The following is a 55,853-nucleotide window of genomic DNA, read 5'->3' as shown; positions in this document are numbered from 1 at the left end:
CCAGCCATCTACCCTATCCCTCTTGTCTTGTTGCTCAAAGACCCTCGGAATCGTCCCTAATGGCGGCATGTCTCCGGCCGATTGCCCAATGTAGCGGCTTTGTAGCCATCAAACGCTCTGGCCACCCCGCGACATGGCCCATATAGTCGCGCAGGTTTGTCCTTCCCACGCGAAAGCGCTTCATGCATCTTCTCATCGGCCTAGCCGGCATTCTCCTGATCCTCGCCATCGCTTTCGCTCTTTCGTCGGATCGTCGCGCCATCCGTCCGCGCGTCGTCGGCGCAGCGTTCCTGCTGCAGGCGGGGATCGCCATTCTGGTCCTCTATGTCCCGGCGGGGCGCGCCATCATTGGCGGCATGTCCAGGGGCGTGGCCAATTTGCTCAGCTATGCGCAGGCGGGGACGGACTTCATCTTCGGCCCGCTGGCCAAGCCTGAAATCGGCGGGGCCAGCTTCGCCATCGCCGCGCTGCCGGTCATCATCTTCTTCGCCAGCCTGGTGTCGATCCTCTATTATCTGGGGATCATGCAGTTCATCGTCCGCTGGGTCGGCGGCGCGATCGAATGGGTGACGGGCGTGTCGAAGGTGGAAAGCCTGTGCGCGGCCGCCAACATCTTCGTCGGGCAGAGCGAAAGCCCGCTCGTCATCCGTCCCTATCTGGCCGGCCTCACCCCGCCGCAACTGTTCGCGGTGATGACCAGCGGCATGGCGGGCGTGGCGGGCACCATATTGGCCGCCTATGCCTCGATGGGGATCAAGATCGACTATCTGCTCGCGGCCAGCTTCATGGCGGCTCCCGGCGGCCTGTTGATGGCCAAGATCATGATGCCCGACCCGCGCGCGCCGGTGCAGGGCGAATTGCCGCTGGGCGACCATCCCGACCTGCTGCTGCCCGAAACCCGGATCAGCGGCGCCGGCCCCGCCGCCTTGCTGCCAGAAGGCACGCCGGGCGAACCCATGCCGCAGGCCAGCCATGATGAGGAAAAGCCCGCCAACCTGATTATGGCCGCGGCGCAGGGTGCGCAGACAGGTGTCAAACTCGCCGTCGCGGTCGGCGCCATGGTGCTGGCCTTTGTCGCGCTGGTGGCGCTGGCCAACGGCATATTGGGCGGCATCGGGGCGTGGTTCGGCTATCCGACCCTCAGCTTCCAGATGCTGCTGGGCTATGTGTTCCAGCCGGTCATGTATCTGCTCAACATCCCCTGGGCCGAAGCGCAGGTGGCGGGCGGCCTGTTCGGGACCAAAGTCGTGCTCAACGAATTTGTCGCCTATATCAATCTGGGCCAGGTGCAGGGCGCGCTGTCGCCCGCGACCATCGCCATCATCACCTTCGCGCTGTGCGGTTTCGCCAATTTCAGTTCGATCGCGATCCAGATGGCGGTGACCGGCAACCTCGCCCCCAACCAGCGGCCGATGATCGCGAAGCTGGGGTTGAAGGCGCTGGTCGCCGGCAGCCTCGCCAATCTGATGAGCGCGGCGCTGGCGGGCCTGATGCTTAGCCTGTAATGTCGATCAGGTCGGCTCCGTAACGGAAACGCTACCATCGTCCCTGCAAATCGGTTATGGTTAACCCATGGGGGCAAAAGATTTTTTCATGGTCGCTCTGGCGGCCCTAGGCTGGTCGGGCGTCGGGTCCGCGCAGGGGCCTGCAACGCAGGCCAGGATGCTGGCGCCCAAGCCCGGCGTGTTGGAAACCTACAAGGACTGGACCATCGGCTGCGACAATCGCAACCGATGCGAAACCGTGTCCCTGCTAGCCGAGGGTGCGGATTGGCCGGACAGTCCGGTGATGGTCGGGGTGGTCCGCGACGCCGGGCCTGATGCCGCCACCGAAGTCTGGGTCAGCCGCGACACCAATAGCGGCGGCGAGATCAGCTTTCATGTCGATGGGCGCCGGATCGCCAGCGCCATGAGTCGCGACGGCGACGCTACCATAAGAGGGCCGCAGGCCGCCGCGCTGGCCATCGCCATGGCGCGCGGCAACGTGCTGGAACTGCGCATGGGCAATCGCGCGATCGGCAAGCCGTCGCTGGCCGGGTCCGGCGCGGCCCTGCGCTATATGGATGCGCGGCAGGGGAGGGCCGGGACCAGCACCGCACTGGTCGTCACCGGCCCGCTCGGCCCGCTCGCCGTGCGCGCTGCGCCTGCCGCACCGATCATCAAGCGCGCACCCTTGCCCGGTGCGACCGCACCCGCCGCGCTGTGGCGGGAGGAACTGACCGCGCTCGGCAAATTCACCCGCTGCACCGACGAGATGAAGGGCGCGGAGCCGCCGCAACTCTATCGCCTGTCGCGCACCGAAACGCTGATCCTCGTCCCCTGCGGCAGCGGCGCCTATAATTTCACCTCGGTCCCGGTCATCGCCACCGGCATCGCCGGCCGGCGCGCTTTCCGCCTCGCCAGCTTCGACTATAAACCAGGCTGGAGCGAGGAGGAGGCCCGGCCAATGCTGGTCAATGTCGGCTGGACCGCCGACAAGCTGCGGCTCGACAGCTTCGCCAAGGGGCGCGGCATCGGCGATTGCGGCGGCAGCGAAGCCTATGTCTGGGACGGCGCCCGCTTCCGCCTGATCGAAGCCACCAGCATGGGCGAATGCCGCGGCGCCTGGCACTGGATCAGGACATGGTCGGCGCAGGTGACGGAATAGTTTCACGGCAAAGCGCAGCTTGCGGCGGCCATCCCACGCAACCGCCGCGCCGCGCTTTGCAATGGAATTGGAACGATAGGCGGCCATATTGGCGCCATGATCCAAGCGTTACTCCAATCCACCGCCGCGACTGCCGCATCCACCCTGCCGAACCCGGTCCGCGCGGTGATCTTCGATATGGACGGCACCCTGCTCGATACCGAGGCGGCGCATCGGCGCGCCTTTGCCGAAACGGGCGAAGCGATCGGCTGGCCGATGGCGGATGACCTGTTGCTGTCGATGGTCGGCATCCACCGCGACGAAAATCAGCGGATGTTGGCGGCGCATCTGGGGCCGGACTTTCCGCTCGCTCGCTTCTACGCCGACAGCGACGCGCTGTTCGAGGCCGCTGTTGACGCCGGCATCCTGCTGCGCCCCGGCGCGCGCCTGCTGCTCGATCATCCGGCGCAGGCGGGCGTCCCGATGGCGCTCGCCACGTCGACCGCCGCACCCTATGCGCAGCAACGGCTGGAGAAGAGCGGCCTGCTCCATTATTTTGACGTGGTGGTGACGCGCAGCGATGTCGACCAGCCTAAGCCGCACGCGGAACCCTATCTGCTGGCGGCGCGTCTGCTGCGGATCGATCCGGCGGACTGCGTTGCGGTCGAGGACAGCCATGTTGGCGTCCGCTCCGCCATGGCGGCGGGCATCGCGACGGTGATGGTGCCCGACCTGCTGCCCCCGACCGAGGAACTGGTCCTCGCCTGCGCGCAGATATTGCCCAGCCTCACCGACCTGCGCGACCTGTTGCTGGCGACGCAATAGGATGATGGGGCGACAAGCCCCTCTAGCCCGTCAATTCTTGCGTTGGGGCACCGTGAATGTGCCCGACACGCGCCCGCTGGGGCTGGTCGCGGCGCCGGGCACGCCGCCCGACGATCGACCGTCGACAGTCGATCGGCCGCTGTTGAGGTCCATGACCAGACGCCCGCCGCTCAGGCGGTTCGACCCCTGCGTCAGCGTGACATTGCCCAACATGGTGATGAGTTTGCTGTTGAGGTCGTAAATGGCCACGTTGCCGCGCGCAGTCTGATCCGCCTTGGTCACCACGACGTTGCCCGATGCGTCGATCCGGTCGATGTCCACGCCATTGGATCCGCCGCTCGGCTGCTTGCTATAGGCGACCGTCATGCGCGCGGCGTTCAGCGTCATGCCGGCCTGCGTCACCACGACATTACCCGATACCACGACGCGATCGGCGCGGTCCTGCACCTCGATCCGATCGGCGTTGAAATTGACGGGCGCATTGCTGTCATGATTTCTGAACACCTGCGCGAAGGAAGGGGCGCTCGCGCCGGCGAACATCATCGCGGCGGCGCCCACCAAGCCGGTCGAGAGCAGGATCAGGGTGCGTGTCATCAGTTTCGCCCTTTGAGGCCATTTTGTTCGATACGCAAGCTTGCCCGGCCATTCAATGTCACCGTGCGCGCGCCCATGTCCGCTTCCAGATGGTCGCCACTGAAGGTGCCGATCGGGATGCGCCCGTCCACGCGGCCCGCGCTGCGCATCCGCCGGGTCTTGAGGTCGATGCCGACGTCGCGGGTGGTCAGGCGATATCCGCCTGCAGCCTCGAACTGCACCGGCCCTTCGATGCCGACCCGCTCGGTATCCATGTCATATCGCCCCTTCTGCGCGGTCAGGACGGCGGGGCCGTCCGACAGCAGGATGCGCGCCGACATGCTGTTGAGGTCCACGATCGGTTCGCGCGAGCTTTTTTGCACCGCAGAGCCAGCGCGCAGCGAGAAGGGCTGGCCCTTGCTGTCCTCGCCGCGATAGAGCGCCTCGGTCAGCCGCATCCGGTCCTTAGCCACCTCGACCTTGTTCTTGTCGAGCACGAAGCTGACCTTGTCGCCGCCGGTGAAGGGCGCGGTCGCCAGCAGCGCGGCCAGCACGCCGACCGCGACCGGCAGCCAGTTTTTGAGCAGCGCGACCAGCCGGTCGTGACTACCGCCCGGCTGCGCCCATAGGCGGCGGACATCGCGTTGCTGATCGGCCTGGACGGACATGGTTGGACCTTTCAGCCTGCGTCACATATGTGAGAAGATGTCGATTTCCGGCCATCCGGCCAGGTCGAGTTCGGCGCGATGGGGCAGGAAGTCGAAACAGGCCTGGGCCAGTTCCATCCGTCCTTCGCGGATCAGGCGCTTGTCCAGTTCGGCTTTCAGCGCATGGAGGTAGCGCACGTCCGAGGCGGCATAATCCTTCTGCGCGTCGGACAGGACGGGGCCGCCCCAGTCGCTCGACTGCTGCTGCTTGCTGATGTCCTGGCCCAGCAGTTCGCGGACCAGTTCCTTCAGGCCATGGCGGTCGGTATAGGTGCGGATCAGGCGCGAAGCGATCTTGGTGCAATAGACGGGCGCGGCGACCACGCCCATATAATATTTGATCGCTGCCAGATCGAACCGGCCGAAATGATAGAGTTTCAGCCGCTCAGGATCGGCCAGCACGGCGCGCAGGTTGGGCGCGGCGTAATTGCTGCCGGGCTTGAAGCGGACGAGATGCTCGTCGCCCTTGCCATCGCTGATCTGGACCACGCACAGGCGGTCGCGCGGGGTGATCAGCCCCATGGTTTCGGTGTCGATGGCGATCGGGCCGGGGGCGAGCACGCCAGCGGGCAGATCTTCTTCATGGAAATGGACGGTCATGCTCTTCCCTTATGGCGAAACAGAGCCGACCGCAATCAAGGCTTTGCCGGGCCGGATCTTCGCGACAAAAGGCCGTATTCGCTCGGCGAATGGTGGTCGTTGGAGGTCATTTTGGCCAATTGGAACGGAACAGGACCGCAACAGTGAAAATCATTCGCGCTGGTCTGAAAAGTTGATATAGTGATTCCCAAACCCGCGTCTGCGGTGGATTCTGCATGTCATTCGCCCGACATGTGTTTGTCCGATTGGTCTTGGGGCGAAGCGAAAGTGACTAACAGGGCATGAGTTTTGATAGAGGTCGCCGCGGCGGGCGCGGCAAGGACAAGCGCGACGGTTTCGGCGACGACAATTTCTACGATCAGGGCGGCCGCGGCGGCGGTGGCTTCGGCGGCGGTTTCGGCGGTGGTGATCGCTTCGGCGGCGGTGGCGGCGGCTTCGGTGGCGATCGTGGAGGTTTCGGCGGCGGTGATCGCGGCGGCGGCTTTGGCGGTGGTCGCAGTGGCGGCGGCTTCGGCGGCGGCGGTGGTTTCGGCGGCGGCGGCGGCGGTGGTCGCGGCATGCCCGCCCAGGTCGTCGGCGAAGGCAAGGGCGTTGTAAAATTCTTCAACGGACAAAAGGGCTTCGGCTTCATCGTTCGTGACGATGGCGGCGAAGACGTGTTCGTGCACATCAGCGCCGTCGAGCAGGCCGGCCTGACCGGTCTGGCCGAAGGACAGCCGCTCGGCTTCACCCTGGTCGATCGTGGCGGCAAGGTGTCGGCGACCGATCTGGTGATCGACGGCGAACCGCTCCCCGTCACCGATCGCGGTCCGCCGCGTGAAGCGCGTGAACCCCGCGCCGGTGGTTTCGGTGGCGCGCCGGACCGTGGCGGCCCGCAGCGTCAGTTGACCGGCGAGCGCTCCAGCGGCACCGTGAAGTTCTTCAACGCGATGAAGGGCTTCGGCTTCATTCAGCGTGATGACGGCCAGCCCGACGCCTTCGTGCACATCAGCGCCGTCGAACGCGCCGGCATGGCTGCCCTGAATGAGGGCGACCGGCTCGACTTCGAACTGGAAGTCGATCGTCGCGGCAAATACGCCGCGGTGAATCTCCAGTCTAAGGCCGACTAAGGCGCTGACGGATCATCCCTGTTACAGGGGAGAGGATAGGGAAGGGGTCGCCTGCAAGGGCGGCCCCTTTTTTTAGGGCGCTAGGTGCACGTTGCGTGGTCGATGCAATCCGAGCAGATAGCGCATCGCGCAGAAAAATAAGGCCCGCGCCTTCGCCTAAAAGGATATGAAAAAATAGAGCGCGCGACTTCCATTATATTTAACGAAACATTCTCTCGCAGATGTTGCGCTTGTTCCGTGAATTTAAGAGGTCTCTCTTCTTTTGCACGCCCATTGCAGAAAAGGCCGGCCCTCAACGGACCGGCCTTCTTTTAATCGAACAACTCTTCCAAAAAGCTTTTCTTTCGCTTTTTCGGGTAGCCCCGATCATCATCCCGATAATCGCGATCGGGACGATAGCTGGCCTGCCCAAAGGGCGCGGACGGCGGCGACGGGGCGCTTGCCTGCCCCGACCGCTCGATGATCTTGTCCAACTCGCCCCGGTCCAGCCAGACGCCCCGGCATTGCGAGCAATAATCGATCTCCACCCCCTGCCGATCCGTCATCGCCAATCCGACATGACAGACCGGGCAGAGCATGGCCGATACGGCAGCCTGATCCCGCATCCGCTTATTCCCGCTCGCCGGTCAGGCTGAGCAGCATCTGGAACAGGTTGACGAAGTTCAGGTACAGCGACAGCGCGCCCATGACCTGCATCTTCTGCGCCACTTCATGCCCGGCATAGACGAAATAGTCCGACTTGATGCGCTGCACGTCCCAGGCGGTCAGGCCGGTGAAGACCACCACGCCGATGATCGAGATGACCATCTGCATCGCCGAAGACCCCAGGAAGATGTTGATCAGGCTGGCGACGATGATGCCGATCAGGCCCATCATGAGGAAGCTGCCCATCTTCGTCAGGTCGCGCTGGGTTGTATAGCCCCACAGGGACATGGCGAGGAACATGACCGCGGCCGAGAAGAAGGCCTGGGCGATGCTGCCGCCGGTGAAGACCAGGAACACGCTGCCCAGCGACACGCCCATCACCGCCGCGAACGCCCAGAAAGTCATGCGCGCGGTCGCGGTCGTCATCCTGTCGATGCGAAAGCTGAAGAAGAACACGAAGGCCAGCGGCGCGAAAATCGCCACCCATTTGAGCGGCGTGCCGTAAATGGCGGCGGCCAGCGTCGGCATATTGCCGACCAGCGCCGCGACCAGGCCGGTGATGACCAGGCCAAGACCCATATTGCGGAAGACGCCCAGCATGTGTGCGCGCAGGCCGGCGTCGGTCTGCGCCGTCTGGCTGGCGCCATAGCCCGACATGCGAACGGGATTATTCATGGGAAACACTCACTCCATCATCCAATGTGGTTCGAGTGGCCCGGTGCAGTCTCCTGCGGCAACGAGAGGGGGCAAATTACCGCAAAACCAGCACCGGGCACACCCGATGCGGTCCGACATCGCGACAGGGATAAGGGGGAAATCCATGTCGCCAGAGGGGCCCGGCCCGCATCGACAATATCGGATGCTCAATGCCCGGCCGCAAGGGATGAGCCCGCCTGCAACATTTTATTACAATCTGACGATGTCGCGCACGTCATGGACAGCAGGTCATGGACGGGGGCGGCCCTGCGCGAAAGAGACAGCAAGTTGGACATTTGTATTGCTTCACCCATTGTCGTTACTTAGCTAAGTAACATAATGACCTCATGGGGATGGCAAGGAAGGATTGACCCTCACGACGCTTCGCGACATGGCGTATCCCCATGTCCGACGACCAGCATATCCCCGCGCCGCTACGCCTGTTCAACAGTCTGATCCGCACGATCGAGCCATTCGCGCCGATCGAGGATCATCATGCACGCGTCTATAGCTGCGGCCCGACGGTCTATAATTACGCCCATATCGGCAATCTGCGCGCCTATGTCTTCACCGACACGCTGCGCCGGACGCTGTTGTGGAAAGGGCTGGCCGTCACCCACATCATCAACATCACCGATGTCGGCCATTTGACCAGTGACGCCGATGCAGGCGACGACAAGATGGAGGCGGCCGCGCGCGCATCGGCCAAGAGCATCTGGGATATCGCCGCCCATTATACGCAGGCCTTCAAGCAGAACATCGCCGACCTTAACATCCTGTCGCCCAGCGAATGGACGGTCGCGACCGACTATGTGCCGCAGATGATCGCCTTTGCCGAAAAGATCGCGCCGACACATTGCTATGAACTGGACAGCGGCCTTTATTTCGACAGCAGCAGCGTGCCCGATTATGGCGCGCTGGCCGGCGGCCGCGACGATGCGGCGCACGCCCGGATCGATCCCGTCGCGGGCAAGCGCAACCCATCCGACTTCGCGATCTGGCGCAAGTCTCCGCCCGGCGAGCAGCGCCAGATGGAATGGGACAGCCCCTGGGGCAAGGGCGCGCCGGGTTGGCATCTGGAATGTTCCGTCATGTCGCAGACCCGGCTGGGTCAGCCGTTCGACATCCACACCGGCGGCATCGACCATCGCGAAATCCACCATCCCAATGAAATCGCCCAGAACCAGGCTTTCCATGTCTGCTGCGGCGATCCCGGTGTGGCGGCGGCCGGCTTCACCGGCGCGCGCTGGTGGATGCACAACAACTTCCTGGTCGACCGCCAAGGCAAAATGTCAAAGTCGAAGGGCGGCTTCACTACCCTCTTCAGCCTCATCGACGCGGGCGTGCATCCCATCGCCTACCGCCTGTTGTGCCTGGGTGCCCATTACCGGTCCGAACTGGAATTCAGCGCCGACAATCTGGCCGCCGCGCTGACCCGGCTCAAGCGACTGATCATGGGGGTCGAGGGCCTGAAGGCCCGCGCCGAGGGCGTGACCTGGCAATCCCCGCGTCTCGACTATCTGCGCGCCAACCTCCATCCCAAGCTGACGCCGCTGCTCGAACAGTTCGACGCGGCGATAACCGACGACCTGATGACGCCGCGCGCCCTTCCGCTGCTGGAAGAGGCGATCGGCATCAAGAAGGTGCCGGTGGACGAAAAGCTCTGCCTGATCGCCGCCTTCGATCAGGCGCTGGGCCTGAACCTGCTGACGCTCAGCCGTGCGGACCTGCGCCTCCAGCCCAAGGATGCGCAGATCGCGCCGGAGGCGATCGAGGCCGAACTGGAGCGCCGCACCGTCGCCCGCGCCGAAAAGGACTTCGCCCTGTCGGACGAGATTCGCGACGCCCTGATCGCCCGCGGGGTCGAGGTGATGGACGGCGATCCGCTGCGTTGGGACTGGCGGCTGACGCTGGGCTGACGGTCAAGCACCGGCATCGGCCTTGACGGCTGCTTTCCGCCGACCCAAGAGACAGGCGGATCGAGTCAAAAGCGGGGTGGTGTCGTGCAGCTTTCCACGCGGTGTGCGGCCATGATTCTGGCGCTGGCCCTGCCGACCCATGCGGCGTCCGCGGCCGCCCCGACGGGGGCTTTTTCGCCCACCGACCTGCGCCATGCCCGGCTCTATTTGCTTGAACGGCAGGCGACTGCTCTGTTCGACAGCGACGATTATGCGCTGTCCATGTCGCAAAAGACCCGCGACGCCTGGACCCGACTGCATAGCGCCGCAATGAAGACAAAGGTCGCGGGCAAGCCCCACCCGCTCGCCGGGGTCGCCTTGATCAACCTATCCTCCATGGACCAGATCGACGGCAAGAATCCCGACGCGCTGGCCCATGCCAATGCAGGCCTGGCGCTGCTCGCGCCCTTCGCCGACGCCTATTCCGTGGCCTGGATGCAGGGCCTGTCGATCAAGGGCTATGTCCAGGCGGCGCTGGGCGACGTGACCGGCGCAGCGGAGATATTGGCGCAGGCCAGCCGCTATATGGACGGCTATATTGCTCGCACGCCGTCCGACAAACTCGACCCGTCGACGCATATGCTGCGATCGAACATCGCCTTCTCCCACGCCCAGGCGCTGACCCGGCTTGGCCGCAATGACGAGGCGGTGGACGCGCAAAAAGCCAGCATGGAGGCGCGGATCGCGGCGGCCGGCCCCAACAGCCCCGACACGATCGGTTCTTATTACAGCTATGCGCAGATGCTTCAGCGCGCCGACCGCGATGTGGAGGCGGAAAAATATGCGCGCATGGCGGTCGACATCGCCACCGATCATGTCGACCGCAAACATCCCAGCTACGCTCGCGCACTCGAAGCGCTGGGTCTGCTGCTGTCGCGCACCGGACGGCGCAACGAGAGCCTCGATTATCTGCAGCGCGCCATCGCCATCAAGCGCGACACGGTCGGCGCCGGCAGCCTCTATTTCCAGTTCGGCCTGCAAAATCTCGGCACCGTGCTGTTGCCGCTGGAACGCTATGCCGACGCTGAAACCCTGTTCATGGAGGCGGAACGCGGCTTTCGTGGGATCGAAGGGGAAAATAGCCCGCAATCGGCTCGCGCCCTCGCCTTCGCCGCATCCGCAACGCTGGCAGAGGGGCGGCGCGACCAGAGTGTCGAGCGGTTCAACGCTGCATTGGCGCGGGTGCGCGCCGGATCGGACAAGGACCGGGATATCGGCCAGCGGGTCTATCCCTATCTCATCCCGGCTTTGATCGCCGCCGGACATGGCGAAGAGGCCCGCGCCGCTGCTGCCGCCTTTGCGGCTGAAACGCGCCAGCTCGACAATGCGCCTGCAATTCCCTTGGCGCAGGCGGCGATGCTGTCCGCCTGGACCGGATCTGACCAGGCGGCGCTCGGCGAGACGGCGCGACGCCTTGCCGGCCTGCTGCGCGACGATGCCAGTGTCCATGACGACGCCGAACTGACAGAGGAGCAGCGGGCCGCGCTCGACACGATCCTGGCGGTGGCGACGCAGGCGCAGGACGCCGCGCTGGCGCTGGACGCGATGGCGATCCTGGCCGGATCGCGCATCGCCCAGGCCAACCGGCTGGTCGCCCAGCGGCTGGTCGCCGATCCGGCGCTGGCTGCGCGGGTGCGCCGCCTGCAAGACCGTACCAAGACGCTTCAGGCCGCCGACAGCCGCCTGCTCAAGGCCTTGGCGACCGACCACGGCGTCGCGGCGGCCCGCACCGAACGCGCCGCCGTGGCGGCAACGGTCGATGCCGAGCGCGCCGCCATCGCCCGCGACTATCCACGCTGGGTGGAGGCGAAGGGTGGCAAGCGGCCCGATCTGGAGACTGTGCGCGCCGGGCTGGGTGAGGACGAAGCGCTGCTGGCGGTGATGCCCGCTTTCGACGGAGTCTATCTGCTCGCGGTCAGCGCCGGGGGCACGCGGATCGAGCGGGCGCAGATGGATCGCGCCGCGCTGGTGGCGTTGGTGGGGCGGCTGCGCGGTTCGCTTAGTCCAGCCGGTTTCGACCAAGGCAGCGCACACACGCTATATCGCCAGATCTTCACCCCCGGCATCCTCGCCACGCTGGGCAAGGCGCGGATGCTGCGCATCGTGCCGACCGGCGCCTTCGCCTCGCTACCCTTCGGGATGCTGCCGCAGCGGCCGATGGCCGCGGTGACGCGCCATGCGCCCTGGCTGATCCGCCGCTTCGCAATCGAGGTGCAGCCCGGATTTACCGCGACCAGAGATCGGCGACAGCAGATGGCGGCGCGGAACCAGCGTTTTCTGGGCATTGGCGCGCCGCTGACCTTTGGCGCCGTCCAGACGACCGATGCGCCGCGCGGCGCCGGGGCGATGCTGGCCGCCAACGCCTATTTCCGCACTGGCGGCGCGGATGCGCGGGCGCTGTCGCAATTGCCGCCGCTGCCCGGATCGCAGGCTGAATTGCAAGCCGTAGCGCATCGCTTCGGCATGGATCGCACCACCTTGCTGATCGGACGGGACGCCAGCGAAGCTGCGCTGCGGGACCGTGACCTGTCCGGCTATGCCGTGATCCTGTTCGCGACCCATGGGCTGGTCAGCGGCGAGATGGAAGGCGTGACCGAGCCCGCGCTGCTACTGTCCCCCCCGGCCGCCGATGCGGTCGGCGACGACGGGCTGCTGACGGCGTCGGAAGTGGCGGCGATGCGGATCGGCGCGGACTGGGTCATCCTGTCGGCGTGCAACACCGCGGCGGGGAACGACGCGCAGGCCCCGGCCTATTCGGGGCTGGCGCAGGCGTTTCGCTATGCCGGGGCGGGATCGCTGCTGGTGTCGCACTGGCCGGTGCGGGACGACGCCAGCGCCTTCGTCACATTGGAGACGGTGAAGGGCGCGGCGCGTGGCCTGCCCCGCGCCGTGGCGCTGCAGCGGGCGATGCTCAAGCTGATCGGATCGAAGCGGCCCGCCGCCGCCCAGCCCTATATCTGGGCGCCGTTCATTCTGATGGGGCGTTAACCCGCTTCCAGCGCCGCGCCGGCCTCCATCCAGATTTCCTCGGCGCTCTCCAGCTTCTTTTCAACCTCGGCCCGCTTCATCATCAGCTGGCTGGTGGTCATCTTCGCTTCCGCGCCGGTCGCCGCCTTGGGGTCGGACAGGACCGTATCGATACGCTTGCGCTCGGCGATCAGGGTGGTCATTTCGCGCTCCGCCTTGTTGACCGCGTTTTTCAGCACCTTCTGCTTTTCGCGCCATTCGGCGGCGGCCTTCTTGTCCGCCTTGCGATCGACCTTCGGGGCGTCGCCGCTGCTGCTGTTGCCGTCCGCCTTGCGCAGGATGATGTCGGTATAGTCATCGAGCGATCCGTCGAACGGCTGGGCGGTGCCGTTGTCGACCAGCACCAGACGATCGGCGACCAGTTCGATCATGTGGCGGTCGTGCGACACGATCACCACCGCGCCGCTGTAGTCGTTCAAAGCCTGCACCAGCGCCTCGCGGCTGTCGACGTCCAGATGGTTGGTCGGTTCGTCGAGGATCAGCATGTGCGGTGCATCGCGGGTAATGAGCGCAAGGGCCAGACGGGCGCGCTCGCCGCCGGACATGGAGCCGACCTTCTGCACCGCGCGCTCGCCGGAAAAGCCGAAGCGGCCGAGTTGGGCGCGGACCGCGCCGGGCGTCGCGCCCTTCATGACGCGGGTCATATGTTCCAGCGGCGTGTCGGTGACGTCCAGTTCCTCCACCTGATATTGGGTGAAATAGCCGACATTCATCTTGGGCGAGCTTTGCATCGTCCCTTCCATCGGGGCGAGTTGCGCGGCGATCAGGCGGGCCAGCGTCGTCTTGCCGTTACCGTTGCGGCCGAGCAGCGCCAGGCGGTCGTCAGGATCGATGCGCAGGTTGATACGCTTGAGGATCGGCGTTTCGGTGTAGCCGACCGAGGCCATGTCCATGGTGATGAGCGGCGGCCGCAGTTCGGCGGGGCTGGGAAAGCCGAAATGCAGCGTCGGATCTTCGCTGGCCGCGGCGATGGGCTGCATCCGGGCCAGCGCCTTGGCGCGGGACTGGGCCTGTTTCGCGGTCGAGGCGCGGGCCGAGTTGCGGGCGACATAGTCCTGCAACTTTTCGCGCTCCGCCTGCTGCTTGGCGCGGGCGGATTCGAGCTGGGCGAGCCGTTCGGCGCGCTGCCGTTCGAAGGCGTCGTAACCACCGGGATAGAGGGTGACCTTCCCCCCTTCCAGATGCAGGATATAGTCGACCACATTGTTGAGCAGGTCGCGTTCGTGGCTGATGACGACCACGGTGCCGCGATAGGCTTTCAGGAAATTCTCCAGCCAGAGCGTCGCTTCGAGGTCGAGATGGTTCGACGGTTCGTCAAGCAGCAACAGGTCGGGGTTGGAGAAGAGCAGCGAGGCGAGCGCCACGCGCATCTTCCAGCCGCCCGAATAGCTGTCGAGCGGGCGGCCCTGCATTTCCTCGTCAAAGCCGAGGCCCACCAGGATGCGGGCGGCGCGGGCGGGGGCGGTATAGGCGTCGATCGCCGTCAGCCGCTCGTAAATATGGCCCAGGCGATCGGGGTCTTGCGTATGCTCCGCCTCCGCCATCAGTTCGGCGCGTTCCTTGTCGGCTTCGAGCACGGTGTCGAAGGGGGTCGCGGTGCCGGACGGGGCTTCCTGCGCGATATAGCCGAGGCGCGTGTCGCGGGGCATGTCGCACGACCCTTCGTCGGGATCGAGCTGGCCGATCATCACCTTCATCAGCGTGGACTTGCCCGCGCCGTTGCGGCCGATGAGGCCGACGCGGCTGCGCGGCGGCAGGGCGGCGGCGGCACGATCGAGAATGACGCGGCCGCCAAGGCGCACGGTGATGGCGTTGAGATTCAGCATGGGCGCGCCCTTAGCATGGGTGCGCGGGGTCGAAAAGCCGTGGTCGCGGCGTTTTGCAAGGCGGCGTGGCGTTGCGAAGTTCACACCGTCGTGGCTGACGCAAAAACGTGGAGGCGGACGGGTGGCGTCGATTTCGCAATAGGAGAATTTTTGCGAAATGGGGGTGGGCCGCGCGGGGGTGTGGCGCGGTGGGCGGGAGGCGGACGGTGGGAAAGAGCCGAGGGAATTATGGCATGGGTGGCGGGGTGTAGGACAGGGCGTTGATGAAGGGGGATGCGTGTGCCCGCGCAGGCGGGAACACGCAGTTCTAAAATATCGGACGCCGCCTTACGCTGCTTCCGACAGCCGGATTTCCAGCGCCAGCCCCGAAGCGGTGGCGAGATTCACCAGCGCGTCGAGCGAGAATTTGCCGAGTTTGCCCCGCAGCAGATCGTTGAGCCGGGGCCGGGTGATGCCAAGCCGCATCGCTGCCGCTTCCTGCGGCATATCCCAGCCACGAATACGGCTTTGCAGCGCGGACAGAAGTTCCGAGCGTGCCTTCATGTTCGCCGCTTCCGCCGGGGTATCGGCCAGCGCGTCAAAGACGCTGTCGAACGTCTGGACTTCCATCACCTATTCCTTCTTCCATGCCCGCCTATAGCCTCAATTTGCTTCTCACGCGCCACAACCAAAAAAGTTTGTCTATCTTGCGAATCGTCGAGGTGAGTCACAATCTCTCTTGCCTCTCATTCAATAAACGCTACACCCTTTGTGTATCACAACAACAACAATTCGAGATGCAAATGGCCGGACCTCTCAGCGATTACGACTTTTCCGATGCGATAGCCTATCATACGGATCAGTTCCCTCCTGCCAGTCTGCGCTATGAACAAATTATAAATCCGCTAAGCAAAGCTGCCGGTGCGCTAGCGCGTTATGATACGCGGTTGGAAGGACTTCATAATAAGGAACTACTCTTAGCACCACTTCGCAATACCGAAGCTGTGGTGTCGTCCCGGATCGAAGGTACGGTTGCGACTCTTGATGAGGTTCTAAAAATTCAAGCCGACGCCGACGAAGAAGGAAATGACGGCGCGGAACGTGGCTCTCGTTATCGTGAGGAGGCAATTGAGGTATATTCATATACCCGCGCCATGAAACATGCGCAGAGTTTAATTACAAATGGTCTGCCAATTTGCTCTCGTGTTATCAAAGAAGCACATTCTAGACTTCTTTTTTTCGGTCGAGGCGCGGACAAAACGCCCGGCGTCTATAAGAATGATCAAAATTATGTGGTTGATAAGCGGCGTAAAAAAGTTCTTTTCGTTCCAATTAGCGCTGACAAACTTGAAGATGGCATTTCAAATTTGGAACGATACATAAATGATGAAAAACTAGACCCGCTTATTCAGACTGCTTTTGCGCACGTGGAGTTTGAAGCACTCCATCCATTCAAGGATGGAAATGGCCGCCTAGGCCGAATGCTTATTCCACTAAATCTCTGGCAAAAGGGCAAGATTCATGCACCTCATTTTTATGTTAGCGGTGCGATCGAAGAACGCCGTGATGAATATATAGATCGTTTGAGAGCGACATCACATAACGGCGAATGGACGGAATGGGCAATATTTTTTCTTGAAATAATCGCTCAGCAAGCGGATACGAACATAGCCATTACTGATAAAATCATAAACCTATATGACAATATGAAAGAGACATTTCGAGAGAAACTTCAATCGCAATGGTCGCCAGTTGTGCTTGATTATATTTTTGCACGACCAGTTTTTTGGAATAGTTCATTTACAGCGAGTAGCGGCATTCCAAGCCAAACGGCCCATCGACTTAGTCGCGTGTTGATCGACAGCGACCTATTAACAGTAGTCGAACCAGCCGCCGGACGGCGCGCCGCTTTGTTAGCATTTAATCCTCTTTTGGAACTAGTAAGGGCTTAAACATTACGTTTATAGGTCACTACGATTTAGCATAAAGCGTAAACTCGCCCTTCAATCCGCCCACGCTCGATTGCCCGACCCACAGGTCGAACGCGCCGGGTTCGGCGATGCGCTGGCTTCGGGCGCCGACGAACTCCAGGTCGACGCGCGACAGCGAGAAGCGGACGGTCTTGCTTTCGCCCGGCGCCAGCGTCACGCGGGCCATGCGTTTCAGCTCGCGGATCGGGCGGGTGCGGCTGGCGACGCGGTCGCGGGTGTAGAGCTGGACCACTTCGCTGCCCTTGCGGTCGCCCTTGTTAGTGATGCGGGCGGTCACTTCGATCGCGGCGTCCCAGCGTAGCGCGCTGTCGGACAGTTTGAGCTGGTCCAGCACGAAGTCGGTATAGGTCAGGCCGTGGCCGAAGGGGAAACGGGCGCTGTTGTCGGTGGTGGCGTAGCGGGCCTTATATTCGCTACTGCCATTGCCCAGCACCGGGCGGCCGGTCGATTTGCGGTCATAATAGAAAGGCTCCTGCCCGCTTTCCCAGGGGAAGCTGACGGGGAGTTTGCCCGATGGATCGACCTTCCCCAACAGGATGTCGGCGATGGCGTGGCCCGCCTCGCTCCCCAGGAACCAGGTGGCGAGGATCGCCTGCGCATTGGCGACGCCGTCGTGCAGGGCGAGCGCGCGGCCGTGGCGCAGCAGGATGACGACGGGCTTGCCGGTGGCCGCGACCGCGTCGGCCAGCGCCTGTTGCGCGGGCGGGATTTCGATGACGGTGCGGGACTGGGCTTCGCCGGACATGGCCTGCGATTCGCCGATGGCGAGCAGGACGATATCCGCCGCCTTGGCCGCCGCCACCGCTTTGGCGATGCCGCCGTCGATCGGCCCGCTGATGTCGCTGCCGCGCGTGATGGTGAGTTTCGTCGGGTCGGGGAGCGCGGCGCGCAGGCCCGTGGCGATGTCGACGCCCTTGTCCGGATCGCCATAGAAGGCCCAGGGGCCGTAGAGATTGGCGGTGTCCTGCGCGAAGGGGCCGATGAGGGCGATGGCCTGCCTCCTGGCCGGGTCGATCGGCAGGACGCCTTCATTTTTGAGCAGCACGACCGATCGGGTGGCGGCTTCGCGGGACAGGGCGCGGTGGGCTGGGGTGAAGATGCGGGTCTTTTCCGCTTCCTCGTTCAGCGACCGCCAGGGGTTGTCGAACAGGCCGATGGCGGCCTTCACATAGAGGATGCGGCGCACGGCGACGTCGATCGTGCCCATCGGCACCGCGCCGCTCTTCACCAGATCGGGGAGGTAGCGGATATAGAGGCCGCTCTGCATCGACATGTCGACGCCTGCGAGGACGGCGAGGCGGGCGGCGTCGCGGTCATCCTCCGCAAAGCCGTGGGCGACCAGTTCTTCGTCGGCGGTGTAATCGGAAAAGACGAAGCCGCGAAACTGCATCTCGCCGCGCAATATGTCGGTGAGGAGTTCGCTGTCGGCGGTGGCGGGGACGCCGTTGATCTCGTTGAAGGCGGCCATGGTGGTGAGCGCGCCGGCCGCGAACGCCTTGCCGAAGGGCGGCAGATGGGTTTCGCGCAGCGTTTCCTCGCTGATGTCGACATTGCCATATTCCAGGCCCGCGGCGACCGCGCCATAGGCGGCGAAATGTTTGGGGCAGGCGAGCAGGCTGTCGTCGCGGCGCAGGTCGCGGCCCTGGAACCCCCGGATGCGGGCGGCGGACAGCAGGCCGGTGAGGGTGACGTCCTCCCCTGCCCCCTCGACCACCCGGCCCCAGCGCTGATCGCGGGCGACATCGACCATGGGGGCAAAGGTGAGGTGGAGGCCCGCCGCGGTGGCTTCGATCGCCTGGGCGCGGGCGGTGCGCTCACACAAAGCGGGGTCGAAGCTGGAGGCTTCGGCCAGCGGGACCGGGAAGATGGTCTTGAGGCCGTGGATGACGTCTCCGGCGAAGAGCAAGGGGATGCCGAGGCGGCTGTCCTTGACCGCGATCTCCTGCGCCCGGCGGCCGCCTGCGACGCCGATGCCGTTGAAGAGGCAGCCGACCCGGCCCTTGCGGATTTCCTGCGCGAGGCGCTTTTCGTCCTGGATGCCGACCTGCGGGTTGGGGGGATTGAAGGGGCGGAAGCTGTCGGCGAGGCAGGTCATTTGCCCGGCCTTTTCCTCCAGCGTCATCTTCGCGATCAGGGCGTCGACGCGCGCCACGTCGGTCTGCGCCAGGGCGCGGCGGGGGAGGCCGAGGGCGAGGACGCCGCCCAGCGTGCGGATGAGAAGGTCGCGGCGATCGAAGGTCATGTGGGGAGGGCGTAACCGGACAAGGATGAATGAAACTTGTCCAGCCAACGCGAGCGCGCGGATTTTGTTGCACCGCGGCAACGACCCTGCGGCGCGGCGGCGTTCGTCCGCGGTGGGGGCCAGCGATGCGGGGAATGTCTGGGGAAGGCTATGGTGGACGCACTTGGGCTCGAACCAAGGACCCGCTGATTAAGAGTCAGCTGCTCTACCAACTGAGCTATGCGTCCACACCGGCCTGTTCCGGTCCGTTAAAGGACCGCCTGCATCGGCCCGATGCAGTGGTGGACAGGGCTGGATTCGAACCAGCGTACGGGAAACCCGGGCAGATTTACAGTCTGCTGCCTTTAACCACTCGGCCACCTGTCCAGTGCCCTGCGCGACAAGAAATTTGCGTTCCCGCCTCGCTGGAGGCGGCTCAATGGCGAAAGGAGACTTGCCTGTCAATGGGGTGATGTGAAAAGAGCGCAATCATGAAAAAGCCCAATCGCTCCACCAAGTCCAAGGGCGCCTTTCCGCGCTTCTATGGTCGTCACGCCGTCATAGCGGCGCTCGCCAACCCTAACCGCATCGTGCGCAAGATATGGGGCACGCGCGAAGCGCTGGGCGCCCTCGATCTGCCGCCGGTGCTGCCGATCATCTATTCCGACGTCGCCGACATGGGCCGCATGGTCCCGTCCGACGCGCCGCACCAGGGCATCGTCGCCGAAGTCGAGCCGCTGGACGATGTCTGGCTGGGCGAGATATTGGAGGAAGGCCAGGACGACAGGCGGCCGATCCTGGTGCTGGACCAGGTGACCGATCCGCATAATGTCGGCGCGATCCTGCGCTCCGCCGCCGCTTTCGACGCGCTGTGCATCGTCACGCAGGACCGGCACGCCCCGCCCGAATCGGGCGTGCTGGCGCGCGCGGCGTCGGGCGCGCTGGAAAATGTGCCCTGGGTGCGGGTGGTGAACCTGGCCCGCGCGCTCGAAGAGATTGCCGAAGCGGGCTATTGGCGCATCGGGCTGGACGGCGACGCCGACACCATATTGGGCGAGGCGATCGGCGAATCGCGTGTCGCCCTGGTGCTGGGGGCCGAGGGCGAAGGGCTGCGCCACAATACGATCGCCCATTGCGACATCATCGCCAAGCTGCCGATCAGCCCGCGGATGGAGAGCCTGAACGTGTCGAACGCCGCAGCGATCGCGTTGTACGCCGCAACGGTTCGCTAACCGGCCTATAGAAAGGAAGCGCCATGGACCGCCTGTATCGCACCCTGGGGGCGCTGGCGGGGCTGCTGGCGCTCTCCGCCTGCCTGGTGACGCCGGGCGCGTTCGAATCGAGCCTGGACATCCGTGCCGACCGCAGCTTCGCCTTCGCCTATAAGGGCGAGATATTGGCGTCGGACATGGGCAAGAGCGGCCTGGCCGGCGGCGGGCCCTCCACCGACGACACGCAAGACGAGGCCGCGCCGACCCTGTTGCAGATCGCCGCGCGCGACGAGGATTTCAGCGACGCGGTCGCCGATGGCGCGGACAAGGGCGACGAGGCGCAGATGCTGGCGATCGCCGCCGTGCTGACCAAGGAAAAGGGGTTTCGCTCGGCCCGCTACATGGGCAACCGCAAGTTCGAGATCGATTATGCGATGACGGGCAAACTGACCCACGCCTTCCTCTTCCCCTTCAACATCGACGCCCAGATCATACTGCCCTTCGTCGCGGTGGAACTGCGCGGCGACGACCGGGTGCGGGTCAAGGCGCCCGGCTTCGCCAACGGGTTCGACAAGAGCCAGGGACCGGCCGGCATGGGAAATGGGGCAGGGGACGAGGCGGCCAAGGCGCTGAACGGCCGCTTCACGCTGACAACCGACGCGGACATCGTCAGCCAGAATCAGGAAGAGGGCGCGCAAACCACGCCGCAAGGCAAGCGGATCATCTGGACGATATCGCCGCTGACCAGCGATGCCCCAGCGGCCACGCTGCGGGTGAAGCCATAATGGCATAATGGCGTGTTTCCGCGGAGGCGGGAACCCAGTTCGGACGTTTCGACTGGGTTCCCGCCTCCGCGGGGACACATATATTCGCATCACAGGTCATGCTTTGGTGCGACAAGACATATCGCACCCGCCATGTTCAAAGACGCTTCAGTCTTCCGGCGCGATGGTGACGCGCAGGCCGTCGAGCGAATCGCTCAGCATCACCTGGCAGGACAGGCGGCTGGTTTCGTTGCGATGGTCGGAACTGTCGAGCAGGTCGTTTTCGTCCTCACTCATGGCCGGCAGCGCGTCGGCGAAGGCCGGATCGACATAGACATGGCAAGTCGCGCAGGAGCAGCAACCGCCGCACAGCGCCAGCAATTCGTCAAAACCGTTGTCGCGAATGATTTCCATCACCGACAGGCCATTGTCGCCATCGACAGCCTGTTCTTCACCTGCACGGTTGACCACGATCAATTTCGGCATCTATCCAATCCCCTCGAATTTTCTCCGCCGATCTGACCCACAGACGCCGGGAAATCAAGGGCTGGACAGCAGAGACATGGTTACAAGTGCAGAAGAGTTGCGCGCCAGCCTGGACGCCATCGCATTGTTGGAGCCTGGCTTTGGCGCGGCGATCGGCCGGGTGGGCTATCCCGCGCCGCGCGCGCGGGCGCCCGGTTACGAAACGCTGCTCCGGACCATCGTTGGCCAGCAGGTCAGCGTGGCGGCCGCGGCGGCGGTGTGGCGCAAGCTGGAAGCGGAACTGGGCGAAGGCTGCGCGCCCGACGCACTGATCGCGCGCGACTTCGACACTTTGCGCGCCTGCGGCCTGTCCCGTCAGAAACAGGGCTATGCCCGCAGCCTGGCCGACCTGATCCTGTCGGGCGCGCTGGATCTGCACGCCTTGCCCGCCGATGACGAGGAGGCGATCGCCCAACTCGTCCGCATCAAAGGCATCGGCCGCTGGTCGGCGGAAATCTACCTGCTGTTCGCGGAGGGGCGACCCGACATCTGGCCCGCCGGCGACCTGGCGGTGCAGATCGAGATCGGCCGCATCCTGGGCCTGCCCGAACGGCCGAGCGAGAAACTGACCCGCGAAGTCGCCCAAGCCTGGCGCCCGCATCGCGGCGCCGCCGCGATCATGGCCTGGCACCATTATAACACCGAGGTATTTTGACATGACTCTCCCGCACGCCCGCTACATCGTCCTTCAACATGAGGGCGTCTGGAAGATCAATCTGGACAACAGATATTACGGCCCGTTCCCGACGCAGGCGTTGGCCGTGGACAGCGCCACCGGCACGGCGCGGCAGGCGAGCGAGGCGGGCTATCCCGCGTCGGTGCTGCTGATGCAGGGGGCGCAGTTCGAAACGCTGTGGACCAGCGTTGCGGACTGACCTGTCCTTTAGGGCAGGTTTTGGAGCGCAGCGGAACCAAGCGGCGGCCAGGGACTTTATTGGCTCCAAGTTCAACGGATCAGGTGATGAGCAAGAAGGTTCTGATAGTCGAAGACGAAATTTTCGTCGCATTGGAGATCGAGCAGATTGTCGAAGACGCTGGATTCCAGGTCGGGGCGATCGCCGCCGACCGCGAAGGCGCGCTCGCCTGCGCGCAAGATTGCGATATAGCGCTGGTCGACCTCAACCTGCGCGATGGCCCGACCGGGCCGCAGATCGGCATGGAACTGGCGGCGCGTCACGGCATCCGCGTGATCTATGTGACCGCCAATCCGTCGCAGATCGGCGCGGCGTCGGTCGCGGCGCTGGGCGTCATCACCAAGCCGTTCCGTGCCCATAGCATCAGCGCGACGCTACAACTGGCCGCTGCCGAGCAGCCCGACCTGACCGCTGCCGAAATTGCCGGCTTCACGCCGTTTCCGCTGCCCGGCTCATGGAACGCGATGGAATCCAGAGGCTAAGACGCAGGCCGTCCGGCCGCCAGTCGCGTTCGATCCGGCCACCCAGTTGCCGTTCGACGCTGAGCGTCATCAATCGGCTGCCGAACCCATCGAGGCGACCGGGCACCACCGGCGGGCCACCTTCTTCGCGCCAGTCGATGCGCACGTCGCCCCGTTCCACCGACACATGCAGATGCACCATGCCGTTGGCCACCGACAACGCGCCATATTTGGCCGTGTTGGTCGCCAGTTCATGGAACAGCAGCGCCAGCGGCGTCGCCGAGCGATCATCGATCGCCGGGTCATCGCCTGACAACGCAATGCGCGGTCCCGCCGCACCGCGATAGGGTGCGAAAATCTGGTCGAGTATGCCCCACAGGCTGCCCCGCCCGCCGCCCGCCTGCGGCGCGGATTCGGCGCTGTGCGGCCGCACGAAATCATGGGCGCGGCCCAGCGCCAGGATGCGGTCGCGCAGATCGTCGGCCACATTGGCGATTTCAGGGTGCTGCCGCGCCGACAGGCCGATCAGGCCCGCGATCACCGAGAAGATATTCTTGATCCGGTGCGATAGTTCATGCGCGATCATCTCGCGCTCTTCCATCATCAGCTTTTGTTCGTGGATTTCGGTGCAGGTGCCGATCCAACGTATGATCATGCCGTCGCCATCGCGGATCGGCAGCGCCCGGCCCAGCGTCCAGCGATAGTCGCCGCTATGGTGCCGCAGCCGATATTCGATTTCGTAAGGCTCGCCGGTGGCCAGGCTGTGGCGCCAGCGCGCCCAGGCGCGATCCTGATCGTCGGGATGGAACATGCCGTTCCACGCCGCGCCATCGGTCGATCCGGTCGGCACGCCAGTATAGTCGTACCAGCGCGCGTTATAATAATCATGATAGCCGTCGGGCAAGGTCGACCAGACCATCTGCGGCATCGCATCCGACAGGGTCCGAAACATCCGGTCGCTTTCGGCGACGGCGGCGGCGTCCATGCGCTGGCGCAGGATCATGTCGCGGTCGCGGCGGCGCCCTTCCAGTTCCACCATCACCTGGCGGGCGAGCAGGGTCAGGCCCTGTCGCTGCAACGGGGTCAGGTCTGCGCGCGGGACGGTGTCGATGACGCAGAGCGCGCCCAGCGCTTCGCCATCCGCCCCCACCAGCGGCGCGCCGGCGTAGAAGCGGACATAGGGCGGGCCGGTGACCAGCCCATTGTCGGCGAAGCGGGGGTCGCGGGTCGCGTCGGGGACGAGGAAGATATCCGCGCCCAGCATCGCCAGCGCGCAGAAGGAGACGTCGCGCGGCGTTTCTTCGGCATCGATGCCGACGCGGGACAGGAAGCGTTGCCGCACATCCTCCACAATGCTGACCAGGGCGATCGGCACGCCGCACAATTGCGCGGCGAAGCCGGTGATCTCGTCCAGGTTACGGAAGCCGCCGGCATCCAGGTCGTAGAGCGACAGCAACGTCGCCCGATCGGTCGCCAGTCCGCGTTCCTCAGCCATCGCTGACCCGCTCGATATCGGCGCCGACGGCCGATAGCTTTTCCTCCAGCCGCTCATAGCCGCGATCGAGATGATAGACGCGCTGCACCTGGGTTTCCCCTTCGGCGGCCAGACCGGCGAGGATGAGGCTCATCGAGGCGCGCAGGTCGGTCGCCATCACCGGCGCGCCGACCAGCCTGTCGACGCCGCGCACGACGGCGGTGCGGCCGTTGACGGCGATGTCCGCGCCCATGCGCGCCAGTTCGGGCACATGCATGTAACGATTTTCGAAGATGGTTTCGGTCAGGACCGACGCGCCGTTCGCCTTCGTCAGCATCGCCATGAACTGCGCCTGCATATCCGTCGGGAAGGCCGGGAAGGGCGCGGTCGACAGGGTCAGGGGCTTCAGTTTGCCATCGGACGATATGCGGATGCCGTTCTTGTGCGGATCGACCTGAACCCCCGCGTCGCGCAGCGCGGCGAGGATGGCGTGCATGTCGTCGGCATTGGCGCCGATCAGGTCGACCGATCCGCCGGTGATGGCGGCGGCGCAGGCGTAGCTGCCCGCTTCGATCCGGTCGGGCATGACGCTGTAGGTCGCGCCATGCAGCCGCTCGCGACCGTGGATGACCAGCTTGTCGGTGCCGATGCCCTCAATATCCGCGCCCATGGCGACGAGCAGGTTGCAAAGGTCAACGATTTCCGGCTCGCGCGCGGCGTTTTCCAGGATGCAGGCGCCCTTGGCGAGCGACGCGGCCATCACCGCATTTTCGGTGGCGCCGACCGACACCACCGGAAAGGTGTAGATGCCGCCCGGAAGGCCACCGTCCGGCACGCTGGCGCGCACATAACCCGCGGTCGTTTCGAGCGTCGCGCCGAAGGCTTCGAGCGCTTTGAGATGCAGGTCGATCGGGCGGTTGCCGATGGCGCAGCCGCCGGGCAGCGACACGCGCGCTTCGCCGACACGGGCGAGCAGCGGGCCGAGCACCAGGATCGACGCGCGCATCTTGCGCACGATGTCATAGGGCGCTTCGGTCGAGGTGACGCGGCCCGCGCGCATGGTCAGGACGCGGCCGAAATCCTCCGGCCGGGCGCCCTCTATCATGGTCGATACGCCCAACTGGTTCAGCAGATGGCCGAAACTGTCGACGTCGGCCAGCCGCGGCAGGTTGCGCAGCGTCACCGGCTCGTCGGTCAGCAACGCGCAGGGCAGCAGCGTCAGAGCGGCGTTCTTCGCGCCGGAGATGGGGAGGCGGCCATTGAGCGCGTTGCCGCCGCGGATGTGAATGCGGTCCATTGGACAGGGTTCATAGCGTCTATTGCGTCCCTTGCAAGGCAGCTCGACCGCCATTCGACATGGTTAATCTGGCGCGGCGGCAAACATATGCAACATAATTGCAAAGCGGGCGGCAACCTTGATCGAGTTTAGTGCGCATCCTGAAAATGCAGCCAAAAGGCGCATGGGGCGTTCTGCCATCGTAACGACAATTGGAAAAAGGTGTTTTGGGTGGCGACGAGCTGTTTCGCGGAAAGGCTGGCAAAACAGGTGCCCCTGTCCGACGCGGAAAAAAGGGCGTTGATTCGGCTTGAGGAAAATCCGCGCAAGGTGAAGCGCGGCGGAATGATCCAGCGGGTCAACGACACGGTGACGGAATTGTTCGTGCTGCGCGAAGGCCGTGTGATGAGCTTCGTCATCCTGCCCGACGGCAGTCGCCAGATTCTGCGCGTCTATTTCCCCGGCGATTTCATCGGGTCCGCCAGCACCATCTATAGCAAGGCGCCCGAATCGCTGGTTGCGCTGTCCGATGTGATCGTGTGCCCGTTCGACAAACATGCGCTGCGCCGGCTGCTGGAGGAATCGCCGCGGGTCGCGGCGCTGCTGTTCCTGCTGTCCAATGCGGAGCGGGTGGCGATGACCGACCGGCTGGCCGCGCTGGGGCGGACATCGGCCAAGGCGCGCGTCGCCGCCTTCCTGCTCGACATGTTCGACCGGCTGCGCGTCACCGACGACAGCATCGTCGACAGTTTCGACCTGAAGCTGACGCAGGAGGAAATCGGCGATTCGATCGGGTTGACGTCGGTCCATGTCAACCGGATGATCCGGCAGATGGAGCTGGAAGGCCTGATCAGCCGATCCAACGGGCGCATCACCCTCAACGACATGGCCCGGCTGGAGGAGATTGGCCATTATACCAACCGCCTGAAAGACATGGATCTGGACTGGTTGCCGGTCAGCTAAGCTATTTGCTGGCCCTGCGATCGGGTGCGAAGCAACGATCGCAACGACGCCAGCAAGTGACGCCCGGCATTGCCATCGCCGGGGTCAGCCCGCGTTCGGGATAGAGGCCCGCCAGGATCGCGGGCGACACGCCTTCGGGCGCGGCGCGATTGTGGCACATCAGGCAGTTGCGGACATATTTGGCGCGGGTGAGCGCCGAATGATCCTCCTGTGCGAAGGCCGCGCCCGGAGGCAGGAGCAAGAGCGCCGCCAGCGCCGCTGGCCGCCGCCTCACGCCATCAACTCGACATCCCAATAGAGCCAGTCGTGCCAGCTTTCGTGCAGATAGCCGGGCGGAAAGGCGCGGCCATGTTCCTGCAAATGCCAACTGGTCGGGCGGATCGGTTCGACATGCAGGCGCATCCCCGCCTGCTTGGGCGTGCGCCCGCCCTTTTTGAGGTTGCAGGGCGAACAGGCGGTCGCGACATTTTCCCAGGTGGTGCGCCCGCCCGCGCGGCGGGGCACGACATGGTCGAAGGTCAGGTCGCTCGTCGTGCCGCAATATTGGCAGGAGAATTTGTCGCGCAGGAACAGGTTGAATCGGGTGAAGGCGGGATGTTCGGACGGACGCACATATTGTTTGAGCGCGATCACCGACGGGATCTTCATGTCCAGGCTGGGGCTGTGGACCTGCCGCTCATAGCTGGCGATGATGTCCACCCGGTCCAGAAACACCGCCTTGATAGCGGTCTGCCAGGGCCAGAGGCTCAGGGGATAATAGCTGAGCGGCGTGTAATCTGCATTGAGCACAAGCGCCGGGCAGTTTTCCGGGTGCCGTATAAGATCGGGATGGTACATAGAAACGCTTCTACCCCCTTGCCGACGCCGCTGATCCACCAACAACGTGACATGAGCATGACAGCATTAACGAATATCGCTCGTCAAGAGCCTGTATGACTCTATCCGCCGCACTACCGCATATGGTGACCCGCTTCGCCCCCAGCCCCACTGGGTTGCTGCATGTCGGCCATGGCTGGTCGGCACTGATGGCACATGACTTGACCCGCGCGGCCAGCGGCGCCTTTCGCCTGCGGATCGAGGATATCGATGGCGCCCGGAGTCGGCCCGATCATGTCGCGGGCATCATCGCCGACCTGACATGGCTGGGCGTGGCGTGGGACGGCGATATCGTCTTCCAGTCGCAGCGGCTGGACGCCTATGAAGCGGCGTTGGAATTGCTCCGCGCGCAAGGGCTGCTCTATCCCTGCTTCTGCACGCGCGCCGACATCCAAGCCAGCCTGACCGCGCCGCACGGGCCGGAGGGGCCGGTCTATCCGGGGACATGCCGGGGCTTGAGCGATGCCGGGCGGGCGCGGCGGATTGATGCCGGGGAGGCCCGTGCCTGGCGCATCGACATGGCCCAGGCGGTGGCGCGGGTTGGGGCGTTGACATGGGCAGCGCTCCCTTTTCCGCCCGGCCTCGATACCAACCGCAGCATAAATGCCAATCCCATCGCCCATGGCGACGTCGTTCTGGCGCGCAAGGACGCGCCGGCCAGCTATCACCTGTCCTGCACGCTGGACGATGCGGCGATGGGCGTGACCCATGTGCTGCGCGGCGACGACCTGCGCGGCGCGACCGACATTCACCGGCTGCTGCAGGCGCTGCTGGGCCTGCCCAGCCCCGCTTATGTCCACCATCCGCTGCTGGTCGGGTCGGACGGCAAGCGCCTGGCCAAGCGCAGTGGGTCGATCGCGATCGCTCAATTGCGCGCGCAGGGCGTTGCGCCCGACGCGCTGGCCGCCGACCTGCGCGCAGGACGCTTTCCGGTTGGAATCGCGCTGGCGAGCGCCTAGACTGGTCCCATGAACACGATCCTCGTCATCGCCCTGATCCTTGCCATGATCGCCACGCTGGTCGCGCTGATCCGGGGCATCGTCGCCTTTCTCCAGACCACGAAGGAAGAGCTGAACCTGCCCGAAGGCGCGGTGCGGCCGTCCAGCCTGAAACAGAATAAGATGATGATGAACCGCATCCTGTTCCAGGCCGCGGCGATCATCATCGTGGCGATCTTGCTGATGGCCAAGGGGCATGGCTGAGGCCAGCAACTTGCCCTGTTGTCACGCCGTTCGTGCTGAGTAGGGACTGAGCTTGTCGAAGGCCCATATCGAAGCATGGATACCGCGCCATGTCCTTCGATATGCCATTTCGACAAGCTCAATGGCTACTCAGGACGAACGGGTGCTTCAAATTCATTCGGTTGCTAAAGGGCGTGCCTACAAAGATGGTCAAGCTGAACAAAATCTACACCCGGACCGGGGACAATGGCACGACGGGCCTGGTCGATGGATCGCGCCTGCCCAAATATGCGCCGCGGATGCAGGCCGTGGGCGATGTCGATGAAGCCAACAGCGCGATCGGCCTGGCCATCGTCGCCTTGGGCGAGCGGCCCGAAGCCGCCTGGCTGACCGTCATCCAGAACGACCTGTTCGACCTGGGCGCCGACCTGGCGACGCCGATTCCCGACGGCGCCGACGAACCCTGGGCGCTGCGCATCATCGCCAGCCAGGTAACCCGGCTGGAGCAGCAGATCGACGCTATGAACGGTGATCTCGCCCCGCTTGACAGCTTCATCCTGCCCGGCGGTTCGCCGGCTGCCGCCGCCGTCCACCTCGCCCGCGCGATCACGCGCCGGGCTGAACGCAGCGCGACCGCCGCGGCCGTGGAGGTCGCGCTCAATGCCCAAGCGCTGGCCTATCTCAACCGATTGTCGGACCTGCTGTTCGTGCTGGCGCGCCGCCTGAACGACAATGGTGCGGCGGACGTCAAATGGGTGCCGGGCGCATCGCGCTGACTCCGCTCGACTCGCCCGCCGCACGGGCCATCCGGTAACATCGGCTTAACCCTGTTTCTTCAGGCGGCATTTAGACCGTCCCCGGACGTTGCGCTCCAAACGCACCGTCCGGGGGACCGTCATGCATTTCTACCTAGCCACATCCTTCATCTTTCCGCGTTCGCTCCGCTTGCGCCTTTTCACCCTCTGTTTCGTCGCCACCCATATGCCGTTGCTGGCCTATCTAGGCTGGGGCTTCGCCAGCGGCCGCATCGCGCTCGCCGAATTCATCCTGCTGACGATGGCCACGGTCATCGGCACCGGCATAGCCCTGCTGGGCATCGGCGCGCTGCTCAATCCGATCCATGCGCTGGCGCAGACGCTGCATCGCGGCGAAGGCGAAGCGCCTGCGCTGCCTGACGTCGGCGACGTCATCCATACCCTCTACGCGGGAGTGCAGCGCGTCGCCAGCGCCACGCGCGAGCGGCTGGACGACCTGCATCAGGCCGCGCATGAAGACCCGCTGACCGGCATCGCCAACCGTCGCGGCTTCCTGGCCCATATGGACGCGCTGCCGGATGACCGGCGCAGGGGCTGTATCGCGATCATCGACATCGACTATTTCAAGCGGGTCAACGATCTGCTGGGCCATGAGGAGGGCGACCGGGTGCTGGCCAGCTTCGCCACCCGCCTGTCCGCACTGGTTCGCCGCGTCGACATGGTCGCCCGCTGGGGCGGGGAGGAATTCGCCATCTTCTTCCAGGATTGTATCGAGGACGAGGCAAGCTGGTCGCTGGCGCGGATCGCCAGCCGGATGCGCAGCGAACCGATCGGCCGCGTGCAGGACCGGCCGATCAGCTTTTCCGCCGGCGTGTGCCGCTGGACCGGCGGCGAACTCGATGCGGCGCTGCGCCGCGCCGATGATGCGCTGTACGAAGCCAAGCAGTCGGGCCGCGATCGGGTCTGCCGCGCCGCGCCGATTTTGCAGGAGTTGTGATCCTGCCCTAAAGATCACTGTCTGGAACCGCCCGCCGCCTTATGCGCTTGTCCCTGGTAGAGAACGGCGCAACCGTATCGGAAAGGACAGGCATGGCGAAAAGCTGGACGGACGCGCATCAGGACGACCTGGAAGAGCGCTATCGCGTCGTCCGCGCCCTAAGCGAAGCTCTGGCCGCCCCGCTGTCGGACGCCGACGCCACGGTCCAGTCGATGCCCGACGCATCGCCAGCCAAATGGCATCTGGCGCATGTGACCTGGTTTTTCGAGACGTTTGTGCTGCGCGACCATGTGGCGGGATACCGGCCGTTCGATCCGCGCTACGCCTTTCTGTTCAACAGCTATTATGAGGCGGAGGGCGCGCGCCACGCCCGGCCGATGCGGGGGATGCTGACCCGCCCCTCGCTGACCGACATTCGCGCCTATCGCGCGCATGTCGACGCGGCGCTGATCGGTGCGCTGGGTATGCTGCCGCAATCTGCGCGGGCATTGGTCATGCTGGGGCTGCAGCATGAGCAGCAACATCAGGAATTGCTGCTGACCGACCTGCTGCACCTCTTTTCGCTCAATCCGCTGGAGCCGGCGCTGTTTGGCGCACCCAGCGCCGCGCCAGTAGCCCTGCCCGGCCCGCTCCACTGGATTGAGGGGCGCGAAGGCCTGGTCGAGATTGGCGAGGACGGACGCGGCGGCTTCGCCTTCGATTGCGAGGGACCGCGGCACAAAGCGGTGTTGCGTCCGCACGCGCTCGCGCACCGGCCCATCAGCAATGGCGAATGGATCGCCTTCATAGAGGATGGCGGCTATCGTGACCCGGCGCATTGGCTGTCGGACGGCTGGGCCTGGGTCCAGGGCGGGGGCGTGGATGCGCCGCTGTACTGGAAGCACGGCGAACAGGGCTGGACCCGCTTTGGCCTCGACGGGCGGCAGCCGGTCAATCCGGCCGCGCCGGTCACACATATCAGCCTGTATGAAGCCGACGCCTATGCCAGCTGGGCCGAGGCGAGACTGCCGACCGAAGCCGAATGGGAAAGCGCGGCGCAAAATGTCGCGGCGGTCAGCGGCAACCAACTGGACGGCCCCGCCTGCCCCAGGCCAAAGCCGGCAGAAGACGGTTCCGCGCTGACGCAGATGTTCGGCGATGTGTGGGAGTGGACGGGGAGCGCCTATCGCCCCCATCCCGGCTTTCGCGCTGCGCCGGGCGCGGTCGGCGAATATAACGGCAAGTTCATGTCCGGCCAGTTCGTGCTGAAGGGCGGCAGTTGCGCCACTCCGCGCGGCCATGCGCGGGGCAGCTATCGCAATTTCTTTTACCCCCATCACCGCTGGCAGTTCACCGGACTGCGGCTGGCCAAGGATCTGTAAGCGCCATGTTGCTGACGCAGGACGCCCCCAAAAACGCCCGCTCGATCGATCCGGCGTTCTACCATGACATTGTAACGGGTCTGTCGCGCAGTCCCAAGGCTACGCCGCCGACATGGTTTTATGACCGGCGCGGGTCGGAATTGTTCGAAGCGATCACCGATCTGCCCGAATATTATCCCACCCGCACCGAAACCGCCCTGCTGGAGCGGCATGGCGCGGATTTCGCCGCAGCGGTGGGCGCAGGGCGCGCGGTTGTGGAATTCGGTGCGGGCAGTTCGCGCAAGACGCCGCATCTTTTGCGTGCGATCGCGCCTGCCGCCTATGTGCCGATCGACATCAGCGGCGACTTCCTGCACGCGAGCAGCGCGGCGCTGGCGGCGGCCTTTCCCGGTCTGCCGGTCCTGCCGGTGGTGGGTGACTTCAACCGGCCGCTGGCCTTGCCCGCCGCGATAGCTGGAATGTCGCGACTGGGCTTCTTCCCTGGATCGACGATCGGCAATATGGAGCCGGACGCCGCGGTCGATCTGCTACGGGCGATGCGCCGACTGCTGGGCGATGAGGCCAAGCTGCTGATCGGGATGGACCGGATCAAGGATCGTAATCGACTGATTGCGGCCTATGACGATGCGCAGGGCGTGACCGCCGCCTTCAACCTCAACCTTATCGAGCGGATCAACCGCGAACTGGAGGGCGACCTGCCGATCGACGGCTTTGCCCATCGCGCCATCTGGAACGACGAAAAGGCGCGGATCGAAATGCATCTGGAAGCGCGGCGGCCGCTGCATTTCCATGTTGCGGGTCAATGTTTCCACATGGATTCGGGCGAGACGATCCATACCGAAAGCAGCCATAAATATGGCGCGCGCGATCAACGCCTGCTGCTGCGCGCAGGTGGATGGGAACCGACGGCCGAGTGGACCGACGACGAAGGGCTATTCGCGCTGGTGCTGGCGGAGGCGGGGTAGGGCATTTCCGGACGGTCGGGAATGCGCGGATGCATGGCGTACTCGTGCGAAAAGGGCAAAACCGGCTCCTAATTTTCTGCGCTTATTCCGCGCATTGAGCGAATCTCTCTTCCCGTTCCGTCGTCAATGCGCAGCACCCCAACTCGGCCCGGCACCGATTTCCACGCCTAGCGGCACGCTCAGTGTCACGATCGGCTCGGCGGCGCTTTCCATGACGCTGCGGATGACCGCGCTGGCGGCTTCGACGTCGCCTTGCGGCAGTTCGAACACCAGTTCGTCATGGACCTGAAGCAGCATCCGCACGCGGTGCAGCCCTGCCGCCTCCAGCGCCGGTCCCATGCGCGCCATGGCGCGTTTGATGATGTCGGCGCTGGTGCCCTGGATCGGGGCGTTGATCGCGGCGCGTTCGGCGCCCTGGCGTTCGTGCTGGATCGGCGCGGTGATGCGCGGGAACCAGGTCTTGCGGCCGAACAGCGTTTCGGTGAAGCCGTTGGCGCGCGCTTTTTCCAGCGTTTCGTTGATATAGACGCTGATGCCGGGGAAACGCTCATAATATTTGGAGATCATGTCCTGCGCTTCGTCCGCGCTGATTTCCAGCCGGCCCGCCAGCCCCCAGCGCGAGATGCCGTAGAGAATGGCGAAGTTGATCGTCTTGGCGCGGCCGCGGGTGTCGCGATTGACCTCTCCGAACAATTCCTGGGCGGTGCGGTTGTGGATGTCCTCGCCCTGTTCGAACGCCTCCTTGAGCGCGGGCACGTCGGCCATGTGCGCGGCGAGGCGCAGCTCGATCTGGCTATAGTCGGCGGCGAGGATGACATTGCCGGGTTCGGCGACGAAAGCGTGGCGGATCTGGCGGCCGATTTCGGTGCGGATCGGGATATTCTGGAGGTTGGGGTCGGTCGAGGAGAGGCGGCCGGTCTGCGCGCCGGTCAGCGAGTAACTGGTATGGACGCGGCCCGTATCGGCATTGATCTGCTGTTGCAGGGCGTCGGTATAGGTGGATTTGAGCTTGGAGAGCTGGCGCCATTCCAGCACCAGCCCGCAAATCGCCGAGCCTTCGGCCTTCAATTTTTCCAGCACGGTGACGTCGGTGGAATAGGTGCCGCTCTTGCCCTTCTTGCCGCCCTTCAGCCCCATTTCGTCGAACAGGACGACGCCAAGCTGCTGGGGCGATCCTATGGTGAAGGGGTGGCCGGCCAGTTCGTAGATTTCGGCTTCCAGCCCCGCCATCGATTGGGAGAAGGTGCCGGACAGGCGGGAGAGCTGCTCGCGATCGACCTTGATGCCGTGCCGCTCCATGCCTGCGACGACGGGGATCAGCGGCCGGTCGACCAGTTGATAGACGCGGGTGACGCGCTCGGCCGCCAGGCGCTGCGACAATTTATGCCACAGCCGCCAGGTGACTTCGGCGTCCTCGGCGGCGTAGGCGGTCGCCTTGTCCAGCGGGACATGGGCGAAACTGATCGCCTTCTTGCCGGTGCCGGTCACCTCCTTGAAGCTGATGCATGTGTGCTGGAGATGGACGCTGGCCGCTTCGTCCATGCCGTGGCCGCCCAGCGACTTGCCGGCGTCGAGGTCGAAGCTCATCACCATCGAATCGTCGATCGGCGTCACCTCCAGCCCGACGCGGGCGAGGACGTTGAGATCATATTTGATATTATGACCAACCTTGAGCACGGCGTCGTCGGCGAGCAGCGGGCGGAGCAGGCGGATCGCGGCGTCGAGCGGGATTTGCGGCGGCACCTCGCCGAACATGTCGTCGGCGGAGCGGTGGGCGAGCGGGATGTAGCAGGCCCGGCCCGGCCCGGTGGACAGGCTGATGCCGACCAGGCCCGATTCCATGCTGTCGAGGCTGTCGGTTTCGGTGTCGACCGCAACGACGCCCAGCGCCTGCGCTTCGGCGATCCAGGCTTCCAGTTGCGCGACCGTGGTGACGGTTTCGTACAGGGCGCAGTCGATCGGGGGATGTTCGACAGCGGCTGGGGCGGCGGGGGCTGCGGTCGTGGCGGCGACGCTGGCTACTGCGACGGCGGCGGCAGGCGCGCCGAGGCGACCCAGCAGAGTCTTGAAGCCGTGGTGGGACAGAAATTGCTGGAGCGGTTCCTTGGGAATGCCCTTGAGCGTCAGGTCGTCCAGCGGTTCGGGCAGGTCCATGCTGTCGTGCAGCGCCACCAGCCGCCGCGACAGCCGCGCCATGTCGGCATGGGCGATGAGGTTTTCCTGCATCTTCGACTTCTTCATGGCCGGCGCGGCGGTCAGCACGCTTTCCAGGTCGCCATATTCGGTGATGAGCTTCGACGCGGTCTTGGGGCCGATGCCCGGCACGCCCGGCACATTGTCGACGCTGTCGCCCATCAGCGCCAGCACGTCGCCCAATTGTTCGGGCTGCACGCCGAACTTGCCCATGACATAGTCCGGCCCACGCCGTTCATTCTTCATCGTGTCGTACATGTCGACGCCAGGCTGGATCAACTGCATCAGATCCTTGTCGGAACTGACGATGGTGACGTGCCAGCCGGCCGCGACCGCCGCCCTGGTATAGGTGGCGATGATGTCGTCCGCCTCGAACCCGGCTTCTTCGATACAGGGGAGGGAGAAGGCGCGGGTGGCGTCTCGGATCATGGGGAACTGGGGGACGAGGTCTTCGGGCGCGGGCGGTCGGTTCGCCTTATACTGGTCGTACATGTCGTTGCGGAAAGTGTGCGATCCCTTGTCCAGCACGACCGCCATATGGGTCGGGCCTTCCGCCTTGCCCAGTTCCTCGGCCAGCTTCCAGAGCATGGTGGTGTAGCCATAGACGGCGCCGACCGGCTGGCCATGCTGATTGGTGAGCGGGGGAAGCTGGTGATAGGCGCGGAAGATATAGCCGCTGCCATCGACGAGATAGAGGTGATTCTGGGTCATGGGGAGGGGGATAGCGGGTTACGCGCCGCCCCTCCAGCCCGGCTATCGCGGTTCGTGATTCGCCACGACGGCCTTCGCCACCGCCTGCATCAGCGCCCAGCGTTCCGGGATCGACACGGTGGTCGATCCGATCATCACCGCTACGGCATAGTTTGCGCCATCAGGCGCGCTCATGATGCCGATATCGTTATAGCCGGTCGATCGCGGGGGAAGATCCTGGCCGGTGCCGGTCTTGTGCAGATAGTGCCAGCCCGGCGGCACGCCGCCCTTGATCCGCTGCGGCCCGGTCTTGGCCTCCGCCATGATCGACAGCAGCAAGCGCGAGGAGGCGGGGGAGAGCATCTGGCCCTCCTTAAGCTTCGCCAGCGCCTGGACGATCGAGGACGGGGCCGCGCCATCGGGCGGGCTGGCGAGATAATTGTCCAGCGCCTTTTGCCGCACCGACATGGGCAGTTTCGAGCGGGCGGCGTAGAAATTGCGGCCGACGGAATAATCCTGCCGCCAGTCCAGCCCAGCCGTGGCCGATTGCAGCAGCCGTTCGCCGGGGCCGAAGCGGATATCCTTGATCATCCGCCGGGCCAGAAAGCTGCGCACCGCCTCCGGCCCGCCAACGGCGCGCAGCAGCGTGTCGTTGGCGGTATTGTCGCTCTGCGTCATCGCCCGGCGCATCAGGTCGGAGTAGCTGGTGGTCCAGCCGCCCTCCCTGGCCACCAGCGCCGCGCTGGGCTGATGGAACAGAGTCAGGTCGTTGCGGGTGATGGTGGTCGTGTCGGTGATGCGCAGCTTGCCGCGATCCACCGCGTCGAGGAAGGTCATCGACACCCACAGTTTCGACACGCTCTGTTGCGGGAAGAGGGCATTGCCATTCCAGGCGACGGTCCAGTCCGCGCCGATGCGGCGGACGGCGATGCCGACCTTGCCATGAAAGCTCTGGCCCAGATTGCGCACGACGCTGACCAGCGCCGGCGGCGGCGTTTCATTCTGGTCGATGTCGCGATAGGGCAAAGGCGGATTCGCGACCTGGCGGATCGGCCAGGTGTTGGTGGTGGGTTGCGGTTTTTGCGGTGGCGCGGCAGCGGCCCGTGCCGCTGGTGGTTCCGGCGCGCTCACACAGGCCGACAGCGCCGCGATCAACAGGACCAGGCGCGCGGAACCGCCCCGGTTTTTTTGCAATTTCATTAGCGTCCCCGCAATCTCTTGGCGACATAGGGGCGGTCTACCGCTTGTCCGGCAAGACCGATGCGACGAATGATTCCACAAACGCGATGTAAGGAGGATGAATGATGCAACCGATTGACAGGATGCGCCATCGCTCATTTGCGGTTCAGGGCCGGGTGGGCAAGAGGGCGGCATGAACGATGCGAAGATGGACAGGCGCGCGCTGATGTTGGGCGCGCTGGCGACAGGTGGCGCAATGTGGAGCGGGGTGGCGCAGGCTGCGCCGTTCGCGTCGCGCCGGATCGCGATGACGGTGCGTGGCTCTGGCGCCGACGTCATCCTGATTCCCGGCCTGGCCAGTGGCCCAGGCATCTGGAACGGCGTGCTGGGCGGGGTGCCGGGCTATCGCTATCATCTGGTCCATGTGCGCGGCTTTGCCGGGCTGGCCCCGGAAGCCAACGCCAGCGGGGCGCTGATCCAGTCGGTCGCAGACGAGATCGCCCGCTATATCGCCGCGGCCGGGCTGAAACGCCCGGCGATCGTCGGGCATAGCATGGGCGGTACGCTGGCGATGCTGCTGGGCCTCAAAGGCCTGGCGCGTCGGGTGATGGTGGTGGATATGCTGCCCGCCGGCGCGGCGATGGTGGGTGGAACGGCCAGCGGCATGGGCTTTCTGGCCGACCAGTTGAGCGGTTATCTGACGGGCACGCAGGCGGGGCGGCGCTATCTGGGGCAGATGGTCGCGCAGACGCCCGGCGCCAGGGGCAGCGACCCCGATGTCATCGCCAATGCGCTGCGCGACCTGGCCAATATCGACCTGACGCCCCAATTGCCGCAGCTCGCCGCGCCGCTGGAGGTGGTTTATGCCGTGGGCAGCGACGCCGATCAGGCCGCCGCCATCACCAGCCGCTTCCGTACCGCTTATGCGCCCCGCAAGGCCACGCTTTTGAAAGCGATCGGGCCGAGCGGCCATATGGTGATGGGTGACCAGCCGACGCGCTTCAACGCGGCATTGAAGGATTTTCTGGCGGTCTGACGGCGTTTATGGCGCCAGGACCGTGTCGATGGCGTCGGGCAGCGTTTCGGGATAGTCGAGCGTATAGTGGAGGCCGCGGCTTTCCTTGCGGTGGAGGGCGGAGCGGACGATCAGTCGGGCGACTTCGAGCAGGTTGCGCAGTTCGATGAGGTCGGGGGTGACGCGGAAATTGCCGTAATAATCGTCCACCTCCTGCGCCAGCAGGGCGACGCGGTGCTGGGCGCGTTCCAGCCGCTTGGTGGTGCGGACAATGCCGACATAGTCCCACATGAAGCGGCGGATTTCTTTCCAGTTATGCTGGACGATGACTTCCTCGTCGCTGTTGGTCACGCGGCTTTCGTCCCAAGGGCGGATCGACGGCGGGGCGGGCAGATCGTCCCAATGGGCGCGGATATGCCTGGCCGCCGCCTCGCCGAAGACGAAACATTCGAGCAGCGAGTTGGAGGCGAGGCGGTTGGCGCCGTGCAGGCCGCTCTCGCTGACCTCTCCCGCGGCATAGAGGCCGGGCAGGTCGGTGCGGCCGTCGAGGTCGATCACCACCCCGCCGCAGGTATAATGCTGCGCGGGCACGACCGGGATCGGCTCCTTGGTGATGTCGATATCGAGGTCCAGCAGCCGGGCATAGATGGTCGGGAAGTGGTGCTTCACGAATTCCGGGTCTTTGTGGCTGATGTCGAGATGGACATAGTCGAGGCCAAGGCGTTTGATCTCATGGTCGATGGCGCGGGCCACGACGTCGCGCGGGGCCAGCTCCTCGCGCGGATCGAAGCGGGGCATGAAACGCTCGCCGCCGCCAGGCACGCCGGGGGGGAGTTTCAGGTGGCCGCCTTCGCCGCGCACGGCCTCGGTAATGAGGAAATTCTTGATCTCCAGATTATAGAGGCAGGTCGGGTGGAACTGGTTCATTTCCATGTTCGACACGCGGCAGCCCGCGCGCCAGGCCATGGCGATGCCGTCGCCGGTCGCGCCGCGCGGGGCGGTGGAGAAGAGATAGGTGCGGCCCGCGCCGCCGGTGCACAGGATCGTCGCCTTGCCGAGCAGCGCATCCACCCGCTTGGTCTTCTTGTTGAAGGCGTAGACGCCCCAGACATGACCGTCGCCCGAATAGCGTTCGCCATGGCGGGAGGTGATGAGGTCGATCGCGATCAGATCTTCGACCAGGGTGATGTTGGGATTGGCGCGGGCGGCCTTCAAGAGCGCGATCTGTACGGCATGGCCGGTGGCGTCGTCGACATGGACGATGCGGCGATGACTGTGGCCGCCCTCGCGCGTCAGGTGCCAGCGTTCGCCAAACGCCTCTCCTTCGTTGAAGGGGACGCCCAATTGCGCCAGCCGGTCGATGGCGGCGGGGGCTTCGGAGACGACGAATTCGACCGTGGCCCGATCGTTGAGGCCAGCGCCCGCGACCATCGTATCTTCGACATGCGCCTCGAAACTGTCACCCGCGTCGAGTACGGCGGCGATACCGCCCTGCGCCCAGTTGGTGGACCCGCCATCGAGCGCGCCCTTGGCCAGCACCAGCACCTTGCGGTCCTGCGCGAGGTTGATGGCGGCCGTCAGCCCGGCCGCGCCGGAACCGATGATGATGACGTCGTGGGTGGTGGTGGTCATCTTCGTCCTAGCGCTTTTCTATTTCCGTTCGGGCCGAGCCTGTCGAAGCCCAGCCCTTCTTTGAAGGCAAGTACGACCCTTCGACAAGCTCAGGGCGAACGGTGCAATGGCGCCTGTCCTAAGCCGCCGCCGTCAGGTTGAGGAAGACATCCTCCAGGTCCGGGTCGCGCGTGACCACGTCGACGATGGCGAGGCCGCTGGCCTGCACCGCGCTCAGCACCTGGCCGGCATTGGCGCGGTCCTTCATATAGGTGATGGTCAGGGTGCGGTCGTCCGACAGGTCTATTTTCTCGAAACAGGGTGCGTCGGGGATCACCGTCACGTCGCGATCGACCGTGACCTGCACGACCTTCTCCTGCGCCATGGCGATCAGCTCGCGGGTCGGCTTGTCGGTGATGACCTTGCCATGGTTGATGATGCCGATGCGGTCGCACAATTGCTCGGCTTCTTCGAGATAGTGGGTGGTCAGCACGATCGTCACGCCCAGCGCATTGAGTTCGCGGACATAGGCCCACAGTTGCTGGCGCAATTGCACGTCGACGCCCGCGGTCGGCTCGTCAAGCACCAGGATCGGGGGGCTGTGCACCATCGCCTTGGCCACCAGCAGCCGGCGCTTCATGCCGCCCGACAGGGTACGGGCATAGGCATGGGCCTTGTCGTCCAGATGCACCGCGCGCAGCAATTCCATCGTGCGGCGGCGGTCCTTGGGCACGCCATAGAAGCCAGCCGTATTTTCCAGCGTCTCGAACGGGGTGAAGAAGGGGTCGAAGACGATTTCCTGCGGCACGATGCCGATGCTGTTCTTCGCGTTGCGCGGGCTGGCGTCGATATCGAAGCCCCAGATGCTGACGTCGCCCGCGCTCTTGTTCACCATGCCGGCCAGGATGTTGATCGTGGTCGACTTGCCCGCGCCATTGGGACCGAGCAGGCCGTAAATCTGACCGCGCGGGATGGAGAGGTTGATGCCGTCGAGCGCGCGCTTGCCGCCCTTATAGACTTTGGTGAGGTTGCGGATCTGGATGGCGGCGGGGGCAGGGCTGTCGGTCATGGCTCAACTCTATGGGGATCGAAGCCGGCAAAAGGAAGAGGATCAAAACTCGTCGGCGATATCCATCAGGCCCATCAGCTTCTTCGGTGCGACCTGCCGCCAGCTTGATCGCAGCCGTTCCGCCACATGATCCCAGTCGGTGTCGCCCAGGTCGAGGCGGATGCCGACCCATTCGGCGCCGAAATAGGCGGGGCGATAATAGCGGTCCGGGTCGGCTTCCATCAGCGTCGCCTGTTCCTCTGGCGCGGTGGTCTTCACCAGCACGGCGATGATGCCGTCGCCATGATGGTCGCGGGTGAAGTAAGCGAATTTCTTGCCTTTCACGATGCCGAAGCAGGGCATTCCGTGAGAGACGATCTCGTCCGCCTGCGGCAGGGCCAGAGCGGCTTCGCGCACCTTGCCCAGCAGCCAGTCGGGCTGGCGTTCGCGGGTGACGAAGTCGGCGAGGGTGCGGGAGTAGAGCTGATGCTCGGCGATCAGGATGCGGGCGGCGAGGCTGTCTTGCGTATCGCCGGGCAGGATCGCCACCGGGGTCTGGCCCAGCACCGGGCCGTCGTCCAGTTCGGCCGTGACGATATGGACCGAGCAGCCGGCATGGCTGTCGCCCGCGTCGATGGCGCGCTGGTGCGTATCCAGCCCCTTATATTTGGGCAGCAGGCTGGGGTGGATGTTGAGCATCCGGTTTTCCCATGCCGATACGAATGCGGGGGAGAGCAGGCGCATATAGCCCGCGAGCGCAACATATTGGGCGCCGGCCGCGCGGAGTTGCGCGTCGATGATCTGGTCGAATTCGGCGCGCTTTAGGCTCTTGTGGCTCTGGCCGAAGGTTGCGATGCCCTCCGCAGCGGCCAGGGACAGGCCGGGGGCTTGCGGATCGTTGGCGGCGACCAGGACGATCTCATAGGGGCAATCCTGCGCCTTGGCCGCATAGAGCAGGGCGGCCATGTTGGAGCCGCGACCGGAAATCAGGACGCCGACTTTTGCTTTGTGCATATCCGACATGCCCTCTCCTGACCCCTCCCTGAAGGGAGGGGGATTGTTAGATCAGCCCAGATGGGTCGCCGACCAGTCGGCTTTGGCGCTCCAGGTTTCGGTGCAGCCCTTGACGGTGCAGCCCTTGTCGCCTTCGCTGACGGCGCCAATGCGAAAGACGGTTTCGCCCGCATCCTCCAGCGCCTTGGTGACGGCGGCGACATGGGCTTCGTCCACGGCCAGCACCATGCCGACGCCGCAATTGAAGGTGCGCGCCATTTCTGCCGGCTCGATATGGCCCTGCGCCTGAAGAAAGGCCATCAGGCGCGGCTGTTCCCACCTGTCGGCGTCGACGGTGGCGTGGCAGCCGTCGGGCAGGACGCGCGGGATATTTTCCAGCAGGCCGCCGCCGGTGATGTGGGCGAGGGCGTGGATCATGCCGGCGCGCACCAGCGGCAGCAGGCTCTTCACATAGATTTTCGTGGGCGCCATCAGCGCGTCGATCAGCAGCACGTCCTGATCGAAGATCGCCGGGCGATCGAGCTTCCAGCCCTTGTCGGCGGCGAGGCGGCGGACCAGCGAGAAGCCGTTGCTATGAACGCCCGAAGAAGCGAGGCCGAGCAGGACGTCGCCCGCCTTGACCCGGTTGCCGGTCAGAACTTTGGTCCGTTCGACCGCGCCGACGCAGAAACCGGCCAGGTCATAATCGCCATCGGCGTACATGCCGGGCATTTCGGCGGTTTCGCCGCCGATCAGCGCACAGCCCGCGATACGGCAGCCCTGCGCGATGCCGGCGATGACGCGCTCGGCGACGCCGCTCTGCAGCTTGCCGGTGGCGTAATAGTCGAGGAAGAAGAGGGGCTCGGCGCCCTGGACGATCAGGTCGTTGGCGCACATGGCGACCAGGTCGACGCCGACGCCATCATGGCGGTCATGGTCGATCGCCAGTTTCAGTTTGGTGCCGACCCCGTCGTTGGCGGCGACCAGCAACGGGTCGTCATAGCCCGCGGCCTTGAGGTCGAAAAAGCCGCCGAAGCCGCCCAGTTCGGCGTCGGCGCCGGGGCGGCGGGTCGCCTTGGCCAAGGGGGCGATGGCGCGGACAAGGGCGTTGCCCGCGGCGATGTCGACGCCAGCCTTGGCGTAGCTGTAGGATTCGTTGTCGCTCATGAGGCAGCGCTCTACGGTCGAAACAGCAATATGTCGAGTTTCGCGCGGTCCAGCACTTTGCTCCGTTCGCCCTGAGCCTGTCGAAGGGCGCACGCAACGCCCTTCGACAGGCTCAGGGCGAACGGAGGTGGGGATAAGTCTTGCGTTGCCGCTTGGCATGGCGGGCAATTGTCGCCAAAAGGGCGCGCGTGAGCCTGAGCCAGTCCCTAACCCGCCCCGCAGCCCTTGTGCGCCTGCTCTCGCGGCCCGTCCAGATCCTGTTCGCCATTGCGCTCGGCCTCGCGGCCGCCGCCCTGTTCGCGCAGATGGAGGGGGAGCGCGGCGTGCCGCCGATCGCCAGCGGCGGCGATTTCGAGGTGCGCGGGGTCAAGGTCGATGTGTTCGCCAAGGATGCCGATACGGCCCGCTACACCGGGTGGCGCATGGCGCAGCGGCAGGCGTGGCGGATGCTGTGGACGCGGACCCATGGCGGCGGCGGCGCGCCCGCGCTGTCCGATTCGCAGATCGAGGCGATGGTTTCGGGCATCGAGATTGATTATGAGCAGGCCGGGCCGACCCGCTATGTCGCGACGCTGGGCATCTTGTTCGACCGGGCGCGCACGGGCGCGCTGCTGGGCGTGTCGGGCAATGTGATGCGGTCGCCGCCCCTGCTGGTGATCCCGGTGCTGTGGGACGGCGGATCGGCCGTATCCTATGAGCGCACCAATGAATGGCAGAAGGCCTGGGCGCGATACCGCACCGGCGACAGCGCGATCGACTATGTCCGGGTGGCGGGATCGATCGCCGATCCCATCCTGCTGAACGCCGGCCAGACCGGGCGGCGCGGGCGCTTGTGGTGGCGGGTGCTGCTCGACCAATATGGCGCCGCCGACGTGGTGATCCCGATCGCGCGGCTCGACCGGGCCTATCCCGGCGGGCCGGTGACGGGCACTTTCACCGCCCGCTATGGTCCCGACAACAGCCTGATCGGCAGCGTGACGCTGCGCGCGTCGAACGACAGCGGTTTGCCCAAGATGATGGACGAGGGCGCGCGGCGGATCGACGAGCTGTATATCCGGGCGCTGAACGATGGCCGCTTGCGGCCCGACCCCTCGCTCATCATCGAGGAGCCGGTCGATCCGGCCGCGCTGGAGATCGAAAATGCGGTCGAGGCGCCGGTCGAGGCGGTCGAACTGCCGAGCGTGGTCACGACCGGCACGAGCTTCTCCATCCAGTTCGACACGCCCGATGTCGGGTCGATCGGCGCGGGCGAATCGACGGTGCGGTCGATCCCCGGCGTGCGGGCCGCCAATACCAGCAGCCTGGCGCTGGGCGGCACGTCGGTGATGCAGGTCAGCTTCGACGGCACGGCCGACATGCTGCGCGCGGGGTTGCAGGCGCGCGGCTATAGCGTCGCGGTGTCCGGCACGACGCTGCGGATTACGCGGCGACAGGCGTCCCCGCCCCCGCAATGAGCCAGATCAGCCTGCCCTTCGAATGGCATGGTGGCGCGGGTGATGGCGACTTTCTGGTCAGCGACGCCAACGCCCAGGCGGTCGCGCATCTGGAACGGTGGCGCGACTGGCCGCTGTCGGTGAGCGTGCTGACCGGGCCGCCACGATCGGGCCGATCCACGCTGGCGCGCCATTTCGCGCGGATCAGCGGCGGCGAGATCATCGACGATGCCCAAGGGCAGGACGAGCATCGGCTGTTCCATGCCTGGAACGCGGCGCAGACCGAACGGCGGCCGTTGCTGATGGTGGGGCTGGCGCCGCCGGCGAGCTGGACCGTTGCGCTGCCCGATTTGCGGTCGCGGCTGGCGGCCGTGACCCATGTCGCGATCCATGAGCCGGACGAGGCGCTGGCCCGCGCGCTGATCGAGCGGGCGTTCGATACCGCCGGGGCGGGCTATGCCGCCGACTTGCCCGACTGGCTGGTGCGCCGGGTCGAGCGCAGCTATGGCGCAATCGCGGCGGTCACGCATTTGCTGGACCGCGCCGCATTGTCATCTGGACGCAAGATTTCTGTCGCACTGGCGAAAGAGGCTCTGCAAGCCGCAGGCTTTCTGCCTATAGTCCCGCCCGATCCCCCTCCTCCGCAACGCGAGTAATCCGTGGCCGAAGCCGATCCCTCCGCCAGCCTGGCGCTGCCCAGCGACCGTTATTTCAACCGCGAGCTGTCCTGGCTGGCGTTCAACCAGCGGGTGCTGGAGGAGGCGATGAACCGCGCCCATCCGTTGCTGGAGCGGCTGCGTTTCCTGTCCATATCCGGCGCGAACATGGACGAGTTCTTCTCCGTCCGGGTCGCGGGGCTGAAGGGGCAGCAGTTGCAGGATGTCGACCTGCGTTCCGCCGACGGGCTGACCCCGGCGCAGCAACTGGCCGCGCTGACCGAGGAAAGCACGCGGCTGATGCTGGCGCAGCAGAAGGTGTGGGGCGCCGTTCACGACGAATTGGCCCAAGTTGGCATCGAGGTGATCGGGCCAGCGAGCGAGATGGACGAGGCCTGCGGCCAATGGTTGCGCGAGCATTTCCTGACGCAGATCTTCCCGATCCTGACGCCTCAGGCGCTCGACCCGGCGCATCCCTTCCCCTTCATCCCCAATCAGGGGCTGTCGATCATCTTCGACCTGCAGCGCTTGTCGGACAAGCAGCCGATTCGCGAGCTGGTCATGATCCCGCCGACGCTGGCGCGGTTCGTGCGGATTCCGGGCGATGCAGCGCGCTACATGGCTTTGGAGGCGGTGATCCGGCGCTTTTCGGCCGACCTGTTCCCCGGCTATCGCGTGCGCAACAGCGGCGTGTTCCGCATCATCCGCGACAGCGACATAGAGATTGAGGAAGAGGCGGAAGATCTGGTCCGCCATTTCCGCAGCGCCATCAAGCGGCGTCGGCGCGGCCGGGTGATCCGCATGGAGATAGAGGAGCGCATCCCCGAACCGGTCGAGGAGATGTTGCAGGATATGCTCCAGGGCCATGAAGCGGTGGTGGTCGAGGTCGAGGGGTTCGTCGGCATTGGCGACCTGTCCGGCATCGTCGACGCCGACCGGCCGGATTTGAAGTTCGAACCCTATGCCCCGCGCTTTCCCGAACGCATCCGCGAATATGGCGGCGACTGTTTCGCCGCGATCCGGGCCAAGGACATCGTCGTCCACCATCCCTATGAGGCGTTCGACGTCGTCGTATCCTTCCTCAAACAGGCGGCGGTCGACCCGGATGTGGTGGCGATCAAGCAGACGCTGTATCGTGCGGGCAAGCAGTCCGCGATCATCCGGGCGCTGATCGATGCGGCCGAGGCGGGCAAGTCCGTGACCGCGGTGGTCGAGTTGAAGGCGCGGTTCGACGAAGAGCAGAATCTGATGTGGGCCGACGCGCTGGAGCGGGCGGGCGTGCAGGTGGTCTATGGCTTCATCGACTGGAAGACGCACGCCAAGATTTCGATGGTGATCCGGCGCGAGGGCGAGCAGTTCCGCAGCTACTGCCATTTCGGCACGGGCAATTATCACCCGATCACGGCGCGCATCTATACGGACCTCAGCTTCTTCACCGCCGATCCGGCCTATAGCCGGGACGCCGCCGCGCTGTTCAACTATATCACCGGCTATGTCGAGCCGGAGCGGCTGGAAAAGCTGGTCATGTCGCCGCGCGACCTGCGCGATACGCTGTGCCGCCTGATCGACGCGGAGATCGACCATGCCCGCGCCGGGCGGCCGGGCAATATATGGGCGAAGATGAACAGCGTGGTCGATCCCGCGATCATCGAGAAGCTGTATGCCGCGAGCAATGCGGGGGTCCAGATCGATTTGATCGTGCGCGGCATATGCTGCCTGCGGCCGGGGGTGCCGGGCATGTCGGAGAATATCCGGGTGAAGTCGATCGTCGGCCGTTTCCTGGAGCATAGCCGCATCGCGGTGTTCGGCAACGGCAAGGCGCTGCCCAATAATGGCGCGAAGGTCTTCATCAGTTCGGCCGACTGGATGCAGCGCAATTTCGACCGGCGGGTCGAGTTCATGGCGCCGATCGAGAACCCCACGGTGCATGACCAGATATTGGACCAGGTGATGGTCGCCAACCTGATCGACACCGAACAAAGCTGGTCGCTGGACAGCGAGGGCCATTATACCCGACTGGCGGCGGGCGACAAACCGTTCAACCTGCACCGGTATTTCATGACCAACCCGTCGCTGTCGGGGCGCGGCGCGGCGCTGGATAATGAAGCGGTGCCGACGTTGCGCCTGCGTGGACGCGCCTGATGAATTCGATGCTGAGCCGGGTTCGCGCCGTCGCCGAGAGCATGGCGACGTCGCCGCAGCCGGCCCATGCGCGCACCGCGATCATCGACATCGGATCGAACAGCGTGCGCCTGGTCGTCTATGACGGGCCGCGCCGCATTCCTTTCACCCTGTTCAACGAGAAGGTGATGGCGGGGCTGGGCGCGTCGCTGGCGAAGACAGGCGCGATCGAGCCGGAGGCGATGGACCGGGGGCTGCGCGCCATTGGCCGCTTCGCCCATCTGTGCCGGGCGATGAAGGTGACCGAGATACGCTGCGTCGCCACCGCCGCGGTGCGGGACGCGACCAACGGAGGCGAGTTCATTGCCCGCGCCAAGGATATGGGGCTGACGGTCGAATTGCTGACCGGGGCGCAGGAGGCGATCGGCGCGGCGATGGGGGTGTTGTCAGGCATCCCGAACGCGGACGGCATCGTCGGCGATCTGGGGGGCGGCAGCCTGGAGCTGGCGCGCATCCGGGACGGAGCGGTGGAGCAGACGATTTCGCTGCCGCTGGGCGTGCTGCGCCTGCCGCAAATCCGGGCCAAGGGGCCGCGGATGCTGGAGCGGATCGTGGTCAAGATGCTGGAGAAGGCGGGATGGACGCCGGAACCGGACCTGCCCTTTTATCTGGTCGGCGGGTCGTGGCGCGCGCTGGCGCGGTTCGACATGCAATTGACCAGCTTTCCGCTGCCCGTCGTTCACCAATATGAGATGACCGCCGCGCGGGCGGAGCAGTTGACCCGGATCGTCAGCCATGTCGATCGCACCCGGTTGAAGCAGATCCCGGCGATGACCGGATCGCGCGTGCCGACGCTGCCCGACGCGGCCGCCCTGCTGTCGGTCGTGGTGCGGCAGTTAAAGGCGAGTCGGCTGGTCGTGTCGGCCTATGGCCTGCGCGAAGGGCTGCTGTATGAAGCTTTGCCGGAGGATATAAGGGCGGATGACCCGCTGCTGGTCGCGGCCGAGGCGGAAGGGGAGGCGCAGGCGCGTTTTCGCGGCCATGGCGACCGGATCGACAAGTGGATTGCGCCGCTGTTCGCCGACGACGATGCGGCTGCGCGACGCATCCGCCGGGCCGCCTGCCTGCTGGCCGATGTCGGATGGCGCGCCAATCCCGATTTCCGCGCCGAGCGCGGCGTGGAGATCGCGCTGCACAGCAATTGGGTGGGGATCACCGCGCCGGAACGGGCGATGCTGGCGCAGGCGCTGCATAGCCATTTCGGCGGGGGCATGAGCTGTCCGCCGGGCGTGGAGTTGTTGGCGAAGCCCGAATTATTGCGCCGGGCGGCGCTGTGGGGGCTGGCGATCCGCCTGGCCCAGCGCCTGTCGGGCGGGGTCGAAGGGCCGCTGGCGGTGTCGCGGTTGAGCCGGACGGAGGGGCATATAGAGTTGCAACTGCGGGATTCGGATGCTGACCTCTATGGCGAGACGGTCGAGCGGCGGTTGCGCAATCTGGCGCAGGCGATGGGGGTTAAATATCGGTTGTTGCGGTGAGGGTGGAGGCTTTGCTTTGTTAGGCAAGGTGAGGCTGCGTCCTTCGACAGGCTCAGGGCGAACGGAGGTCAGCGCCGTCGCCCCTCCGGCCCGTCGTCACCTGTCTTCCCCTACGCGGTAATTGCCGGTAAGGGCGGCCGATGACTGCTTCCCCCGCGCCCATCAGCCGTTCGCTCTTCGCCTTCTCGATCTTTTATGGCGGCATGGTCTGCATCGCCGGCGTGCTGGGCAACAAGCAGGTCGCGTTGGGGCCGCTGGCGGGGGTCGGGCCGATGGTGGGGCTGGGTCCGCTGGCGGTGGAGGCGGGGATTTTCGCCTTCCTGCTGCTGGTGACGATTTCCAGCGCGGTGGCCGAATTGCATGGCCGCGCGGTCGCGAACCGGCTGGTGCAGATCGGTTTCCTGCCGCTGATCGCGTCGATCCTGCTGTCGATCCTCGTGCTGGCCGCGCCTGCGGCGGGCGACATGGACCCGAAAAGGGCCGAAGCCTTCGCGATGATGATGGGCGGGACGCCGCGCATTTGGGCAGGCGGGATCATCGCCTATGGCATTTCGCAGACGCTGAACGTCACCCTGTTCGCGATGCTGAAAGGGAGGGAGGGCGCGCGGCTATTGTGGTTGCGGGCGGCGATCGCCAGCATCCTGTCGCAGATCGTCGACACATTGCTGTTCGTGACGATCGCCTTTTACGGGGTGTTTCCGATCGGCGAATTGCTGCTGGGCCAGATGATGGCCAAGGTGCTGCTGTCGGCGCTGCTGGTGCCGCCTGTCATCTATCTGCTGGTGGCGCTGGGGCGGCGGCTGGATCGCAACTGAGACAGGGAGTGCGACAGTTGTGGCGGGTTCATGATTCTCGTTAGTTGGCGAACTAATTATTTGACTTTCTTCCGCTTCGCTCGCACGACATGCGCTAAATCCGTTCGTCCTGAGTAGCCATTGAGCGAAGTCGAAATGGCGTATCGGAGGATTATACGTAGCGCTTGATGCTTCGATACGGGTCTTCGACTTCGCTCAGCCCCTACTCAGCACGAACGGGGCGAGTTAGGTTGAAGGTTCCCGCTCCAAAGTACGCCGGCGGGCGATGCGCAAACCTTGCAGCGGGCGTCCTTTAGCCTTATGCGCCCGCGCATGAACAGCAAGCACGCCCCCGATCCCGCGCTCCTGGCGAAGGCCGAAACCCTGGTCGAGGCGCTGCCCTATATGCAGCGTTATGCGGGAAAGACCTTCGTCGTGAAATATGGCGGCCATGCCATGGGCGATCCCGAAGCCGCGCGCGATTTCGCCGAGGATGTCGTGCTGATGAAGGCGGTGGGCATCAATGTCGTCGTCGTCCATGGCGGCGGGCCGCAGATCGGCGCGATGCTGAAGAAGCTGGGCGTCGAATCGCAGTTTATCGGCGGGTTGCGCGTGACCGACGCGGAGACGGCCAAGATCGCCGAGATGGTGCTGGCCGGATCGATCAACAAGGAAATCGTCGGCTGGATCGCCGGGGCGGGCGGTCGTGCGGTGGGCATTTCGGGCAAGGATGGCGGGCTGGTCCTGTGCGAGAAGGTCGGCGGCCGGCGCGAGGCGGACCCCAATTCGGGGATCGAGCGCAATGTCGACCTGGGCTTCGTCGGCGATCCGGTGTCGGTCGACCGGCGCATCCTGGACACGCTGGCGCAGGCGGGCATCATTCCGGTCGTGGCGCCGGTGGGTATCGGCACCGATGGCCATACCTATAATGTCAATGCCGACACCATGGCGGGTGCGATCGCGGCGGAACTGAAGGCGTCGCGCTTCTTCCTGCTGACCGATGTCGCGGGCGTGCTGGACAAGCAGGGGCAGTTGCTGAGCGACCTCGACCCGGCGGCGATCGCCGTGTTGCAGCAGGACGGCACGATCAGCGGGGGCATGATCCCGAAGCTGGAAACCTGCGTCCGCGCGGTCGAGGGCGGGGTGGACGCCGCGGTCATCCTGGACGGGCGGGTGCCGCACGCGATGCTGCTGGAAATCTTCACCGACCAGGGCGCCGGTACGCTGGTGCGGAAATAAGGAACGGCTGATGACGCTGACTTCGCTGATCGTCCCGACCTTTAGCCAGATGCTGGGCACTTTGTCGGGCTGGCTGGACAAGGCGCAGGCGCAGTTGCCCGCCGCGCAGGCGGAGGTGTTGCTATCGGCGCGACTGGCGCCCGACATGTTTCCGTTGGCGACGCAGATCCGCTTCGCCTGCGTGCAGGCGCATGAGGCGGTCTATCGGTTGCAGGGCGAGGCGTTCCCCGCCGCGCTGGACGGATTGCTGAACGAAGGGCGCGAGGCGGGCGAGCGGCCCGGTTCGATTCTGGAGGCGAAGGCGCGGATCGGCGAGGCGCTTGCCCTGTTGCAAAGCCTGTCGGACGATGCGCTGGACGGGGCTGCGGGTACGCAAATCGCCCACGCGCTGCCCAACGGCATCATCCTGGACCTGACGGCGGAGCAATATGCGCGCGACTGGACGCTGTCCCAATTTTATTTCCACGTCATGACCGCCTATGCGATCCTGCGGGCGCAAGGGGTTGCTCTGGGCAAAGCGGATTATGTCGCGCATATGTTCGGCCATATCCGGCCGGGGACGATGCCCACGGGCTGACCTGTCGTTGATCGAATAAGCCGCGTCGGGCGCTTGTGGCGCAGGGGGCAGATAGCTAGATACGACATTACATTCGCGGCAGCGCAGCATGGAAGGCCGGTAGCTTGTTCGAACTTCTCAACGCCCTGAACGGCATCGTCTATATCGTGCTGGAGGCGATCTGGTGGATCATCATCGTGCAGGCGGTGTTGAGCTGGCTGATCGCGTTCAACGTCATCAATACGTCGAACGAATATGTCCGCAACGGCCTCTATGCGCTCGACCGGATGACCGAGCCGCTCTATCGTCCGGTGCGCAAGGTGCTGCCCGATCTGGGCGCGCTGGACCTGTCGCCGATGGTGGTGTTGCTGGCGGTCATCATATTGCAGGGGCCGGTGCGCGAGAATCTGTTCGCGGCGCTGATGCGGGCCGCGGCCTGAATCCTGTCTGTCCGACCCACGTCTGGACCATAGCGGGCGACGACCTGTTGATCGCCGTCCGGCTGACGCCGGGTGCGGCGAAAGAGGATATAGGCGGTGGCTGGATCGATGAGCGCAATGCGCGCTGGCTGTCCGCGCGGGTCCGCGCCGTGCCGGAAAAGGGCCGGGCCAATGGCGCGCTGATCGCGCTGCTGGCGAAAGGGCTGGATTGGCCGCGCAGCGCGATTTTGCTGGAATCGGGCGACACCAACCGGCTAAAGCGGCTGCGCATCATCGGTGGCGGCCGCGCGTCGGCGCGCCTGACCGCGCTTATCGAAACATGGGTAGGACAGACATGACCATCGGCAAGATCATCGACGGCAAGGCGTTCGCCGCCACCCTGCGCGACACGGTGGGCGAAGGCGTGGCGGGCTTCGTCGAGGCGACCGGGCGCAAGCCGGGGCTTGCGGTGGTTCTGGTGGGCGAAGACCCGGCCAGCAGCGTCTATGTCCGGTCCAAGGGCAAGATGACGGTCGCGGCGGGCATGGAAAGCTTCGAATTCAAGCGGCCCGACAGCATCGGCGCGGAGGATCTGCTCGACCTGATCGAAGAACTGAATCATGACGAGCGGATCGACGGCATCCTGGTCCAATTGCCGTTGCCGGGGCATATCGACGAAGCGGTCGTGATCGGCGCGATCGATCCGGCCAAGGATGTGGACGGTTTCCATGTCGTCAATTCGGGCAAGCTGGCGACCGGGCAGGAGGCGCTGGTGCCCTGCACGCCGCTGGGCTGCATCATGCTGCTGAAGGACGAACTGGGCGACCTGTCCGGGCTGGAGGCCGTGGTCGTGGGCCGGTCCAACATCGTGGGCAAGCCGATGGCGGCGTTGCTGCTGGCGGAAAGCTGCACCGTGACGATCGCGCATAGCCGCACCCGCGATCTGGCGAGCGTGGTGCATCGCGCCGACATCGTCGTGGCCGCCGTGGGCCGCGCCGAAATGGTGAAGGGCGAGTGGATCAAGCCGGGCGCGACCGTGATCGACGTCGGCATCAACCGCGTGACCGATACCGAGGATGGCAAGGCCCGGATTGTGGGCGATGTCGCCACGGCCGAGGCGCTGGCCCATGTCCGCGCGATTACGCCGGTGCCCGGCGGCGTCGGGCCGATGACGATCGCCGTGCTGTTGCGCAATACGCTGGTCGCGGCCCATGCGCGGGCGGGGCTGGGCAAGCCGGAGGGGTTGTGACGGCGCGGCTGGGGCTGTTGCTTTTGGGTGCGGCGGCTTTGGTCGCCGCCAAACCGCCGCTGCGTTTTCAGCCCGATCCCAGCAGCGTGATCGCGGCGGAGATCGCGTTCAACCGGCTGGCGCAGGAGAAGGGGCAATGGACCGCCTTTGCGCAGACGGCCGCGGACGACGCCGTGATGTTCGTGCCGCAGAAGGTGGTGGCGAAGGAATGGCTGAAGAAACAGGCCAATCCGGCCGCGTCTGTGCGTTGGTCGCCATCGGTGGCCTATGTGTCGTGCGACGGCAATCTGGCCGCCAGCACCGGCAACTGGACCCGGCCGGACGGAGCGGTCGGTTATTTTACGACCATCTGGCGGCGCGACAAGAAGGGGCGCTGGCAATGGATCATGGATCATGGCGACAGGCTGGCCACCGCGCGCGCGACGCCGGAGTTTTTGAGCGGCAAAGTCGCAACCTGCAAGCGCGGCCCGCAGGGGGATGCGCCGCCGCCTTCGTCGGTCAAGCAAGGGGATGCGCCGCCACCGCCCGACGAGAGCCTGATCTGGACCGCGGACGTTGCGACCGACGGCGGCCGGCAGGTGACGGTGCGCATGTGGACCGGCGCGGCCTATGAGACGGTGATCGACGACAAGGTGAGGGCGGAATCATGATCGAGCTGTTCATTTCCGCCTTCGTGACGTTGTTTGTCGTCATCGATCCGCCGGGCTGCGCGCCGATCTATGCCAGCCTGACCAACGGGGCGAGCCCGGCGCAGCGGCGGGCGATGGCGATCCGCGCGGTCGGCATCGCGGCGGCGATCCTGCTGGTCTTCGCGCTGTGGGGCAAGCAGTTGCTGGGCGTGCTGGGCATCGCGCTCGACAGTTTCCGCATTGCAGGCGGCATCATGCTGTTCATGATCGCGATGGACATGGTGTTCGAGAAACGCACGCAGCGGCGTGAGGATCGGGCGAACAAGATCAGCACCGAAGAGCCGCATGTCGAGGATGTGTCAGTATTCCCGATGGCGATGCCGATGATCGCCGGGCCGGGATCGATCGCGACGGTGATGCTCTTGATGTCGCGCGCCAATGGCATGGCCGAGCGCGGCGTGGTGCTGGGCGCGGTGGTGTTGACGCTGGCGCTGATGCTGGGGGCGCTGATCGCGGCGGGACCGCTGATGGCGCTGCTGGGGCGCAAGATCGAGGCGGTGATCACCCGCCTGCTGGGCGTGCTGCTGGCCGCGCTGGCGGCGCAGTTCGTGATCGACGGGCTGAAGGCGAGTTTTTAACGGAACAATTCCGTTCGCTTCGAGCGTGTCGAGAAGCGGTTAGCAATGCGCTTGGCGTTTCTCGACTTCGCTCGAAACGAACGGATATTATGGTTTAGCCCTTCACGTCGGCTTCGGTGACCGGGGCGATCTTGATTTCGACGCGGCGGTTGGCGGCCTTGCCTTCTTCGGTCGCGTTGGACGCGATCGGCTGGGTCTCGCCAAAGCCGCGCGTGCCGATGCGGGCCGACTGGACGCCCTTGCCAGCCAGATAGCTGGCGACCGACTGGGCGCGGCGTTCGGACAGGGTCTGGTTATAGGCGTCGGCGCCGTCACTGTCGGTATGGCCGTACACGTCGATATAGGTTTTGGGATATTGCGCCAGCACCGATGCGACGTCGTTCAGCGTCGGCTGGAACTGGGGCTGAACATCCGCCTGATTATAGGCGAAAGTGATGCCCGACGGCATACGCAGCAGCAGATTGTCGCCGTCGCGAATCACGTCCACGCCGCTGCCGGCGGTTTCTTCGCGCAGCTTGCGTTCCTGGGCGTCCATATAGGCGCCGATGCCCGCGCCCGCGACGGCGCCGATGCCCGCGCCCAGGATCTTTTCGGTCCGGTCGTTGCGGCCGCCGACCAGATCGCCGAGCAGATAGCCGCCCAGCGCGCCGCCGATGCCGCCGATCGCCGCCTTTGAAATGCTGCGCTGGCCCGTGGTCGGGTCCGTCGTGCAGGCCGTGGTGGCAAGCATGGCGGCCAGCCCTGCGGCGCCGATGATGCGGTGAGAAATCCTCATGATCCTGTTCCCTTGTCTTTTTCGCGCCTGTAGGAGCGACTGCCCCTCATAATGGTCGAACATGGCGTTTGTTCCACATGCGAACTGAACCGATGATGAGGGGGATGTTGTGAAATTGAAAGATTAGCGGTTATAGGAGGTAGTTGACCACCATGGCCACGATCCCCCTCCATAATCCGACGCCCTTTCCCTGGGCCGATCTTGTCATCATCCTGGCGCTCGTCGCCTTGAATGGTGTCTTCGCCATGTCCGAACTGGCCATCGTCTCCGCGCGCAAGCCGCGGTTGCAGGGGATGGAGAAGGCAGGGCGCAAGGGCGCGACCACCGCGCTGGCGCTGGCCAGCGATCCGGGCAAGTTCCTGTCCACGGTGCAGATCGGCATCACCCTGATCGGCATCGTCGCGGGCGCCTATTCGGGCGCAAGCCTGGGCGGGCCGACGGGCGAGCGTTTGCAGATGCTGGGCCTGTCGCCCAATCTGGCGGAAAATGCCGGGTTCGCGCTGGTCATCGGCCTGACCACCTATGCGTCGCTGATCGTGGGCGAGCTGGTGCCCAAGCAATTCGCGCTGCGCGCGCCCGAACCGATCGCGGTGCTGGTCGCGACGCCGATGCTGTGGCTGTCGAAGATCACCGCGCCGATCGTTTGGGTGCTGGACGGGTCGAGCAGCCTGATCTTCAAATTACTGCGGCTGGACCGCGAATCGGAACATCATGTGACCGCCGAGGAGCTGCACCTGATCGTCGCGGAGGCCAGCAAGTCGGGCATCATCGAGGAAAGCGAGCGGGCGATCATATCGGGCGTCGTGCGGCTGGCCGACCGGCCGGTGCGCGAAGTGATGACCCAGCGGATGGACGTCGACTGGATCGACATCGCCGCCGACGACGCGACCATCCGCGCCCGGTTGCTGGAAACGCCGCACACCCGCCTGCCGGTGGGGCGCGGGTCGGTGGAGGACATTATCGGCATCGTCCAGGCGCGCGACATCATGACCGCGCTGTTCCGGGGCGAATCCTTGAATGTCGGGGCGCTGATGCGCCGGGCGGAAGTGGTGCCGGACCAGGTCGATGCGATGGACGCGCTGGAAGTGCTGCGCCGGTCCGACGTGCCGATGGTGATGGTCCATGACGAATATGGCCATTTCGAGGGGATCGTGACCCCGGCCGACCTGCTGTCGGCGATTGCGGGCCATTTCGCGTCGGACCGCGACGCCTATGACGACCCGGACATGGTCGAGCGGGACGATGGCAGCCTGTTGGTGTCGGGGCAGATGCCGATTGACCAACTGGCCGAGCGGATCGGCATCGACCTGTCCGAAGACCGCGACTATGCGACGGTGGCGGGCCATGCGCTGTGGCTGCTCAAACGGTTGCCGGAAGTGGGCGATTTTATCGACGACCAGGGATGGCG

Annotated in this window: 54 protein-coding genes and 2 tRNA genes (2 of these 56 only partly in view); 33 read left to right on the top strand and 23 right to left on the bottom strand. The window is 65.1% G+C overall.

Annotated features, from left to right (window positions below; translation table 11 throughout):
• Positions 1 to 8, bottom strand: the 5' portion of a protein-coding gene (locus V473_RS13320; RefSeq protein ID WP_066605842.1) for an intradiol ring-cleavage dioxygenase. It extends 892 nt beyond the left edge of the window; 8 of the gene's 900 nt are visible here — the first part of the coding sequence; the start codon lies at positions 6 to 8; its stop codon lies off the left edge, out of view.
• Between the two features lie 174 nt (positions 9 to 182).
• Here V473_RS13320 and V473_RS13315 point away from each other — a divergent pair, with 174 nt between their 5' ends.
• The 3 genes from V473_RS13315 to V473_RS13305 all read left to right on the top strand — a co-directional run bounded on the left by V473_RS13315 (position 183) and on the right by V473_RS13305 (position 3,450).
• Positions 183 to 1,505, top strand: coding sequence for a NupC/NupG family nucleoside CNT transporter (locus V473_RS13315; RefSeq protein WP_066605839.1), 1,323 nt, complete (start codon positions 183 to 185; stop codon positions 1,503 to 1,505).
• A 67-nt stretch (positions 1,506 to 1,572) separates the two neighbouring features.
• Complete coding sequence (locus V473_RS13310) at positions 1,573 to 2,646, top strand: DUF1176 domain-containing protein (protein WP_066605837.1); 1,074 nt, start codon at positions 1,573 to 1,575, stop codon at positions 2,644 to 2,646.
• 96 nt (positions 2,647 to 2,742) lie between these two features.
• Positions 2,743 to 3,450: an HAD family hydrolase gene (locus V473_RS13305; RefSeq protein ID WP_066605835.1), complete on the top strand. Its 708-nt coding sequence runs from the start codon at positions 2,743 to 2,745 to the stop codon at positions 3,448 to 3,450.
• 30 nt (positions 3,451 to 3,480) lie between these two features.
• Here the strand turns inward: V473_RS13305 and V473_RS13300 are convergent, their stop codons facing one another.
• Genes V473_RS13300 through V473_RS13290 form a run of 3 tightly spaced genes read right to left on the bottom strand, consistent with a single transcriptional unit; the run spans position 3,481 to position 5,330 of the window.
• The gene (locus V473_RS13300; protein WP_066605832.1) at positions 3,481 to 4,044 is read right to left on the bottom strand and encodes an LptA/OstA family protein; all 564 of its coding nucleotides are present in this window, start codon (positions 4,042 to 4,044) and stop codon (positions 3,481 to 3,483) included.
• Entirely contained in the window at positions 4,044 to 4,691 is a 648-nt protein-coding gene (locus tag V473_RS13295) for an LPS export ABC transporter periplasmic protein LptC (RefSeq protein WP_066605830.1), read from the bottom strand. Before V473_RS13295 ends, V473_RS13300 begins: the two co-directional genes overlap by 1 nt.
• A 21-nt stretch (positions 4,692 to 4,712) precedes the next feature.
• Positions 4,713 to 5,330 carry a ribonuclease D gene (locus V473_RS13290; protein WP_066605827.1) on the bottom strand — a complete coding sequence of 206 codons (618 nt, stop codon included), beginning with the start codon at positions 5,328 to 5,330 and terminating at the stop codon, positions 4,713 to 4,715.
• Between the two features lie 281 nt (positions 5,331 to 5,611).
• Here V473_RS13290 and V473_RS24590 point away from each other — a divergent pair, with 281 nt between their 5' ends.
• Positions 5,612 to 6,439 (top strand): cold-shock protein, encoded by an 828-nt coding sequence (locus V473_RS24590; protein ID WP_066605824.1) that lies wholly within the window; start codon positions 5,612 to 5,614, stop codon positions 6,437 to 6,439.
• Positions 6,440 to 6,750: 311 nt separating this feature from the next.
• Here the strand turns inward: V473_RS24590 and V473_RS13280 are convergent, their stop codons facing one another.
• Positions 6,751 to 7,044, bottom strand: coding sequence for a TFIIB-type zinc ribbon-containing protein (locus V473_RS13280; RefSeq protein WP_066605822.1), 294 nt, complete (start codon positions 7,042 to 7,044; stop codon positions 6,751 to 6,753).
• Positions 7,045 to 7,048: 4 nt separating this feature from the next.
• Positions 7,049 to 7,759 carry a Bax inhibitor-1/YccA family protein gene (locus V473_RS13275; protein WP_066605819.1) on the bottom strand — a complete coding sequence of 237 codons (711 nt, stop codon included), beginning with the start codon at positions 7,757 to 7,759 and terminating at the stop codon, positions 7,049 to 7,051.
• A 425-nt stretch (positions 7,760 to 8,184) separates the two neighbouring features.
• Between V473_RS13275 and V473_RS13270 the strand changes: the two genes are divergently transcribed.
• Together V473_RS13270 and V473_RS13265 are read left to right on the top strand one after the other, a co-directional pair.
• Entirely contained in the window at positions 8,185 to 9,699 is a 1,515-nt protein-coding gene (locus tag V473_RS13270; RefSeq protein WP_066605816.1) for a cysteine--tRNA ligase, read from the top strand.
• Positions 9,700 to 9,810: 111 nt separating this feature from the next.
• Positions 9,811 to 12,726 carry a CHAT domain-containing tetratricopeptide repeat protein gene (locus V473_RS13265; RefSeq protein WP_066605813.1) on the top strand — a complete coding sequence of 972 codons (2,916 nt, stop codon included), beginning with the start codon at positions 9,811 to 9,813 and terminating at the stop codon, positions 12,724 to 12,726.
• Here the strand turns inward: V473_RS13265 and V473_RS13260 are convergent.
• Both V473_RS13260 and V473_RS13255 read right to left on the bottom strand, forming a co-directional pair.
• Positions 12,723 to 14,591 carry an ABC-F family ATP-binding cassette domain-containing protein gene (locus V473_RS13260; protein WP_066605811.1) on the bottom strand — a complete coding sequence of 623 codons (1,869 nt, stop codon included), beginning with the start codon at positions 14,589 to 14,591 and terminating at the stop codon, positions 12,723 to 12,725. The two genes, V473_RS13265 and V473_RS13260, sit on opposite strands and share 4 nt — an antisense overlap.
• Positions 14,592 to 14,918: 327 nt before the next feature.
• Positions 14,919 to 15,200, bottom strand: coding sequence for a helix-turn-helix domain-containing protein (locus tag V473_RS13255; protein WP_066605808.1), 282 nt, complete (start codon positions 15,198 to 15,200; stop codon positions 14,919 to 14,921).
• Between the two features lie 17 nt (positions 15,201 to 15,217).
• Between V473_RS13255 and V473_RS22970 the strand changes: the two genes are divergently transcribed.
• Entirely contained in the window at positions 15,218 to 16,522 is a 1,305-nt protein-coding gene (locus V473_RS22970) for a Fic family protein (RefSeq protein WP_201785525.1), read from the top strand.
• A 19-nt stretch (positions 16,523 to 16,541) separates the two neighbouring features.
• Here the strand turns inward: V473_RS22970 and V473_RS13245 are convergent, their stop codons facing one another.
• The 3 genes from V473_RS13245 to V473_RS13235 form a co-directional block, all read right to left on the bottom strand.
• Entirely contained in the window at positions 16,542 to 18,803 is a 2,262-nt protein-coding gene (locus tag V473_RS13245; RefSeq protein WP_066605797.1) for a glycoside hydrolase family 3 N-terminal domain-containing protein, read from the bottom strand.
• A 151-nt stretch (positions 18,804 to 18,954) separates the two neighbouring features.
• A tRNA-Lys gene (locus tag V473_RS13240) sits at positions 18,955 to 19,030 on the bottom strand.
• Positions 19,031 to 19,082: 52 nt separating this feature from the next.
• A tRNA-Tyr gene (locus tag V473_RS13235) sits at positions 19,083 to 19,169 on the bottom strand.
• Positions 19,170 to 19,273: 104 nt separating this feature from the next.
• Between V473_RS13235 and rlmB the strand changes: the two genes are divergently transcribed.
• On the top strand, positions 19,274 to 20,014 hold the full coding sequence (rlmB, locus tag V473_RS13230; RefSeq protein ID WP_066605794.1) for a 23S rRNA (guanosine(2251)-2'-O)-methyltransferase RlmB: 741 nt from the start codon (positions 19,274 to 19,276) through the stop codon (positions 20,012 to 20,014).
• A 23-nt stretch (positions 20,015 to 20,037) separates the two neighbouring features.
• Positions 20,038 to 20,778 carry a hypothetical protein gene (locus V473_RS13225; RefSeq protein ID WP_066605791.1) on the top strand — a complete coding sequence of 247 codons (741 nt, stop codon included), beginning with the start codon at positions 20,038 to 20,040 and terminating at the stop codon, positions 20,776 to 20,778.
• A 147-nt stretch (positions 20,779 to 20,925) separates the two neighbouring features.
• On the opposite strand, the gene V473_RS13220 is transcribed toward V473_RS13225, so the two are convergent.
• The gene (locus V473_RS13220) at positions 20,926 to 21,243 is read right to left on the bottom strand and encodes a 2Fe-2S iron-sulfur cluster-binding protein (protein WP_066605787.1); all 318 of its coding nucleotides are present in this window, start codon (positions 21,241 to 21,243) and stop codon (positions 20,926 to 20,928) included.
• Positions 21,244 to 21,319: 76 nt separating this feature from the next.
• Between V473_RS13220 and V473_RS13215 the strand changes: the two genes are divergently transcribed.
• From V473_RS13215 to V473_RS13205, 3 genes are all read left to right on the top strand, one after another.
• Positions 21,320 to 21,937 carry a DNA-3-methyladenine glycosylase family protein gene (locus V473_RS13215; protein WP_066605784.1) on the top strand — a complete coding sequence of 206 codons (618 nt, stop codon included), beginning with the start codon at positions 21,320 to 21,322 and terminating at the stop codon, positions 21,935 to 21,937.
• Position 21,938: 1 nt separating this feature from the next.
• A complete protein-coding gene (locus tag V473_RS13210) occupies positions 21,939 to 22,157 on the top strand; it encodes a hypothetical protein (protein WP_066605782.1) in 219 nt (72 codons plus the stop codon).
• A gap of 83 nt (positions 22,158 to 22,240) precedes the next feature.
• On the top strand, positions 22,241 to 22,678 hold the full coding sequence (locus V473_RS13205) for a response regulator (protein WP_269076446.1): 438 nt from the start codon (positions 22,241 to 22,243) through the stop codon (positions 22,676 to 22,678).
• Here the strand turns inward: V473_RS13205 and V473_RS13200 are convergent.
• On the bottom strand, positions 22,626 to 24,152 hold the full coding sequence (locus V473_RS13200) for a PAS domain-containing protein (protein ID WP_066605767.1): 1,527 nt from the start codon (positions 24,150 to 24,152) through the stop codon (positions 22,626 to 22,628). The two genes, V473_RS13205 and V473_RS13200, sit on opposite strands and share 53 nt — an antisense overlap.
• Complete coding sequence (gene murA / locus V473_RS13195) at positions 24,145 to 25,428, bottom strand: UDP-N-acetylglucosamine 1-carboxyvinyltransferase (RefSeq protein WP_066605765.1); 1,284 nt, start codon at positions 25,426 to 25,428, stop codon at positions 24,145 to 24,147. Before murA ends, V473_RS13200 begins: the two co-directional genes overlap by 8 nt.
• A gap of 210 nt (positions 25,429 to 25,638) precedes the next feature.
• Here murA and V473_RS13190 point away from each other — a divergent pair, with 210 nt between their 5' ends.
• Complete coding sequence (locus V473_RS13190) at positions 25,639 to 26,370, top strand: Crp/Fnr family transcriptional regulator (protein WP_201785524.1); 732 nt, start codon at positions 25,639 to 25,641, stop codon at positions 26,368 to 26,370.
• Position 26,371: 1 nt separating this feature from the next.
• Here the strand turns inward: V473_RS13190 and V473_RS13185 are convergent, their stop codons facing one another.
• Positions 26,372 to 26,644, bottom strand: a complete 273-nt coding sequence (locus tag V473_RS13185; RefSeq protein ID WP_066605763.1) for a hypothetical protein — start codon at positions 26,642 to 26,644, stop codon at positions 26,372 to 26,374.
• On the bottom strand, positions 26,641 to 27,207 hold the full coding sequence (locus tag V473_RS13180) for an HNH endonuclease (protein ID WP_066605761.1): 567 nt from the start codon (positions 27,205 to 27,207) through the stop codon (positions 26,641 to 26,643). Before V473_RS13180 ends, V473_RS13185 begins: the two co-directional genes overlap by 4 nt.
• 95 nt (positions 27,208 to 27,302) lie before the next feature.
• Here V473_RS13180 and gluQRS point away from each other — a divergent pair, with 95 nt between their 5' ends.
• From gluQRS to egtD, 6 genes are all read left to right on the top strand, one after another.
• Positions 27,303 to 28,205: a tRNA glutamyl-Q(34) synthetase GluQRS gene (gene gluQRS / locus V473_RS13175; protein WP_082679136.1), complete on the top strand. Its 903-nt coding sequence runs from the start codon at positions 27,303 to 27,305 to the stop codon at positions 28,203 to 28,205.
• A 9-nt stretch (positions 28,206 to 28,214) separates the two neighbouring features.
• A complete protein-coding gene (locus V473_RS13170) occupies positions 28,215 to 28,448 on the top strand; it encodes a twin transmembrane helix small protein (RefSeq protein WP_066605757.1) in 234 nt (77 codons plus the stop codon).
• A gap of 185 nt (positions 28,449 to 28,633) precedes the next feature.
• Entirely contained in the window at positions 28,634 to 29,203 is a 570-nt protein-coding gene (locus V473_RS13165; protein ID WP_066605756.1) for a cob(I)yrinic acid a,c-diamide adenosyltransferase, read from the top strand.
• Between the two features lie 121 nt (positions 29,204 to 29,324).
• Positions 29,325 to 30,179: a GGDEF domain-containing protein gene (locus V473_RS13160; RefSeq protein WP_066605754.1), complete on the top strand. Its 855-nt coding sequence runs from the start codon at positions 29,325 to 29,327 to the stop codon at positions 30,177 to 30,179.
• A 92-nt stretch (positions 30,180 to 30,271) separates the two neighbouring features.
• Positions 30,272 to 31,540: an ergothioneine biosynthesis protein EgtB gene (egtB, locus tag V473_RS13155; RefSeq protein ID WP_066605753.1), complete on the top strand. Its 1,269-nt coding sequence runs from the start codon at positions 30,272 to 30,274 to the stop codon at positions 31,538 to 31,540.
• 5 nt (positions 31,541 to 31,545) lie between these two features.
• The gene (gene egtD / locus V473_RS13150; RefSeq protein WP_066605751.1) at positions 31,546 to 32,505 is read left to right on the top strand and encodes an L-histidine N(alpha)-methyltransferase; all 960 of its coding nucleotides are present in this window, start codon (positions 31,546 to 31,548) and stop codon (positions 32,503 to 32,505) included.
• Between the two features lie 123 nt (positions 32,506 to 32,628).
• Here egtD and polA read toward each other — a convergent pair whose 3' ends face one another.
• Positions 32,629 to 35,409, bottom strand: coding sequence for a DNA polymerase I (gene polA / locus V473_RS13145; RefSeq protein WP_066605748.1), 2,781 nt, complete (start codon positions 35,407 to 35,409; stop codon positions 32,629 to 32,631).
• A gap of 42 nt (positions 35,410 to 35,451) precedes the next feature.
• On the bottom strand, positions 35,452 to 36,588 hold the full coding sequence (locus V473_RS13140; protein WP_066605745.1) for a serine hydrolase: 1,137 nt from the start codon (positions 36,586 to 36,588) through the stop codon (positions 35,452 to 35,454).
• A 172-nt stretch (positions 36,589 to 36,760) separates the two neighbouring features.
• Here V473_RS13140 and V473_RS13135 point away from each other — a divergent pair, with 172 nt between their 5' ends.
• Positions 36,761 to 37,603 carry an alpha/beta fold hydrolase gene (locus tag V473_RS13135; protein WP_066605742.1) on the top strand — a complete coding sequence of 281 codons (843 nt, stop codon included), beginning with the start codon at positions 36,761 to 36,763 and terminating at the stop codon, positions 37,601 to 37,603.
• 6 nt (positions 37,604 to 37,609) lie between these two features.
• Here the strand turns inward: V473_RS13135 and nadB are convergent, their stop codons facing one another.
• From nadB to purM, 4 genes are all read right to left on the bottom strand, one after another.
• A complete protein-coding gene (gene nadB / locus V473_RS13130; RefSeq protein WP_066605739.1) occupies positions 37,610 to 39,214 on the bottom strand; it encodes an L-aspartate oxidase in 1,605 nt (534 codons plus the stop codon).
• A 118-nt stretch (positions 39,215 to 39,332) separates the two neighbouring features.
• A complete protein-coding gene (locus V473_RS13125) occupies positions 39,333 to 40,262 on the bottom strand; it encodes an ABC transporter ATP-binding protein (RefSeq protein ID WP_066605737.1) in 930 nt (309 codons plus the stop codon).
• Positions 40,263 to 40,304: 42 nt separating this feature from the next.
• Positions 40,305 to 41,255 (bottom strand): phosphoribosylglycinamide formyltransferase, encoded by a 951-nt coding sequence (gene purN / locus V473_RS13120; RefSeq protein WP_066607371.1) that lies wholly within the window; start codon positions 41,253 to 41,255, stop codon positions 40,305 to 40,307.
• Positions 41,256 to 41,306: 51 nt separating this feature from the next.
• Entirely contained in the window at positions 41,307 to 42,401 is a 1,095-nt protein-coding gene (gene purM, locus V473_RS13115) for a phosphoribosylformylglycinamidine cyclo-ligase (RefSeq protein ID WP_066605736.1), read from the bottom strand.
• 188 nt (positions 42,402 to 42,589) lie between these two features.
• Here purM and V473_RS13110 point away from each other — a divergent pair, with 188 nt between their 5' ends.
• The 12 genes from V473_RS13110 to V473_RS13055 all read left to right on the top strand — a co-directional run bounded on the left by V473_RS13110 (position 42,590) and on the right by V473_RS13055 (position 53,670).
• On the top strand, positions 42,590 to 43,855 hold the full coding sequence (locus V473_RS13110; RefSeq protein ID WP_066605733.1) for a hypothetical protein: 1,266 nt from the start codon (positions 42,590 to 42,592) through the stop codon (positions 43,853 to 43,855).
• The gene (locus V473_RS13105) at positions 43,852 to 44,490 is read left to right on the top strand and encodes a P-loop NTPase family protein (RefSeq protein ID WP_066605730.1); all 639 of its coding nucleotides are present in this window, start codon (positions 43,852 to 43,854) and stop codon (positions 44,488 to 44,490) included. The genes V473_RS13110 and V473_RS13105 overlap by 4 nt, the downstream gene beginning before the upstream one ends.
• Before the next feature lie 3 nt (positions 44,491 to 44,493).
• Positions 44,494 to 46,632 carry an RNA degradosome polyphosphate kinase gene (locus V473_RS13100; protein ID WP_066605728.1) on the top strand — a complete coding sequence of 713 codons (2,139 nt, stop codon included), beginning with the start codon at positions 44,494 to 44,496 and terminating at the stop codon, positions 46,630 to 46,632.
• Entirely contained in the window at positions 46,632 to 48,146 is a 1,515-nt protein-coding gene (locus V473_RS13095) for a Ppx/GppA family phosphatase (RefSeq protein ID WP_066605727.1), read from the top strand. The genes V473_RS13100 and V473_RS13095 overlap by 1 nt, the downstream gene beginning before the upstream one ends.
• A gap of 140 nt (positions 48,147 to 48,286) precedes the next feature.
• Positions 48,287 to 48,961, top strand: coding sequence for a queuosine precursor transporter (locus V473_RS13090; protein ID WP_066605725.1), 675 nt, complete (start codon positions 48,287 to 48,289; stop codon positions 48,959 to 48,961).
• 300 nt (positions 48,962 to 49,261) lie between these two features.
• Positions 49,262 to 50,179, top strand: coding sequence for an acetylglutamate kinase (gene argB / locus V473_RS13085; protein WP_066605722.1), 918 nt, complete (start codon positions 49,262 to 49,264; stop codon positions 50,177 to 50,179).
• Between the two features lie 10 nt (positions 50,180 to 50,189).
• Positions 50,190 to 50,756, top strand: coding sequence for a DUF1993 domain-containing protein (locus V473_RS13080; RefSeq protein ID WP_066605716.1), 567 nt, complete (start codon positions 50,190 to 50,192; stop codon positions 50,754 to 50,756).
• Positions 50,757 to 50,860: 104 nt separating this feature from the next.
• Positions 50,861 to 51,175 carry a YggT family protein gene (locus V473_RS13075; protein WP_066605714.1) on the top strand — a complete coding sequence of 105 codons (315 nt, stop codon included), beginning with the start codon at positions 50,861 to 50,863 and terminating at the stop codon, positions 51,173 to 51,175.
• Positions 51,172 to 51,513 carry a DUF167 domain-containing protein gene (locus V473_RS13070; protein ID WP_066607370.1) on the top strand — a complete coding sequence of 114 codons (342 nt, stop codon included), beginning with the start codon at positions 51,172 to 51,174 and terminating at the stop codon, positions 51,511 to 51,513. The genes V473_RS13075 and V473_RS13070 overlap by 4 nt, the downstream gene beginning before the upstream one ends.
• Positions 51,510 to 52,403: a bifunctional methylenetetrahydrofolate dehydrogenase/methenyltetrahydrofolate cyclohydrolase FolD gene (folD, locus tag V473_RS13065; protein WP_066605711.1), complete on the top strand. Its 894-nt coding sequence runs from the start codon at positions 51,510 to 51,512 to the stop codon at positions 52,401 to 52,403. The genes V473_RS13070 and folD overlap by 4 nt, the downstream gene beginning before the upstream one ends.
• Positions 52,400 to 53,053 carry a YybH family protein gene (locus tag V473_RS13060; RefSeq protein WP_066605709.1) on the top strand — a complete coding sequence of 218 codons (654 nt, stop codon included), beginning with the start codon at positions 52,400 to 52,402 and terminating at the stop codon, positions 53,051 to 53,053. The genes folD and V473_RS13060 overlap by 4 nt, the downstream gene beginning before the upstream one ends.
• Entirely contained in the window at positions 53,050 to 53,670 is a 621-nt protein-coding gene (locus V473_RS13055) for a MarC family protein (protein ID WP_066605708.1), read from the top strand. Before V473_RS13060 ends, V473_RS13055 begins: the two co-directional genes overlap by 4 nt.
• 94 nt (positions 53,671 to 53,764) lie before the next feature.
• Here V473_RS13055 and V473_RS13050 read toward each other — a convergent pair whose 3' ends face one another.
• Positions 53,765 to 54,445 (bottom strand): YiaD family glycine zipper/OmpA-like lipoprotein, encoded by a 681-nt coding sequence (locus V473_RS13050; protein WP_066607368.1) that lies wholly within the window; start codon positions 54,443 to 54,445, stop codon positions 53,765 to 53,767.
• Positions 54,446 to 54,597: 152 nt separating this feature from the next.
• Here V473_RS13050 and V473_RS13045 point away from each other — a divergent pair, with 152 nt between their 5' ends.
• Positions 54,598 to 55,853, top strand: the 5' portion of a protein-coding gene (locus V473_RS13045; protein ID WP_066605707.1) for a hemolysin family protein. Its footprint extends 61 nt past the window's final position; the window shows 1,256 of its 1,317 coding nt (coding positions 1–1,256); it begins with the start codon at positions 54,598 to 54,600; its stop codon lies beyond the right edge, outside the window.

The sequence above is a fragment of the Sphingobium cupriresistens LL01 genome, from assembly GCF_001046645.1.
Taxonomy (GTDB): Bacteria; Pseudomonadota; Alphaproteobacteria; order Sphingomonadales; family Sphingomonadaceae; genus Sphingobium; species Sphingobium cupriresistens.
This window is presented reverse-complemented; position numbering and strand designations above follow the sequence as displayed.

What these genes read in the sequence shown, in the direction of transcription:
- V473_RS13280 (WP_066605822.1), bottom strand. Translation starts at nt 7,044, where the DNA reads ATGCGGGATCAGGCTGCCGTATCGGCCATGCTCTGCCCGGTCTGTCAT.
- folD (WP_066605711.1), top strand. Translation starts at nt 51,510, where the DNA reads ATGACCATCGGCAAGATCATCGACGGCAAGGCGTTCGCCGCCACCCTG.
- V473_RS13210 (WP_066605782.1), top strand. Translation starts at nt 21,939, where the DNA reads ATGACTCTCCCGCACGCCCGCTACATCGTCCTTCAACATGAGGGCGTC.
- V473_RS13215 (WP_066605784.1), top strand. Translation starts at nt 21,320, where the DNA reads ATGGTTACAAGTGCAGAAGAGTTGCGCGCCAGCCTGGACGCCATCGCA.
- V473_RS13260 (WP_066605811.1), bottom strand. Translation starts at nt 14,591, where the DNA reads ATGCTGAATCTCAACGCCATCACCGTGCGCCTTGGCGGCCGCGTCATT.
- V473_RS13125 (WP_066605737.1), bottom strand. Translation starts at nt 40,262, where the DNA reads ATGACCGACAGCCCTGCCCCCGCCGCCATCCAGATCCGCAACCTCACC.
- V473_RS13220 (WP_066605787.1), bottom strand. Translation starts at nt 21,243, where the DNA reads ATGCCGAAATTGATCGTGGTCAACCGTGCAGGTGAAGAACAGGCTGTC.
- V473_RS13140 (WP_066605745.1), bottom strand. Translation starts at nt 36,588, where the DNA reads ATGAAATTGCAAAAAAACCGGGGCGGTTCCGCGCGCCTGGTCCTGTTG.
- V473_RS13310 (WP_066605837.1), top strand. Translation starts at nt 1,573, where the DNA reads ATGGGGGCAAAAGATTTTTTCATGGTCGCTCTGGCGGCCCTAGGCTGG.
- V473_RS13270 (WP_066605816.1), top strand. Translation starts at nt 8,185, where the DNA reads ATGTCCGACGACCAGCATATCCCCGCGCCGCTACGCCTGTTCAACAGT.
- V473_RS13095 (WP_066605727.1), top strand. Translation starts at nt 46,632, where the DNA reads ATGAATTCGATGCTGAGCCGGGTTCGCGCCGTCGCCGAGAGCATGGCG.
- V473_RS13245 (WP_066605797.1), bottom strand. Translation starts at nt 18,803, where the DNA reads ATGACCTTCGATCGCCGCGACCTTCTCATCCGCACGCTGGGCGGCGTC.
- V473_RS13225 (WP_066605791.1), top strand. Translation starts at nt 20,038, where the DNA reads ATGGACCGCCTGTATCGCACCCTGGGGGCGCTGGCGGGGCTGCTGGCG.
- gluQRS (WP_082679136.1), top strand. Translation starts at nt 27,303, where the DNA reads ATGACTCTATCCGCCGCACTACCGCATATGGTGACCCGCTTCGCCCCC.
- V473_RS13305 (WP_066605835.1), top strand. Translation starts at nt 2,743, where the DNA reads ATGATCCAAGCGTTACTCCAATCCACCGCCGCGACTGCCGCATCCACC.
- V473_RS22970 (WP_201785525.1), top strand. Translation starts at nt 15,218, where the DNA reads ATGCCCGCCTATAGCCTCAATTTGCTTCTCACGCGCCACAACCAAAAA.
- V473_RS13290 (WP_066605827.1), bottom strand. Translation starts at nt 5,330, where the DNA reads ATGACCGTCCATTTCCATGAAGAAGATCTGCCCGCTGGCGTGCTCGCC.
- argB (WP_066605722.1), top strand. Translation starts at nt 49,262, where the DNA reads ATGCGCCCGCGCATGAACAGCAAGCACGCCCCCGATCCCGCGCTCCTG.
- murA (WP_066605765.1), bottom strand. Translation starts at nt 25,428, where the DNA reads ATGGACCGCATTCACATCCGCGGCGGCAACGCGCTCAATGGCCGCCTC.
- V473_RS13160 (WP_066605754.1), top strand. Translation starts at nt 29,325, where the DNA reads ATGCATTTCTACCTAGCCACATCCTTCATCTTTCCGCGTTCGCTCCGC.
- V473_RS13090 (WP_066605725.1), top strand. Translation starts at nt 48,287, where the DNA reads ATGACTGCTTCCCCCGCGCCCATCAGCCGTTCGCTCTTCGCCTTCTCG.
- egtD (WP_066605751.1), top strand. Translation starts at nt 31,546, where the DNA reads ATGTTGCTGACGCAGGACGCCCCCAAAAACGCCCGCTCGATCGATCCG.
- V473_RS24590 (WP_066605824.1), top strand. Translation starts at nt 5,612, where the DNA reads ATGAGTTTTGATAGAGGTCGCCGCGGCGGGCGCGGCAAGGACAAGCGC.
- V473_RS13080 (WP_066605716.1), top strand. Translation starts at nt 50,190, where the DNA reads ATGACGCTGACTTCGCTGATCGTCCCGACCTTTAGCCAGATGCTGGGC.
- purN (WP_066607371.1), bottom strand. Translation starts at nt 41,255, where the DNA reads ATGCACAAAGCAAAAGTCGGCGTCCTGATTTCCGGTCGCGGCTCCAAC.
- V473_RS13050 (WP_066607368.1), bottom strand. Translation starts at nt 54,445, where the DNA reads ATGAGGATTTCTCACCGCATCATCGGCGCCGCAGGGCTGGCCGCCATG.
- V473_RS13055 (WP_066605708.1), top strand. Translation starts at nt 53,050, where the DNA reads ATGATCGAGCTGTTCATTTCCGCCTTCGTGACGTTGTTTGTCGTCATC.
- V473_RS13200 (WP_066605767.1), bottom strand. Translation starts at nt 24,152, where the DNA reads ATGGCTGAGGAACGCGGACTGGCGACCGATCGGGCGACGTTGCTGTCG.
- purM (WP_066605736.1), bottom strand. Translation starts at nt 42,401, where the DNA reads ATGAGCGACAACGAATCCTACAGCTACGCCAAGGCTGGCGTCGACATC.
- V473_RS13275 (WP_066605819.1), bottom strand. Translation starts at nt 7,759, where the DNA reads ATGAATAATCCCGTTCGCATGTCGGGCTATGGCGCCAGCCAGACGGCG.
- V473_RS13170 (WP_066605757.1), top strand. Translation starts at nt 28,215, where the DNA reads ATGAACACGATCCTCGTCATCGCCCTGATCCTTGCCATGATCGCCACG.
- polA (WP_066605748.1), bottom strand. Translation starts at nt 35,409, where the DNA reads ATGACCCAGAATCACCTCTATCTCGTCGATGGCAGCGGCTATATCTTC.
- egtB (WP_066605753.1), top strand. Translation starts at nt 30,272, where the DNA reads ATGGCGAAAAGCTGGACGGACGCGCATCAGGACGACCTGGAAGAGCGC.
- rlmB (WP_066605794.1), top strand. Translation starts at nt 19,274, where the DNA reads ATGAAAAAGCCCAATCGCTCCACCAAGTCCAAGGGCGCCTTTCCGCGC.
- V473_RS13255 (WP_066605808.1), bottom strand. Translation starts at nt 15,200, where the DNA reads ATGGAAGTCCAGACGTTCGACAGCGTCTTTGACGCGCTGGCCGATACC.
- V473_RS13300 (WP_066605832.1), bottom strand. Translation starts at nt 4,044, where the DNA reads ATGACACGCACCCTGATCCTGCTCTCGACCGGCTTGGTGGGCGCCGCC.
- V473_RS13265 (WP_066605813.1), top strand. Translation starts at nt 9,811, where the DNA reads ATGATTCTGGCGCTGGCCCTGCCGACCCATGCGGCGTCCGCGGCCGCC.
- V473_RS13165 (WP_066605756.1), top strand. Translation starts at nt 28,634, where the DNA reads ATGGTCAAGCTGAACAAAATCTACACCCGGACCGGGGACAATGGCACG.
- V473_RS13135 (WP_066605742.1), top strand. Translation starts at nt 36,761, where the DNA reads ATGAACGATGCGAAGATGGACAGGCGCGCGCTGATGTTGGGCGCGCTG.
- V473_RS13295 (WP_066605830.1), bottom strand. Translation starts at nt 4,691, where the DNA reads ATGTCCGTCCAGGCCGATCAGCAACGCGATGTCCGCCGCCTATGGGCG.
- V473_RS13315 (WP_066605839.1), top strand. Translation starts at nt 183, where the DNA reads ATGCATCTTCTCATCGGCCTAGCCGGCATTCTCCTGATCCTCGCCATC.
- nadB (WP_066605739.1), bottom strand. Translation starts at nt 39,214, where the DNA reads ATGACCACCACCACCCACGACGTCATCATCATCGGTTCCGGCGCGGCC.
- V473_RS13105 (WP_066605730.1), top strand. Translation starts at nt 43,852, where the DNA reads ATGAGCCAGATCAGCCTGCCCTTCGAATGGCATGGTGGCGCGGGTGAT.
- V473_RS13180 (WP_066605761.1), bottom strand. Translation starts at nt 27,207, where the DNA reads ATGTACCATCCCGATCTTATACGGCACCCGGAAAACTGCCCGGCGCTT.